At 68.0% G+C, this 57,671-nt stretch carries 51 protein-coding genes and 1 pseudogene (1 of these 52 running past the window's edge); 36 read left to right on the top strand and 16 right to left on the bottom strand.

The features are described 5' to 3' along the window. Positions 1-691: DUF222 domain-containing protein (locus MJ603_RS16835; protein WP_243064917.1), on the bottom strand; the 691-nt coding region annotated here is incomplete at its 3' end. A gap of 194 nt (positions 692-885) precedes the next feature. On the opposite strand from MJ603_RS16835, the gene MJ603_RS16840 reads away from it, so the two are divergent. Further along, the gene (locus MJ603_RS16840; protein WP_243064918.1) at positions 886-1,431 is read left to right on the top strand and encodes an RNA polymerase sigma factor; all 546 of its coding nucleotides are present in this window, start codon (positions 886-888) and stop codon (positions 1,429-1,431) included. Continuing rightward, positions 1,421-2,101 carry a hypothetical protein gene (locus tag MJ603_RS16845; RefSeq protein ID WP_243064919.1) on the top strand — a complete coding sequence of 227 codons (681 nt, stop codon included), beginning with the start codon at positions 1,421-1,423 and terminating at the stop codon, positions 2,099-2,101. Before MJ603_RS16840 ends, MJ603_RS16845 begins: the two co-directional genes overlap by 11 nt. Before the next feature lie 25 nt (positions 2,102-2,126). On the opposite strand, the gene MJ603_RS16850 is transcribed toward MJ603_RS16845, so the two are convergent. Then, a complete protein-coding gene (locus tag MJ603_RS16850; protein ID WP_243064920.1) occupies positions 2,127-3,047 on the bottom strand; it encodes an aldose 1-epimerase family protein in 921 nt (306 codons plus the stop codon). Positions 3,048-3,149: 102 nt separating this feature from the next. On the opposite strand from MJ603_RS16850, the gene MJ603_RS16855 reads away from it, so the two are divergent. The 11 genes and pseudogenes from MJ603_RS16855 (at position 3,150) to MJ603_RS16910 (ending at position 15,305) form a co-directional block, all read left to right on the top strand. Continuing rightward, positions 3,150-3,851, top strand: coding sequence for a YoaK family protein (locus MJ603_RS16855; RefSeq protein WP_243064921.1), 702 nt, complete (start codon positions 3,150-3,152; stop codon positions 3,849-3,851). A 248-nt stretch (positions 3,852-4,099) separates the two neighbouring features. Next, positions 4,100-5,455, top strand: a pseudogene (locus MJ603_RS16860) (glycoside hydrolase family 6 protein). A gap of 282 nt (positions 5,456-5,737) precedes the next feature. After that, the gene (locus MJ603_RS16865) at positions 5,738-7,468 is read left to right on the top strand and encodes a glycosyltransferase family 39 protein (protein WP_243064922.1); all 1,731 of its coding nucleotides are present in this window, start codon (positions 5,738-5,740) and stop codon (positions 7,466-7,468) included. Then, on the top strand, positions 7,465-8,262 hold the full coding sequence (locus tag MJ603_RS16870) for a polyprenol monophosphomannose synthase (RefSeq protein ID WP_243064923.1): 798 nt from the start codon (positions 7,465-7,467) through the stop codon (positions 8,260-8,262). Before MJ603_RS16865 ends, MJ603_RS16870 begins: the two co-directional genes overlap by 4 nt. 15 nt (positions 8,263-8,277) lie before the next feature. After that, positions 8,278-8,793 carry a YbhB/YbcL family Raf kinase inhibitor-like protein gene (locus MJ603_RS16875; protein WP_243064924.1) on the top strand — a complete coding sequence of 172 codons (516 nt, stop codon included), beginning with the start codon at positions 8,278-8,280 and terminating at the stop codon, positions 8,791-8,793. Between the two features lie 101 nt (positions 8,794-8,894). Further along, a complete protein-coding gene (locus MJ603_RS16880) occupies positions 8,895-9,980 on the top strand; it encodes a dipeptidase (RefSeq protein ID WP_243064925.1) in 1,086 nt (361 codons plus the stop codon). 132 nt (positions 9,981-10,112) lie between these two features. Next, positions 10,113-11,684, top strand: coding sequence for an ABC transporter substrate-binding protein (locus MJ603_RS16885; RefSeq protein ID WP_243064926.1), 1,572 nt, complete (start codon positions 10,113-10,115; stop codon positions 11,682-11,684). Beyond that, positions 11,662-12,756, top strand: coding sequence for an ABC transporter permease (locus MJ603_RS16890; protein ID WP_243064927.1), 1,095 nt, complete (start codon positions 11,662-11,664; stop codon positions 12,754-12,756). The genes MJ603_RS16885 and MJ603_RS16890 overlap by 23 nt, the downstream gene beginning before the upstream one ends. A gap of 95 nt (positions 12,757-12,851) precedes the next feature. Continuing rightward, complete coding sequence (locus MJ603_RS16895; protein WP_243064928.1) at positions 12,852-13,661, top strand: ABC transporter permease; 810 nt, start codon at positions 12,852-12,854, stop codon at positions 13,659-13,661. Then, positions 13,658-14,536: an ABC transporter ATP-binding protein gene (locus tag MJ603_RS16900; RefSeq protein ID WP_243064929.1), complete on the top strand. Its 879-nt coding sequence runs from the start codon at positions 13,658-13,660 to the stop codon at positions 14,534-14,536. Before MJ603_RS16895 ends, MJ603_RS16900 begins: the two co-directional genes overlap by 4 nt. Further along, positions 14,526-15,305, top strand: coding sequence for an ABC transporter ATP-binding protein (locus MJ603_RS16910; protein WP_279239533.1), 780 nt, complete (start codon positions 14,526-14,528; stop codon positions 15,303-15,305). Before MJ603_RS16900 ends, MJ603_RS16910 begins: the two co-directional genes overlap by 11 nt. 13 nt (positions 15,306-15,318) lie before the next feature. Here MJ603_RS16910 and MJ603_RS16915 read toward each other — a convergent pair whose 3' ends face one another. Further along, positions 15,319-15,657 carry a hypothetical protein gene (locus tag MJ603_RS16915; protein WP_243064930.1) on the bottom strand — a complete coding sequence of 113 codons (339 nt, stop codon included), beginning with the start codon at positions 15,655-15,657 and terminating at the stop codon, positions 15,319-15,321. A 143-nt stretch (positions 15,658-15,800) separates the two neighbouring features. Between MJ603_RS16915 and MJ603_RS16920 the strand changes: the two genes are divergently transcribed. From MJ603_RS16920 to MJ603_RS16950, 7 genes are all read left to right on the top strand, one after another. Further along, positions 15,801-17,339 (top strand): MmgE/PrpD family protein, encoded by a 1,539-nt coding sequence (locus tag MJ603_RS16920; RefSeq protein ID WP_243064931.1) that lies wholly within the window; start codon positions 15,801-15,803, stop codon positions 17,337-17,339. Between the two features lie 173 nt (positions 17,340-17,512). Further along, the gene (locus MJ603_RS16925; RefSeq protein WP_243064932.1) at positions 17,513-18,643 is read left to right on the top strand and encodes a bifunctional 2-methylcitrate synthase/citrate synthase; all 1,131 of its coding nucleotides are present in this window, start codon (positions 17,513-17,515) and stop codon (positions 18,641-18,643) included. Positions 18,644-18,827: 184 nt separating this feature from the next. Beyond that, positions 18,828-19,376, top strand: coding sequence for a thioesterase family protein (locus tag MJ603_RS16930; protein WP_243064933.1), 549 nt, complete (start codon positions 18,828-18,830; stop codon positions 19,374-19,376). 92 nt (positions 19,377-19,468) lie between these two features. Further along, on the top strand, positions 19,469-19,933 hold the full coding sequence (locus MJ603_RS16935) for a MarR family winged helix-turn-helix transcriptional regulator (protein WP_243064934.1): 465 nt from the start codon (positions 19,469-19,471) through the stop codon (positions 19,931-19,933). A 203-nt stretch (positions 19,934-20,136) separates the two neighbouring features. Next, a complete protein-coding gene (locus MJ603_RS16940) occupies positions 20,137-21,465 on the top strand; it encodes an MFS transporter (protein WP_243064935.1) in 1,329 nt (442 codons plus the stop codon). 42 nt (positions 21,466-21,507) lie between these two features. Next, positions 21,508-22,464, top strand: coding sequence for a DNA-3-methyladenine glycosylase (locus MJ603_RS16945; protein WP_243064936.1), 957 nt, complete (start codon positions 21,508-21,510; stop codon positions 22,462-22,464). Between the two features lie 74 nt (positions 22,465-22,538). Next, positions 22,539-22,898: a hypothetical protein gene (locus MJ603_RS16950; protein WP_243064937.1), complete on the top strand. Its 360-nt coding sequence runs from the start codon at positions 22,539-22,541 to the stop codon at positions 22,896-22,898. A 15-nt stretch (positions 22,899-22,913) separates the two neighbouring features. Here MJ603_RS16950 and MJ603_RS16955 read toward each other — a convergent pair whose 3' ends face one another. Both MJ603_RS16955 and MJ603_RS16960 read right to left on the bottom strand, forming a co-directional pair. Then, positions 22,914-23,771 (bottom strand): siderophore-interacting protein, encoded by an 858-nt coding sequence (locus MJ603_RS16955; RefSeq protein WP_243064938.1) that lies wholly within the window; start codon positions 23,769-23,771, stop codon positions 22,914-22,916. Between the two features lie 72 nt (positions 23,772-23,843). Continuing rightward, on the bottom strand, positions 23,844-24,749 hold the full coding sequence (locus tag MJ603_RS16960) for an SDR family oxidoreductase (protein ID WP_243064939.1): 906 nt from the start codon (positions 24,747-24,749) through the stop codon (positions 23,844-23,846). Positions 24,750-24,870: 121 nt separating this feature from the next. On the opposite strand from MJ603_RS16960, the gene MJ603_RS16965 reads away from it, so the two are divergent. The 5 genes from MJ603_RS16965 (at position 24,871) to MJ603_RS16985 (ending at position 32,807) form a co-directional block, all read left to right on the top strand. Then, entirely contained in the window at positions 24,871-25,443 is a 573-nt protein-coding gene (locus MJ603_RS16965; RefSeq protein WP_243064940.1) for a TetR family transcriptional regulator, read from the top strand. 89 nt (positions 25,444-25,532) lie between these two features. Next, entirely contained in the window at positions 25,533-28,301 is a 2,769-nt protein-coding gene (locus MJ603_RS16970) for an FtsX-like permease family protein (RefSeq protein ID WP_243064941.1), read from the top strand. Next, positions 28,298-31,060 carry an ABC transporter permease gene (locus MJ603_RS16975; RefSeq protein ID WP_243064942.1) on the top strand — a complete coding sequence of 921 codons (2,763 nt, stop codon included), beginning with the start codon at positions 28,298-28,300 and terminating at the stop codon, positions 31,058-31,060. Before MJ603_RS16970 ends, MJ603_RS16975 begins: the two co-directional genes overlap by 4 nt. Next, positions 31,057-32,073 (top strand): ABC transporter ATP-binding protein, encoded by a 1,017-nt coding sequence (locus MJ603_RS16980; protein ID WP_243064943.1) that lies wholly within the window; start codon positions 31,057-31,059, stop codon positions 32,071-32,073. Before MJ603_RS16975 ends, MJ603_RS16980 begins: the two co-directional genes overlap by 4 nt. Next, positions 32,070-32,807: an ABC transporter ATP-binding protein gene (locus MJ603_RS16985; protein WP_243064944.1), complete on the top strand. Its 738-nt coding sequence runs from the start codon at positions 32,070-32,072 to the stop codon at positions 32,805-32,807. The genes MJ603_RS16980 and MJ603_RS16985 overlap by 4 nt, the downstream gene beginning before the upstream one ends. Here MJ603_RS16985 and MJ603_RS16990 read toward each other — a convergent pair. After that, a complete protein-coding gene (locus tag MJ603_RS16990; RefSeq protein ID WP_243064945.1) occupies positions 32,780-33,754 on the bottom strand; it encodes a GlxA family transcriptional regulator in 975 nt (324 codons plus the stop codon). The genes MJ603_RS16985 and MJ603_RS16990 overlap by 28 nt on opposite strands. 70 nt (positions 33,755-33,824) lie before the next feature. On the opposite strand from MJ603_RS16990, the gene MJ603_RS16995 reads away from it, so the two are divergent. The 4 genes from MJ603_RS16995 (at position 33,825) to MJ603_RS17010 (ending at position 41,742) form a co-directional block, all read left to right on the top strand. Continuing rightward, positions 33,825-35,057, top strand: coding sequence for an MFS transporter (locus MJ603_RS16995; RefSeq protein WP_243064946.1), 1,233 nt, complete (start codon positions 33,825-33,827; stop codon positions 35,055-35,057). Positions 35,058-35,068: 11 nt separating this feature from the next. Continuing rightward, a complete protein-coding gene (locus tag MJ603_RS17000) occupies positions 35,069-36,373 on the top strand; it encodes an MFS transporter (protein WP_243064947.1) in 1,305 nt (434 codons plus the stop codon). A 175-nt stretch (positions 36,374-36,548) separates the two neighbouring features. Next, entirely contained in the window at positions 36,549-40,382 is a 3,834-nt protein-coding gene (locus tag MJ603_RS17005; protein ID WP_243064948.1) for a bifunctional proline dehydrogenase/L-glutamate gamma-semialdehyde dehydrogenase, read from the top strand. 514 nt (positions 40,383-40,896) lie between these two features. Continuing rightward, positions 40,897-41,742, top strand: a complete 846-nt coding sequence (locus MJ603_RS17010) for a C40 family peptidase (RefSeq protein WP_243064949.1) — start codon at positions 40,897-40,899, stop codon at positions 41,740-41,742. Here the strand turns inward: MJ603_RS17010 and MJ603_RS17015 are convergent. Together MJ603_RS17015 and MJ603_RS17020 are read right to left on the bottom strand one after the other, a co-directional pair. Then, positions 41,735-41,935, bottom strand: coding sequence for a hypothetical protein (locus MJ603_RS17015; RefSeq protein WP_243064950.1), 201 nt, complete (start codon positions 41,933-41,935; stop codon positions 41,735-41,737). The two genes, MJ603_RS17010 and MJ603_RS17015, sit on opposite strands and share 8 nt — an antisense overlap. Before the next feature lie 249 nt (positions 41,936-42,184). Then, entirely contained in the window at positions 42,185-42,490 is a 306-nt protein-coding gene (locus tag MJ603_RS17020; protein ID WP_243064951.1) for a hypothetical protein, read from the bottom strand. Positions 42,491-42,738: 248 nt separating this feature from the next. Between MJ603_RS17020 and MJ603_RS17025 the strand changes: the two genes are divergently transcribed. Then, the gene (locus MJ603_RS17025; RefSeq protein WP_243064952.1) at positions 42,739-44,067 is read left to right on the top strand and encodes a C40 family peptidase; all 1,329 of its coding nucleotides are present in this window, start codon (positions 42,739-42,741) and stop codon (positions 44,065-44,067) included. 16 nt (positions 44,068-44,083) lie between these two features. Here the strand turns inward: MJ603_RS17025 and MJ603_RS17030 are convergent, their stop codons facing one another. The 3 genes from MJ603_RS17030 to MJ603_RS17040 all read right to left on the bottom strand — a co-directional run bounded on the left by MJ603_RS17030 (position 44,084) and on the right by MJ603_RS17040 (position 47,005). Further along, entirely contained in the window at positions 44,084-45,517 is a 1,434-nt protein-coding gene (locus MJ603_RS17030) for a HAMP domain-containing sensor histidine kinase (RefSeq protein WP_243064953.1), read from the bottom strand. Next, on the bottom strand, positions 45,514-46,284 hold the full coding sequence (locus MJ603_RS17035) for a response regulator transcription factor (protein WP_243064954.1): 771 nt from the start codon (positions 46,282-46,284) through the stop codon (positions 45,514-45,516). The genes MJ603_RS17030 and MJ603_RS17035 overlap by 4 nt, the downstream gene beginning before the upstream one ends. 106 nt (positions 46,285-46,390) lie before the next feature. Beyond that, entirely contained in the window at positions 46,391-47,005 is a 615-nt protein-coding gene (locus MJ603_RS17040; protein WP_243064955.1) for a TetR/AcrR family transcriptional regulator C-terminal domain-containing protein, read from the bottom strand. Positions 47,006-47,092: 87 nt separating this feature from the next. On the opposite strand from MJ603_RS17040, the gene MJ603_RS17045 reads away from it, so the two are divergent. After that, positions 47,093-48,052 carry a zinc-binding dehydrogenase gene (locus MJ603_RS17045; protein ID WP_243064956.1) on the top strand — a complete coding sequence of 320 codons (960 nt, stop codon included), beginning with the start codon at positions 47,093-47,095 and terminating at the stop codon, positions 48,050-48,052. Positions 48,053-48,330: 278 nt separating this feature from the next. Here MJ603_RS17045 and MJ603_RS17050 read toward each other — a convergent pair whose 3' ends face one another. Next, entirely contained in the window at positions 48,331-48,696 is a 366-nt protein-coding gene (locus MJ603_RS17050) for a hypothetical protein (RefSeq protein WP_243064957.1), read from the bottom strand. A 37-nt stretch (positions 48,697-48,733) separates the two neighbouring features. On the opposite strand from MJ603_RS17050, the gene MJ603_RS17055 reads away from it, so the two are divergent. Continuing rightward, positions 48,734-49,300 carry a hypothetical protein gene (locus MJ603_RS17055; RefSeq protein WP_243064958.1) on the top strand — a complete coding sequence of 189 codons (567 nt, stop codon included), beginning with the start codon at positions 48,734-48,736 and terminating at the stop codon, positions 49,298-49,300. On the opposite strand, the gene MJ603_RS17060 is transcribed toward MJ603_RS17055, so the two are convergent. Next, positions 49,288-49,758, bottom strand: a complete 471-nt coding sequence (locus tag MJ603_RS17060) for a carboxymuconolactone decarboxylase family protein (RefSeq protein ID WP_243064959.1) — start codon at positions 49,756-49,758, stop codon at positions 49,288-49,290. The two genes, MJ603_RS17055 and MJ603_RS17060, sit on opposite strands and share 13 nt — an antisense overlap. 210 nt (positions 49,759-49,968) lie before the next feature. On the opposite strand from MJ603_RS17060, the gene MJ603_RS18885 reads away from it, so the two are divergent. After that, a complete protein-coding gene (locus MJ603_RS18885) occupies positions 49,969-50,529 on the top strand; it encodes an SDR family NAD(P)-dependent oxidoreductase (RefSeq protein WP_374230958.1) in 561 nt (186 codons plus the stop codon). 97 nt (positions 50,530-50,626) lie between these two features. On the opposite strand, the gene MJ603_RS17065 is transcribed toward MJ603_RS18885, so the two are convergent. The 3 genes from MJ603_RS17065 to MJ603_RS17075 form a co-directional block, all read right to left on the bottom strand. After that, positions 50,627-51,529: a sigma-70 family RNA polymerase sigma factor gene (locus MJ603_RS17065; protein WP_243064960.1), complete on the bottom strand. Its 903-nt coding sequence runs from the start codon at positions 51,527-51,529 to the stop codon at positions 50,627-50,629. Between the two features lie 75 nt (positions 51,530-51,604). After that, positions 51,605-52,042 (bottom strand): Lrp/AsnC family transcriptional regulator, encoded by a 438-nt coding sequence (locus tag MJ603_RS18815; protein WP_243064961.1) that lies wholly within the window; start codon positions 52,040-52,042, stop codon positions 51,605-51,607. Positions 52,043-52,104: 62 nt separating this feature from the next. Continuing rightward, positions 52,105-53,184, bottom strand: coding sequence for a DNA glycosylase AlkZ-like family protein (locus MJ603_RS17075; RefSeq protein ID WP_243064962.1), 1,080 nt, complete (start codon positions 53,182-53,184; stop codon positions 52,105-52,107). Positions 53,185-53,352: 168 nt separating this feature from the next. Between MJ603_RS17075 and MJ603_RS17080 the strand changes: the two genes are divergently transcribed. From MJ603_RS17080 to MJ603_RS17090, 3 genes are all read left to right on the top strand, one after another. Continuing rightward, a complete protein-coding gene (locus tag MJ603_RS17080; protein WP_243064963.1) occupies positions 53,353-55,629 on the top strand; it encodes a glycoside hydrolase family 3 C-terminal domain-containing protein in 2,277 nt (758 codons plus the stop codon). 207 nt (positions 55,630-55,836) lie between these two features. After that, on the top strand, positions 55,837-56,745 hold the full coding sequence (locus MJ603_RS17085) for an endonuclease domain-containing protein (protein ID WP_243064964.1): 909 nt from the start codon (positions 55,837-55,839) through the stop codon (positions 56,743-56,745). Positions 56,746-57,030: 285 nt separating this feature from the next. Further along, positions 57,031-57,671: the 5' portion of a peptide MFS transporter gene (locus MJ603_RS17090; protein ID WP_243064965.1), read on the top strand. The gene runs 835 nt beyond the window's last position; only the first 641 of its 1,476 coding nucleotides appear in the window; the start codon lies at positions 57,031-57,033; its stop codon lies beyond the right edge, outside the window.

Consider the following 57,671-nt stretch of genomic DNA (forward strand, 5'->3'; position numbering starts at 1 on the left):
GCTTCTCCACTTCACGGTCGTGGCGTTCCTGCAGCGTGTCGGCACACAACCGCTCCCGCAACAACCGGCAGCGGCGGGCGAACTCCCCAACCCGCAGACCTTCAGCGATCAAGGCGAGACGTTCATCGTAGGCAGTCATCAGGGTCTCGGTCGGGATACCGTCTGCACTGTCCACTGCAGCACGCACATGCTGGGCACTGATCCGCCCCGCCAGGAACAACTCACACAAGCGAGGCAGGCTGCCGGTCAGGACACCGGCTTGGTGATCGTACGCACGCACCAGGTTCTCACTGACATGCAACCGGTGCGCCAAATCGAACGCCACAGCACGCTCCGAAAAGTCCACATCATCCACCCCGACAGAGGTGTCCGCAGCACCCACCGGGACATAGACGCGCACATACTCCCTGGCGATCTGAAACGCCTCATGCACCGCGAACATCTGCCGCGCCGACTCACGATTCACCACCGTCTGATGTGACACCGCATCATCAAACACGAAGTCTAGAATCTCCACCGCCGACAGCCGACGCACATGCCGCACCGGAATCACACCCTGATTCCAGACACCGTCATTCTCGAACACGTCCTCAGGCGGAACATCCGCAGACGCGCCGGCAAGATCATCGACGACATCACACACGAAGCCCGGGTCAGAGCCGGAGGCTGCGTAGGCTTCAGTGTCGAACATAACTTCGATTCTACCCAACACATCAGACATTGCGCACTACAGATAGCCACACTGTGGACAAGTCACCGAGCACGGTGCTGGCGGAATAGTGGAGTTGTCGCTGCCCCGCGTCCAGCGGGCGAGATGCAGATGCAGATGCGGGTCCGATTTCGATCACGGTGTCAGGAATCGCCCGGTCGGGGACATGGTGAGGTGTGAGGGTTTCCGCAGAGCGCGCCGATGAGGAGTTCGACGTCTTTCTCGTTGAACGCGTTCGCGGCGGCGACCGCGCCGCGTTCGAAGCGTTGTTCCGTCGGCACGCATCCATCGTTCTGCGGTATGCATGGGCGTTGGCCGCGGATGCCGGCGCTGCCGAGGACCTGGTGCAGGAGACGTTCGTCACCTGCTGGTCGAAGCGTCGATCGCTGCTGGTGGCCGATGAGTCGCTCCTGCCGTGGTTGCTGACGGTGTGCAAGAACCACGCTCGCAATCAGGCCCGGAAGCGCGTGCGAGAACGCACGACCTCGCTCGACGATGCACGGGACATCCCGGCGCCCGTCACCGACGATCTGATCTGGGTTCGCGATGCGCTCGATGAGCTCTCTGCGGACGATCGCAGGGTGATCGAGCTCTGTCTGATCGAGGGCCATTCCTACAAACAGGCAGCCGCCGCGCTGGATGCCACGGAATCCGCGGTCGGGAAGCGGCTGCAACGAGCACGAATGAGAATGCGAGAAGCGGTGATCGAGCATGATCACTGAGAACCGACACCCTGTGCCGCCGCCGACTGGCGCCGCCGAGGCAAGGGCGGTCGATCGCATCTGGTCCGCGGTGCAGGCTGAAACGAACCACCGGCGGCAACAGTTGCGCACACGCCGGGCGCGAATCGGTGCGGCGGCGATCGCAGCCGTCTTTCTGTTCGGAGGTGGCGTCGCTGTCGGCGGTGCCGCACTGGCGCCGCTGACGAACCAGACTCCTGCCTTCACGGTCTCCTGTTACCCATCGCAGACGGCGACCACGACAAGCGTGAAACTGGTGTATTCGACGGAGCAGGATGCGGCGGTTGCGAGGGCGAACCCCATCGGCGCGTGCGCTCACATTCAGACCCTGACGAATGTCGAGAACGGCGTCGACGCACTGGTGCGTCAGCAGCTCGCCGAGGGACACCGTTGCGGTGCCATCCACCTCACGGACGGCACGATGTGGAGCTTCATCGACGACCCGAAGAGCGGGCTCACGATCCAATCCGCGACGCCGGTGACCCCGCTGGGCGCGGACTGCGTCCAACTGCAGAACGTGCAAGCTCCTGCGGAGGCCTCACCGCAACAGTTGGCGTGCATCGTCGACGAACAGCGCGTCGACGTCTATCCGGGTGATCCGAAGAACGCGGGGCACCTCTGCGCGGCTAAAGGCTTGACCGTCGACAAGTGACTCGGAACACCGGTGCTCACCAGCCTCAAATGGCCCGGATGCTCCAACTCGCACTCGACGTCTCGCCCGGCTCCAGCACGATGAGATCCGTTCCGGAGTTGAACGCATCGGGCGGACACGTCATCGGCTCGACCGCCAGGCCGAGCCTGCTGAGAGCGGGGTCGGGCTGGTCGGCGGTGTGGATCTGCACCCACGGGCAGGCGGCGTCCCACCGCATCGCGACGCCGTGGCCGTCGACCGCCCGCAGCTCGACGGATGCCACGCCGTCGGCATCCCTGTTCAGCGCGGTGAATGCGTGGTCGATGAACACGTCGGAGACGACCCTCGGAGCACGGAAGTCGAAGTCTCCGCCCTGCTCGGTCGAGACATCCGCCAGCGCGATGGGCGCCAGACGGTCTGGCGTCACGGTGAGCACTCTGGAAGCCGGGAGCGTGAGCGTCCAGTCGTCGACGTGCCCATCGCCGGCGACGAGGTAGGGATGCGGGCCGGTGCCGAAGGGAGCGGCATCCGGTCCGGAGTTGCGTGCCGTGATGACCGTCGTGAGGCCATCGTCGAGACGGAACAGGGCTGTGATGTCGATGCGGTGGGGGTAGCCCTGCTGAGCCTGGATGGTCGCGGCCAGCTCCACGAAATCGTCACCGCGGTCCACGACCCGATAGTCCAGCCAGGCGCCGAGTCCGTGCAGGGCGTTGCCCCGCTGCGGCTCTGTCAGAGGCACCTGCTGCTCGACGCCGGCAAACGTGTACCGGCCGTCGACGATGCGGTTCGGCCATGGCACGAGTGTCGCGCCGCGATAGGCCGGGCGGATCTCATCGACGTCGAACGGCACGACGAGGTCACGCCCTGCGAAGGTCAGCGAGCGCAGCGATGCACCGACCGTGGCGATGGAGGCGCGGTATTCGCCGTTGACGAGATCGATGGATGTTCCGGAGAGGGGGATGCTCACCGATCCATTCTCTCGTACGCACGGCGAGCCTGAGAGCGCTCCCGCGCGAATCGCCCCTCGCACGTGTGGTGTGATCGAGATGCATCCACGAGGAGGAACGACATGGCCAAGACATGGGGTTTGCACGAGAGAACGCACCTCGGGCTGATGCTGGGGCTGACGTTCTCCACCGGCGTCGTGGATGCCGTCGGCTACCTCGGACTGGATCGCGTCTTCACCGGCAACATGACAGGCAACGTCGTGATCCTCGGCATGGCGCTGCTCGGCGCGGACGACCTGCCCATCATCGGGCCGGTCATCGCGCTCGTCTGCTTCATGGCAGGAGCCGCGATCGGCGGCCGGGTGCTGCGCCGCGTGGACGAGGGGTGGACTCGGCTCTCGACCATCATGTTCACGAGCGTCGGCATCGTGCTGCTCGCGGCCGCGGTCGTGTTGTTCGCGGCGGGCGGGCATCCTGTGCAGGGCGTGCAGTGGACCGTGACGGGGATGCTCGGCCTCGGCATGGGTGCGCAGGCCGCGACAGCGCGGCACATCGCGGTGAAAGACGTGACGACGGTCGTCGTGACATCCACTCTCGCGGGGCTCGCCGCCGACTCGGTGTTCGGCGCAGGCAAGGGGCAGCCGTGGGCACGTCGCGCCGGAGCCGTGGTGCTGATCGGACTCGGCGCGGTCGTCGGGGCGGCTGCGGTGCACGCCGATGCCGCGATCGGACTGCTGGTGTCGGCGGTGATCGTGCTGGCGGTCGCCGCGTGGGGGCACGTGGCGACGGGAGGCCCGGTGCCGATCGTGTCGACCGATCTCTAGATCAGTCCAGGGTGGCGTGGACGTCGCGGTCTCGCGACGTCGGGGTTGTCATCGCGCGCGAATTCCGCGGAATGGCGCCGTGGGAGCGCTCTCTTGACGTGGCGCCGAGGACGGGCCACGATCAGACACGTAGCCCGGCCGATGGGGTTCGGGCTCGATCTCGATGAGGAGATGAGATGAAGCGATTACTGTCGCGCGGCATCCTTGCGGCCGTCGCCGTAGGAGCCTGTGCGGTCGCCACCGTCGCAATGAGCCTTCCCGCGCAGGCCGTCGGCAACAGTCCGACGAGTGGTCATATTCTCGGCACTTCGACGAAGCTGTTCGTGAAAGCGCCGGATTCCGACGCCGTCAAGCAGGGGCTGAAGCTGCTGGTGCAGAAGGGTGGGGCGAAGGATGCCCTCGCCCTCGCCAAAGTGGAGACCACGCCGCAGGCGGTGTGGCTCGACGGAGGAACGGCATCCAGTGTGCGCAAGACGGTGCAGACGACCGTGCTCGCGGCGTCTCTCGAGCGCACGACGCCCGTGTTCGTGGCGTATGACATCCCCGGTCGCGATTGCAGCCAGTACTCCGCAGGAGGTGCGGCGAACACCGCCGCCTACGAGGCGTGGATCGACGGCATCGCCGCGGGCATCGGCAACAGCAAGGCCGCGATTCTCGTAGAGCCGGACGGCCTGGGGCTGCTGCCGACGACGGATTGCATCGGCACCCACGGGCTCGACCCGGCGACGTATCCGTTCACCGACGCCGAGCGGTAAACCGAGCTGAACTACGCGGTGAACGCGCTGGAGGCCAAGCCGAACACGAGCGTCTATCTTGATGCCACGCACAGTGCGTGGATGAACGTCGGCGACATTTCGAACCGGCTCATCCAGGCGGGCGTGAACAAGGCCCAGGGCTTCTTCCTGAACGTCTCCAACTACCAGTACACGGCCAACAACACCGAGTACGGCACCTGGATCTCCGACTGCATTGCGCTGCTCGGCCAGAATCAGAGCGCATCGTGTCCGAACCAGTACTGGAACGGCGGTCCGGACGGCACGAAGATCGCCTCGCTTCTCGGGGCGTACAACGGCGTCGCACTGAACAACTACGGCCAGTGGAGCGACACGAGCGATGACCCGACGTTGAACACGAGCGGCATCAATGCCGGATACGCGTCGGCGCTGAGCGGTGCCGGCGTCACGCCGTCCGCTCATTTCGTGATCGACACGAGCCGCAACGGCACCGGACCGAACAGCATGACCGCGTACACGGCGGCGCCGTACAACCAGCCGGCCGCGAATGTGTCCACGCTGCAGGGCGGCAACTGGTGCAACCCGCCGGGGGCGGGCCTCGGCCTCACCCCGACGACGAACACCGGCGTGCCGTTGCTCGACGCGTACCTCTGGGTGAAGACCCCTGGTGAGTCCGACGGCCAATGCAACGCGTCCGGTGCCGGTCGGCTGTGGGACTACGGCGCATACTCGCAGCCAGGATGGCCAACGGATGCCGCGGGGCAGGCATCGTTCGACCCGCTCTGGGGTCAGGTGGACCCGGCCGCCGGCGCCTGGTTCCCGGCGCAGGTGCTCGATCTGATCCATCACGCGAGCCCAGCTGTGCACTGAGCACGATCGCAATATACGAGGGGACTCCGGCGTCGAGCCGGGGTCCCCTGTTGCATGCCGGTAGACCGATGAACGAATGCGCGTTCGACTACGTGAACAGAGGGGAGAGCGTGCCGCGCCCAACCGAGGTTCCGAGCTTGCCGCGACTGAAGTGACACACAGGTTTCACATGTCTGAGAAGAAGTTCACGCCCGGTTCACGCACAGCCGGGGGAACGCCCAGGACGGCGCGCTGACCTGAGTAAGGCATCCGATCGGATGCCGCATTCGGGCGGGAGGCGTGGTGTCGAGAACCGACGTGCACAGTGTGCAGTCCGGTGGCGTGCGTTCCTCTGCGATGGAAGCCTCCGGCTACGAATCGCGGACCGGCGGGGGCCTGCCGCGCACCACCGTCGCGCCTCCCGCCTCCCCTTCTCGGTACCGCACCCCGCTCGTCGCCATCGTGTTGGGCGTCGTCGCCTTCGTCATCTCGTGGTGGGGTTCCTGGATCCCATCGTTCTGGGGCGACGAGGCAGCGAGCATCATGTCGGCAGAGCGGCCATGGGCATCCCTGCTGCGCGAGGTGCAACACGTGGATGCCGTACACGGCACCTACTACGCGCTGCTGCACATCTGGATCGAGGTGTTCGGAGCGACGCAGTTCTCCACGAGGTTCGCGAGTGCGCTCGCCGTCGGAGTCGCAGCTGCCGGCATCGTCGTGCTCGTGAACCGGCTGGGCGGATTGCGTCTGGCCGTGACATCGGCGCTCATCTTCGCTGTGCTCCCGCGCACCACGTACATGGGTGCAGAGGTGCGCTCGTATGCGCTCGGAACCGCCTGCGCCGTGTGGCTGACCGTGCTGTTCGTTCGCCTGGTGACGCGGCGGGCCGGCCGTGCGCTGCCGTGGATCGGCTTCGCCGTGGCCTTCGCGGCGTGCATCTACGTGTTCCTCTACCTCTCTCTTCTCGCGCTCGTCTACGCGGCGACTCTGCTCTGGATCGGGCGCGGGCGCATCCGGGCGACAGCACGAGCGGTCTCCAGCACGTCAACGGATGCCTCCCCCGAGACGACCGCGCTCGCCACGACCGTGCGCCGCTGGCTGGTGTCCACACTCGCCGGCGCGGTGCTGGCCGCACCGATCATCGTGCTCGCTCTGACCGAGCAGGGTCAGATCGCGTTCCTCGGACGGCATCCGGGCGTCGACTTCCGGCGCTTCATCGTGACGCAGTGGTTCGACACCGATACCTGGCTGGCTGTCGTCGCATGGCTCGCTCTGGCCGGGGTCGCGGCCTGGGGGATCGTGACGCTCGTGCGCAGGGGGCAGCACGATCGCGCCCTTCTTCCCGTTCTGGTGCTGGCGTGGGCCGCGATTCCGCCTCTGGTGCTGCTCGCGCTGAACTCGGTGGTTCCCGCATACACCGTGCGGTACATGTCGTACGTCACGCCCGCCATCGCGATTCTGCTGGCGATCGGCGTGAACGGTGCGGCGGGCTGGATCGCGAGGCGATGGAGCGGCCGCAGGGCCGGCATCCGGGTCACCGCAATCGCGGTGGGCATCGCCTGCATCGCGGCCCTGGCCGCCCCGACCTACCTGGCGCAACGCGGGCCGTACGCGAAGAACGGCGGAAGTGACTGGGCCGAGGTCGCCGCGACGGTGCAGGCGCACTCGAAGCCCGGCGACGACATCGTCTTCGACGAGAGCACACGTCCGTCGCGGGACCCGCACCTTGCGCTGCATCTGTACCCGGAGCAGTTCAAGAACGTCGTCGACGTGCGCCTCAAGACGTCGTATGTCGACACCGACGGACTCTGGGACACCACGTACTCGATTCCGCAGGTCGCCGGCCGTCTGAATCAGGGCGACGGCCGGGTGTGGCTGGTGGAGTACCGCGGCACCGATCGAGAGGGCGTCGTCTCGTCCGTCGGCATGCACAACAGGATCGCGCAGTTGCAAGCGCTCGGCTTCAGGGTTGCCGACACCTATCGCTTGCACAGGGACGCTGTCTACCTTTTAACGAGAGGATCATCATCATGAACGTGGCAGTCATCATTCCCACGTACAACGAGGTCGAAAACCTCGCGTGGATCGTGGGACGTGTGCGGGCATCGGTGCCTGAGGCATCCGTGCTGGTGGTCGATGACGGCTCCCCGGACGGCACGGGCGAACTGGCCGACGAATTGGCGGAATCCGACCCGTTCGTGCACGTGCTGCACCGCACCGTCAAAGAAGGACTCGGCGCCGCGTACCGCGCAGGCATGAGGCTCGCCCTGGCAGACGGCCACGACGTCATCGTCGAGATGGATGCCGACGGCTCGCACCGTCCGGAGCAGCTTCCCGATCTGCTGGCAGCCCTCGATCGAGCTGACGTCGTCATCGGCTCGCGGTGGGTGCCGGGTGGCGGTGTCGTCGACTGGCCGCTGTCGCGTCGATTGATCTCGCTCGCCGGCAGCGCCTACTCCCGCTCGGCGTTGGGCATCCACGTGCGTGACATGACCGGCGGCTACCGGGTGTTCACGGCCGCCGCGCTCGAGCGCATCGATCTGGATGCCGTGCTCAGCCAGGGCTACTGCTTCCAGATCGACATGCTGCGGCACGCGCACTCCGAGGGGCTGCGCATCACAGAGGTGCCGATCACGTTCGCGGAGCGCGAGCGCGGCGACTCGAAGATGTCGCTCGGCATCGTCGTCGAGGCGATGCTGCGCGTGACCGGCTGGGCCGTCACGTCGATTCCGCGGAGGCTGCGGCCGAACAAGCGTACGGTCGTTCCCGCGCCCGTCACGGTGGTGGCTCCGTCCATGGAGCCTGGCGACGCACGCGTGGTTCGATAGGCACTGGAGGTAGTCGTGGCCGAAGACCCGTACGAGCGGTTCCGAGCCGTTCCGTCGTTCACCGTGACCAGCGAGGACGTGGTCGACGGGCATCCGATCGACGCACTGTTCCGTGCCAGCGGCGGGAACACGTCGCCGCAGCTGTCCTGGACCGGAGCTCCTGACGCCGCGAAGAGCTTCGCGGTGACGATCCACGACCCGGATGCCCCGACCGGCTCCGGCTTCTGGCACTGGTCCGTCTACAACATTCCGTCGTCTGTGACGGAGCTCGCGCGCGGCGCCGGCAGTGCAGGCGGCTCGCTTCCGGCCGGGGCGGCTCAGCTGAAGAACGAGTTGCGCGAGATCGGATATACCGGCGCCGAGCCACCGGAGGGCACAGGGGTGCACCGCTATTTCGTGGTCGTGCACGCTGTGGATGTCGACCGTCTCGAACTCGACCCGGAGTCGACTCCGGCCGTTCTCGGCTTCAACCTTCACTTCCACACGCTCGCCCGTGCGGTGATCGTTCCCACCGCGTCGTTCGCGGACTGACGCGGCTCGCGGGCGAGCGCACCCGAACGACTGCGTCCGCCGACTGTGAACTCTGCATTTCGGTGCGCTCGGCGCGCTGTGGCATGCCTTAGCGTCTTTCCATGACGCAAACGGATGCCGCCGCGATCGTCGCCGAGGCGCTCGCCCTGTCGCCCTTGATCGACGGGCACAACGACTGGGCGTGGGAGAACCGCGTCAACCGCGGTTACTCGGTCGACGGGCTCGATGCCATGCTGCCGACCGACACGGACATCCCGCGGCTCAGACTCGGGGGAGTCGGCGCCCAGTTCTGGTCGGTCTTCGTCGAAGACGAGGACAGCGGGGCTCAGGCGGTGCAGGCGACCCTCGAGCAGATCGACTGGGTGCACCGGCTCGTGGCGCGTTACCCGAGCGACTTCGAACTGGCGAGGTCGGCATCCGACATCGCGCTCGCCCGGTCGCGCGGACGCATCGCCTGCCTGCTCGGCGCGGAGGGCGGCCATCAGCTCAACGACTCTCCGGCCGTGCTGCGCATGTACGCGGCTCTCGGGGTGCGCTATCTGACGCTGACGCACACGCGCACCTCGGGGTGGGCGGATTCCGCCACCGACGAGGTGCGCCACGGCGGCCTCAGCCCACGCGGGGTGGAGTACGTTCACGAACTGAATCGCATCGGCATGCTGGTGGATCTCTCGCACGTTGCGCCGGTGACGATGCACGCGGCGCTCGACGTGGCATCCGCTCCCGTCATCTTCAGCCACAGCTCGTCGCGGGCCCTTGCCGATCATCCGCGCAACATCCCCGATGACGTACTGGAGCGGATGCCGGCCAACGGCGGCGTCGCGATGCTCTCGTTCGTGCCGCAGTTCCTGCGCGAGGACTACGCCGAGTGGTTCGACTCCGATCGCAGTGGGCCGGCGCCCCGGGTGACCGTCGCCGATGCAGCGGACCACATCGAGCACGTTCGCGACGTTGCCGGCATCAGGCACATCGGGTTGGGCAGCGACTTCGACGGCACCGACGAGTTTCCCGCGGGGCTGGAAGGCGTCGACGGGTACCCGGCTCTGCTGGCCGAGCTGGCGTCACGTGGCTGGACGAGTGGCGAGCTCGCGATGCTCGCCGGTGCGAACATGCTGCGTGTGCTGTCGGAGACTGATGCCGCGTTCGAGTCCGGCAGGCTGGCCTCGGAGCCCGAGCTGCTCACGTAACGATCCCGTGTGATCTCGCGCGAGCCGAAACGTCGTCGAAACGGTGCGAGCATACGGTGTACGCATTCCCCGGCGCGCGGCGGCACGTTCGATCGCCCCCGCGCCAGCACGCCCGAAGAGAAAAGGCACAGCATGATCCGCTCTCACCGTCGCCTCGCGGCGGCAATCGTCATCGGCGCGAGTGTCGCCGTCGTCCTCGCCGGATGCTCTGGCGGCGGCGGCTCGAGCAGCTCGAGCGGCAAGACCCTGGTCGTCGACAACTCGTTCGACCTCAAGACCTCCGACCCGGCGCGCGCGTTCGAGTTGACCGGCTCGATCGTCGACAAGGCGCTCTACGAGACGGTGCTCACCTTCAAGGGCAGCGACGTCACCAAGCCGGTACCCGGCATCATGTCCTACAGCGAGTCGAGCGACGACAAGACGCTGACTCTGACCATGGACGGCAAGCACTACTTCTCGAACGGCGACCCGGTCACCGTCGACGACGTGGTCTTCTCGCTGAAGCGCGTGCAGGCCATCGCCGGCAACCCGTCGTTCCTGCTCGACGGAGTCACCGTCACGAAGAAGGACGACAAGACCGTCGTTCTCACCACGACGACGGCGAACCCCGCCTTGCCCTTCATCCTGCCGAACCCGTCGCTCGGCATCGTGGACTCGAAGGTGCTGAAGAAGCACGGTGGCACCGACACCAAGTCCGATTCAGCGGAGTCCTACCTGAACAAGACCTCCGCCGGCTCGGGCCCGTACATGCTCAAGTCGTACAGCGTGACCACCAAGGTCGTGTTCGAGCCCAACCCGCACTACGCGGGCACGAAGCCTGCGTACAGCAACGTCGTGCTCGAGAACGTCGCGGGTCCGACTCAGAAGATCAACGTGCAGGCCGGCGCCAGCCAGGTCGCCCTCGATCTCAACGCGACGCAGGTTCAGGGCCTCGACAGCGCCAAGACCAATCTGATCAAGGGCACCTCGCCTTACGTGATGTACCTCTGGTTCAACCAGGACTCGACGATCGGCGCCGGGGTCACGAACAATCAGGACTTCATCACCGCCGTTCGCAAGAGCATCGACTACTCGAAGATCCTCGGGCTCTCCGGAAGCGGATCCACTCAGCCGGGAGGCCTCGTGCCATCCCAGTTCAAGGGAGCCATCAAGCCGGACTCGACCGCCGAATTCGACCTGGCGGCGGCTAAGGCCGCGCTGGCGAAGAGCGGCTACAACGGTCAGACGGTGACGTTCTCGTACCCGAACGACATCACCGTCGATGGTCTGCAGTTCGAGACCCTCGCCCAGGCGCTGCAGTCGCAGTGGGCCGCGGCCGGCATCACGGTGAAGCTGGCTCCCGGGCCGATCGCCACGGTGCTCGACTCATTCCGCGCCGGCAACCTGCAGTCCGGAATCATGTACTGGGGTCCCGACTACCCCGACGCCTCCGACTACCTGGTGTTCAGCCCCGGCCAGAGCATCGGGCTCCGTGCAGCGTGGAAGGACGGAGCGGACGCGACGGTGACGGATGCCGCGAACGCGGCCGGATCGGCATCCAGCGACGATCGCGTGCAGGCCTTCGCCACCTGGCAGAAGGCGATGAACGCCAGCGGGCCGTTCGTGCCGCTCGTGCAGCCCGGCCAGTACGTCGTGACCGCGACCTCGATCACGAGCGTGCCGCTCAACCCCGTGTGGACCGTTGACCTCGCTTCCATCAAGTAGCGAGGTCGAGCAGGCGGCGTCCGTCTCTTCCAGGGACGGACGCCGCCGGTCTCATCCGCTGCTGCGTTACATCGGCATCCGCTTCGGCATCAGCATTCTGCTGCTGTGGGGTGTGACCGTCGTCACCTTCGTGCTCGCCAACCTCGTGCCGGCGAACCCGGCCGCGGCGGCGCTCGGTGACAAGGCGGCGAGCGATCCCAAGATCGTCGCGGCGTTCAACGCTCAGCACGGGTTCGACAAGCCCGTCGTGGTGCAGTACTTCATCTACCTCGGCAACCTGCTGCACGGAGATCTGGGCAACTCCACGCAGACGCACAACCCCGTGAGCCAGGATCTCGCCGTGGCGTTCCCCGCCACGATCGAGCTGGCGCTCTTTGCCATCATCTTCTCGATCATCATCGGCATCGGACTCGGCATGCTCGCGGCGCTGCGGCACAACCGGCTCTCCGACCAGATCATCCGGGTGTTCAGTCTGATCGGCATCTCGATCCCGACCTTCTGGCTGGCCGTCGCGTTCTTCTTCGTCTTCTTCTACCTGCTCGGCTGGGCTCCTGGCACCGGGCGACTTTCGCCTGCGGACACTCCGCCTCCGCACGTCACGGGCATGTACACGGTGGATGCGCTGCTCGCCGGCCAGTGGGCAACCTTCGGCGATGCCCTCTCGCACCTCGTTCTCCCCGGCGCCGTTCTGACGCTCTTCACGGTCGGGTTGCTCGTGCGGTTCACCCGCTCTGGCGTGCTCGACGTGCTCTCGCAGGACTACGTGAAGGCCGCAAGGGCGAAGGGTCTGCCGGCGCGCACAGTCGTGTTCCGGTACATCCTGCGCGGCTCGCTTCTGCCGATCCTCACCATCGTCGGGCTCGCTTTCGGTTCGCTTTTGTCCGGCACCGTGCTCACCGAGCAGGTGTTCAACTGGGGCGGCATCGGCCAGTACGCCTACAAGGCGGCCACGACGCTCGACCTTCCCGCCATCATGGGCGTCGGGCTCATCGTCGGCGTCGTGTACATCGGCATCAACTTCGCGATCGACGTGATCTACGGGTTCATCGACCCGAGGGTGAGAGTGCAATGAGCTCCGAAACAGCAGTGTCCGACACCCTGGGGACGAAGACGCCAGCGTGGAAGCGCCGCCGCCGGCCCCTGCTGCCTCGCGCGTGGCGTCGGCCGATGGCCATCGTGGGCGTCGTCATCGTGCTCGCGTGGCTGGTGATCGCGATCTTCGCGCCGCTGATTGCGCCGTACAACCCGTTGGCGCAGAGCTTCACGCCGCTGCAGGCTCCCAACGCTGCGCACTGGTTCGGTACGGATGTGCTCGGTCGCGACGAACTCTCGCGAGTGCTCTACGGCTCCCGCATCTCTCTGCCGCTGTCGCTCGTGCTCGTCGTCTGCTCCATGCTGATCGGCTCGGTGCTCGGTGCGATCGCCGGATACTTCGGTCGCGTCGTCGACGAGGTCATCATGCGCATCGCCGACCTGGTGTTCGCTTTTCCGACGATCATCCTCGCGATGATCGTCGCGGCATCCCTCGGCCCTAGCTTGCTGAATGCGGTCATCGCACTGTTGCTGGTGTCATGGCCGAACTACGCTCGCGTCACGCGGTCGCTGGTGCTCGGAGCGAGACAGCAGGAGTACGTCGTGGCAGGGCGCCTGATGGGCGCCGGGGTGTTCCGGTCGCTGGGCAGGGATGTCGCGCCGAACGTCGTCGCGCCGATCTTCGTGCTCGCGACGCTGGATTTCGGCAACGCGATCCTGCTGCTCTCCGGACTTTCGTTCCTTGGGCTGGGGGCCGTGCCACCGACGCCGGAATGGGGCGCCATGGTGTCGGATGGCGTGCAGAACTTCAGCCAGTGGTGGCTGGCCACGTTCCCCGGCATCGCGATCTTCTCGGTCGTCGTCGCCTTCAACTTCATCGGCGACGCGTTGCGAGACGCTCTCGACCCGCGCACGGCCGAGGCGGTTTCGGGGGTGTCGATTTGAGTACGGAAACCGTGACCGGCCTGTCGATCCGCGGTCTGACGCTCTCGATCGGCGACAAGCGCGGTGCGACGCCGATTCTTCGCGGCATCGACCTCGAGATACCGGCAGGTCGCGTCACAGGGCTTGCCGGTGAGTCCGGATCGGGCAAGACCATGACAGGTCTCGCTGTCTGCGGGCTGCAGCCGGCCGGATCCCAGGTCGGCGGCGTTGTCGAGTTGCACAGCGACCGCGTGCAGGTTCCGAACCTGCTCTCGTTGCGTTCGAGCGCGCTCAACAGGGTGCGCGGCCGCGAGGTCGCGATGGTGTTCCAGGACCCGACGGCGAGCCTGCATCCGATGATCTCGATCGGCGGCCAGCTGACCGACCACATGCGGTTCCACCTCGGTCTGTCGCGACGGGATGCCCGTGCCCGCGCTGTCGATCTGCTCCAGCGGGTGCACGTGCCGCATGCTGCAGACGCACTCGACCGGTATCCGCACCAATTCTCAGGCGGCCAACTGCAGCGCGTCGCGATCGCGTCGGCGATCGCCTGCGACCCCGGTGTGCTCATCGCGGACGAGCCGACGACGGCGCTCGACGTCACGGTGCAGGCCGGCGTGCTGCGCCTGCTGCGCGAGCTGTGCGACGATCTCGAACTCGCCGTGCTGCTCGTCACGCACGACCTCGGCGTGATGTCGGCTGTCGCCGACACGATCGCCGTCATGCACCGCGGTGAGATCGTCGAGCACGGCGATCGATACCAGGTGATCACGGAACCGCGCAGCGAATACACCCGCTCGCTCATCGAGTCACTGCCCGATACGCCGCCGCCCGGTGCGGCATTCGTTCCAGACGATGCCGATGCTGATCAGGAGGGGGCGACGGATGCCCGCTGAGCTCGTTTTCGACGACGTCGCCGTCACCTACCGGCAGTCCGGTCGCGCCGAGCTGCGCGCCGTCGACGGTGTCAGCATCACGCTCGCGCCCGGCGAGGTTCTGGGGCTGGTGGGCGAGTCCGGATGCGGAAAATCCACTCTCGCCCGTGCGGCCTGCGGGTTGGAACCGCTCTCGGGCGGGAACATCCGCTTCGGGGGAGAGCCGGTTCCCCGGCTCCGCATGCTGGCGCGGCCGGCGCGGCTGCGGCGCATCCAGATGGTGTTCCAGAACCCGTATGCGTCGCTCAATCCACGCCGCAGGGTCGGCAGTCAGATAGAGGACGGCAGGCGCGCGGCCGGCGGTTCTGCGCCGTCGATCGCCGAGCTCCTCGCCGACGTCGGCATGCCGGCCGACGCGATGAGTCGATACCCGCACGAGTTCTCCGGCGGCCAGAGACAGCGCATCGCGATCGCCAGAGCGCTCGCCGCGTCGCCCGACGTGCTGATCGGCGACGAGCCGATCGCGTCGCTCGACGCATCCCTGCAGGCCAAAGTCGCCACCCTGATGCGCGACGTCGCCGCGAAGCGGAACGCCTCGCTGCTGTTCATCAGCCACGACCTCTCCGTCGTGCGCATGATCGCGGACCGCATCGCCGTGATGAGCGCCGGCCGCATCGTCGAGCTGGGGACGGCCGAAGAGGTGTGGGCGCGACCGAAGCACGCCTACACGCGCCGGCTGCTGGCATCCATTCCGATCGCCGACGGGTTGGGGCGCCTCCCGAAGGTGTGAGGCGGCAACATCTCTACGACGTGATCACCTGTCCGAGGTGCGCGATCGCGAGGATGAGCCACGCGCCCGCGATCGTGAACAGGATCGCGGCCGGGAACATCCGTTCGCGCCGAATGTTCTCGAAGGCGACGACGACGAACATCGCGGCGGAGAGGCCCTCCATCGTGATGTTCAGCCCGAGCCGTTCAGGCGAGGCCCTGCTCCAGCCCGACGCGTAGGTCACAACGATGCAGACCACGTACGCGGCGAGACACACGCTCATGAGCACGATCAGGACGATCTCGAGACGGGACCGCGGCCGCTTCGTACGTCGGCTTTCGGTCTGCGGCGCACCGACCACGACCTCGTCCATCCGACCCGCCTTCGCGTCACAGTGCCCTCGGTCGGGGCACGCGTGCACGCTACCACCGAGCGTGCAGCCGGTAGCCGGCACCGACCGGGCGGTTCCTGTCCCCCGAATGGGCGTCAGCGGTGACGGAAGGTAGCGTTGGACGGGTGAACATCACCAACGTGCGCACTCATCGCAGCGACGAGAACCTTCCGCGCGCAGAGCAGCTCGCCTGGAAGCTCGCCGAGGTCGCCTCCGACCCTGTCGAGGTCTCCGACGAGGTGACCGACATGATCGTCAACCGTGTCATCGACAACGCGGCCGTCGCAGCGGCGTCGCTGCTGAGGCATCCGGTCGCCGCGGCGCGCTCCCAGGCGCTCGCCCATCCCGTCTCGGTCGGCGGCAGCGGATCGAGTGTCTTCGGCACTGATGCCGCCCGCCGCGTGAGCGTGGAGTGGGCCGCGTGGGCCAATGGCGTCGCCGTTCGCGAGCTCGACTACCACGACACGTTCCTCGCTGCCGAGTACTCGCATCCTGGCGACAACATCCCGCCCGTGATCGCCGTGGCCCAGCACCTCGCCACCGAGCGCGGCCTCACCGGTCGCGACGTGGTGCGCGGAATCGCCACCGGATACGAACTGCAGATCGACCTGGCCCGGGCGATCAGCCTGCACGAGCACAAGATCGACCACGTCGCACACCTCGGCCCGAGCGCAGCCGCCGGCATCGGAACTCTGCTCGGGCTCGACACCGAGACGATCTTCCAGGCCATCGGCCAGGCGCTGCACACGACGACGGCGACAAGGCAGTCCCGCAAGGGCGAGATCTCCAGTTGGAAGGCGTTCGCGCCGGCGTTCGCGGGCAAGATGGCGATCGAGTCCGTCGACCGTGCGATGCGCGGCGAGACGAGTCCGACCCCGATCTACGAGGGCGAGGACGGCGTGATCGCGTGGCTGCTCGACGGTCCATCGGGCGGCTACGAAGTAGCCTTGCCCGAAATCGGCACGGCCAAGAGAGCCATCCTCGACTCGTTCACGAAGGAGCACTCGGCCGAGTACCAGGCGCAGGCCTGGATCGACCTCGCCCGCAAGCTGCACAACGAGTACCCGCTGATCTTCGACGACCCTGAGCGCGTGCAGAGCATTGTGCTGCACACCTCGCACCACACGCATTTCGTGATCGGCTCCGGTGCGAACGACCCGCAGAAGTACGACCCGAGCGCGTCGCGCGAGACGCTCGACCACTCCATTCCGTACATCTTCACCGTGGCGCTGCAGGACGGCAGCTGGGACCACGTCGCCTCGTACGCACCCGAGCGCGCGGCCCGCACGGACACGGTGGCGCTGTGGAACAAGGTGGCCACGGAGGAAGACCCGGAGTGGACGCGTCGTTACCATTCGCTCGATCCGCAGGAGCAGGCGTTCGGCGGCCGCGTCGAGATCACGTTCACCGATGGATCGGTCATCACCGACGAGATCGCCGTTGCGGATGCCCACCCGCTGGGTGCCCGCCCGTTCGCGCGCGACGACTACGTGAACAAGTTCCGCACGCTCGCAGCGGACGCGCTCGAGGCGACGGAGATCGACCGGTTTCTGGATGTCGCGCAGCGGCTTCCGGAGCTCACCGCCGACGAGCTGCCGGGGCTGAGCTTCAGCGCGCGGCATGGCCTGCTCGCGTCGGTGGAGAGCCCGCGCGGGTTGTTTTAGAGCACCGATGGTCGACTAGCGTGCGCGAAGCGCTTGCGTATCGAGACCCCGCGACGACGCCAACCAGCGGCGATCGGGTCTCGATACGCGTCGCCTGAGGCGGCGCTACTCGACCGGCGGGGATGGCCTCAACTGTGCACATGCACGAGACTTCACTGGAGCGAAGGAGCACCATGACTGAACAAGAACCCGAGATCCGCAAGGGACTCGCCGGCGTCGTGGTCGACACCACGGCCGTCTCGAGCGTCAACCCCGAGACGAACTCGCTGCTGTACCGCGGGTACCCGGTGCAAGAGCTCGCAGCGGAGTGCTCCTTCGAACAGGTCGCCTACCTGCTCTGGCACGGCGAGCTGCCGACGGATGTCGAGCTCGCCGAGTTCGAAGCCTCTGAGCGCAGTCAACGCACCATGGGACGCAACGTGAGGCGCGCGATCGACGGGCTGCCGACATCCGCTCACCCGATGGATGTGCTGCGTACCGCTGTCAGCGTCATCGGTGCAGACGACCCCGACGCCGAGTTCGGCGCGCTGGCCGACCCGTTCGCGGAGGTCTACCCGAAGGCCGTTCGGCTGCTCGCTCAGCTGCCGGCCGTCGTCGCCTACGACCAGCGTCGCCGCCACGGCTTGACCCTCATCGAGCCGCGCGACGACCTCGATTTCGCGAGCAACTTCCTCTACATGACGTTCGGCGAGGTTCCGGACGACGCCGTCGTCGACGCGTTCCGCGTCTCGCTCGTGTTGTACGGGGAGCACTCGTTCAACGCGTCCACCTTCACGGCACGCGTGATCGCGTCGACGCTGTCGGATGTCTACAGCGCGGTCACCGGCGCGATCGGCGCCCTCAAGGGGCCGTTGCACGGCGGGGCGAACGAGGCCGTGATGGTCGCGTTCGAGGAGATCGGATCCGCAGACAAGGCCGAGGCGTGGCTCGACGACGCTCTGGCGAGCAAGCGCAAGATCATGGGCTTCGGGCACCGCGTGTACAAGAACGGCGACTCGCGCGTTCCGACGATGAAGGCATCCCTCGAGAGCCTTGTCGAGCACTACGACCGGCAGGACGTGCTCGACCTCTACACGGCGCTCGAGACGGCCATGCAGGAGCGCAAGAACATCAAGCCGAACCTCGACTACCCGAGCGGACCCGCGTACAACCTGATGGGATTCGACACCGCGACGTTCACGCCGATCTTCGCCGCGGCCCGCGTGACCGGCTGGACGGCGCACGTGATCGAGCAGCTGACGTCGAACGCGCTGATCCGCCCCCTCTCGAAGTACGACGGGCACGCGGAGCGGCACCTGGGGTAGCGACATCTCCTGCACGCATGCTCCGCTGGCGCATGTGGTCGCCTTCAGCGCCGGAATCCGACCATCTGTGACAGCGGAGCGGTGGCGGCGAAGAATGCGAAGCGCAGCGGAGGATGCCCGTGCCCTTTTGTGGGTGATCTACACGCGCGTAGGTCGCGGGGGCTGCGGCGCCTAGCCTGGCCCGATGCACATGCTGTTCCGCACGATTCTGCACGCCTGGATCTCCCGCCTCGGCAAACGACTCGGCCACTACGACGTGGCGGTCACGAGGTTCAGGGTGCTGCCGACCGATCTGGACATCCTGCAGCACATGAACAACGGCGTGTACCTCTCGATCTTCGACATCGGACGGTTCGACATGCTGCGCCGCAACGGCGTCTGGCAGATCTTCACGGAGCGCGCGTGGTACCCCGTCGTGGCGTCCGAGACGATCACGTTCCGCAAGTCCCTGCAGCTCTGGCAGGCGTTCACCGTGGAGTCCCGCATCATCGGGTTCGACGAGAGGGCGGTGTATGTGCAGCAGCGCGCCGTCGTGAACGGCGAGGTCTTCGCGGAGGCGTTCATCAAGGGCCGCTTCCTCAAGCGCTCTGGCGGCACCGTCGCGATCGGCGAGCTGCTGGATGCCGTCGGCCCGCTGCCTGCGAACATCCACTTGCCCGAGTGGCTGGTGCGCTGGGGCGACGATGTGAAGCTGCCGGCGACGCGTGCCGAGGCGCCGAGCGTCTGGGAGTGAGCGGGCGCGTTGGGGGCGACCCGACCGGGCGGTAGCGACTCATCTTCAGTCAAACTGTTCAGATTAACTGAACAAGTGCTATCCTGTAAGGGATGACTCAACCAACCGTCCCCGCCGCTTCCCTGGATGTCGACGCCGTAGCGCTCGGCGAGCAGATCCGCGCCGTCGTCGGTCGCCTGAGCAGGCGGCTGCGCGAAGAGAGCACGGTGGGGGACTACACGCAATCGCAGAAGAACGTCATCGTGCGGCTCGATCGCGAGGGTGCAGCGACCCTGTCGGCGCTCGCCCGCGCAGAGGGCATGAAGCCGCAGTCGATGGCGACGATTCTTGCGGCGCTCGACGAGGCATCCGTCGTGCGCAGCGAGCGCGACCCCGACGACAAGCGCCAGGTGCTCTGGTCGCTGACACCGCAGGCGATGGCCGACCTGACGAGCAGCAGGGCGGCACGTACCGACTGGGTGGTGCGGAGCATCCGTGAGCACCTGGATGCCGACGAGGGCAAGCAACTCGCGCAGGCCATGCAGTTGCTGGAGCGACTGCTCGACGAAACCCCGTAGCGCAGGGCTGCGCACATTCACTTCCGCCGCGGGACACGGCGGCGACGACCGCGCGCCGACGCGCCGGCGAAGACACGCAACAGGCAGAAAGCCAGGACGACATCACGAAATCGAAACAGGAAGAGACCGAGCGCTCAGCAGGCGGACAAGCGACGATCGAGGCTGTCAGGAAGCCGTTCAGCTGGCGGTTCACCGCCCCGCTGTTGCTGGGCTCGACGCTCAATCCGATCAACAGCGCCACCCTCGCGACAGGGCTTGTGGGCATCGGTGTCGATATGCATCTCGGCCCGGGACCGGCGGCGACGCTCATCTCGGTGCTCTACCTGTGCAGCGCCATCATGCAGCCGACGATGGGCAAGGTCTCGACGCTGCTCGGCCCGCGCCGCACGTTTCTGATCGGCATCACGATCCTGTTCCTCGGCGGAGCGATCGGTACGTTCGCGCCGAGCTTCGGATTCCTGCTCCTCTCCCGCGCGCTGATCGGCGTCGGAACCTCGGCCGCCTACCCGACGGCGATGGCGCTCGTGCGGCGCAGGGCGGATGCGACCGGCGCGGGAGTTCCGAGCCGCGTGCTCGGCAACTTCTCGATCGCGGCGCAGGTGAGTGCCGTGATCGGGCTGCCGTTGGGCGGCATCCTGGTCGGGGTGTGGGGATGGCGCGCGTTGTTCGCCATCAACCTTCCAGTCGCGGTGATCACCTACCTCTTCACGCTGTTCGGCGTGCCGAAGGATTCCGCCCGCGAGAAGCGCGGTGGAACGGCGATGCTACGTGCGCTGGATCTGCCGGGCATCGTGCTCTTCGCAGCGGCGATCGTGGCTCTGCTCGTCTTTCTCGGCGATCTGAAGGCGCCGATCTGGTGGCTGCTGGTGGCGTTCGCGGTGCTGCTGGCCGCGCTGATCCTCTGGGAGCGGCGGGCATCCAGCCCGATGATCGACGTGCGGATGCTCGCCCGCAACTCCCCGCTGCAGCGCACCTACCTGCGCCAGACCATGGCCGCGCTCGGCATGTACACGATGATGTACGGCGCACCGCAGTTCCTCGAGCAGGGCATGCATCTGGATGCCGCAACCGCCGGCCTCGTCATGCTCCCGATGTCTGCGATGAGCATCGTGCTCGCGCGCCTCGTCTCATCGCGCGGCTGGGTGCGCTGGCCGCTGGTGATCGGCGGCGCCGCACTCGTCGGAGCGGGTGCGATCGGGCTGTTCATCACGGATTCCTCAGGCATCGTCCTCGCGATCGGCATGACCCTGCTCGTCGGAGTGACGAACGGGTTCACCGGGTTCGCGAACCAGGCATCCCTCTACACGCAGACGCGTGCCGACGAGATCGCCGTGGCATCCGGGCTGTATCGCACGTTCGCGTACATCGGCGCGATCTTCTCGTCGAGCCTCATCGGGCTGGCGTTCGGGGCGAAGGCCACCGACGTCGGATTTCACACCATGGGTTGGGTGATCGTCGGGCTGGGCATCGCGCTCATTCTGATGACGGTGCTCGACCGGCGCATCCCGAGGGTGGCCGGCGCGGCGAAGTGAGCTGGGAGAACGCTGTCGTACGGGACACCTAGCCTGGAGGGCATGACGATCGTCGGCCGAGGGCCCGCGCACACGAGTGCCGCGGCGCTGCACTGCGAGTACCGTCCGGCGGAGCCGGTCGATCTTCGCCGCACGCTCGGAGTGCTCGGCCGCGGACCGTACGACCAGACCACGATCTGGACGTCGTCGGGCGTGTGGCGCACGTTCCGCACCCCTGCCGGACCGGCGACCATGCACCTGGTGCAGCGCGGCCACGGTGTCGACGCCACGGCGTGGGGACCCGGTGCGGAGTGGGCCATCGACGGCGTGCCGGAGCTGCTCGGCGCCGGGGACGATTGGAGGGCGCTCGACGTTGGAAGGCATCCATTCCTCGTCGAGGTGCTGCGACGCAACCAGGGACTGCGGCTGCCCCGAACGCGCCGCGTGATCGAGGCCTTGGTGCCGGCGATCATCGAGCAGAAGGTGACGAGCCTCGAGGCCTATCGCGAGTGGGCGCGCATTGTGCGCCGGTTCGGCGAGGTCGCTCCCGGAGTCGCCGAGGGGATCGCGCCACGAGAGCTCCGGGTCTGTCCGTCGGCGGAGACGTTGAGACATATTCCGTCGTGGGAATGGCATCGGATCGGCGTCGATCCGACCCGATCGCGCACCGTAGTGCTGGCGATGCGGGTGGCGCAGGCGCTGGAGCGCACCATCGACGACGACGGAGCGGATGCCGCTGCCAAGCTTCGAACCGTCTCGGGCATCGGGGTCTGGACGGCCGCTGAGACGTTGCAGCGTTCGCACGGTGACCCCGACCAGATCAGCGTCGGCGACTACGGCCTGGCGTCCATCGTCGGCCATGCGCTCACCGGTTCGAAGACCGACGACGACGGGATGCTCGAGCTCCTGCGGCCCTGGACCGGCCAGCGCCAGCGCGTGGTGCGCCTGATCCTCGCGTCGGGCCGAGCGCCGGAGCGCCACGGCCCCCGCGCAACGATCACCGACCACCGGTGGCGGTGAAGCGCCATCGCACTGAGCGGGTGAAGCCCGTGGGACGCGCCGGCGCGAGCATCCGTCTGCTCTAGCATTCGGGCATGAGTTCGAAGAGCAAGCAGGGCAGGCGCGAGGAAGAGACGCTGCAGCTCAGTCGCGGCATGTGGGGCTGGCTTGCCGGGCTGATCACCCTCGTGGTGATCGCGTTCCCCCTGTCGGCGGCGGTCGCCTACGCGACGCACCCGGCCACGCGCAAGCTGTTCGGCGACCGGCTCTCGAGCGCCTCCGCCGTCGGGTTCTCGATCTTCTGGTGGATTCTCGCCCTGCTGCTCATCGCCCTGCCGTTCCTGGTGGGCTTCGGCGTCGCCAAGATGTCGTCCAGGTGGCTCACCATTCTCGGTGTGATCGTGGTGATCCTGGTCGTCGGGCTTGTGGTCCTTGGACAGATGTTCGCGTTCTAGGCGAGCTGCTGGCGCTCAGTCCGGATCTGTCGGATCCACCGGCGCGTGGTGGTCGAGGTTCACGACGCCGCGCCTCCAGTAGCCCTGCACGTCGAGCTGGTCGGTTCGAAGCGCGGCCTCGTGCTTGAGGTACCGGCGAACCGGTACGAGAGCGGATGCCTCGCCGGCGGCCCAGACGTAGACATCCGGAGCGAGGTCGAGCGATCGCACCGATTCGAGCAGCTGCCCCGGCCCGTCGGAGCGATACAGCCACTCGACGGACGCGCGCTGCGTCTGCTCGCCAGTGAGGTACGGCTCCACTTCTTCGTCGGCGATGTCGAGCAGGGCGGTGATGCGAGCGGATGCCGGCAGCAGGTCGAGCCAACGCGTGAACGCCGGCAGCGCGGTCTCGTCGGCGATCAGCACGGCGTCCGAGACATCCTGCGGAGCGAGGCGCGACCCGCGGGGGCCGGCCACTCCGAGCTCGTCGCCCGGGTGGGCGGCTGCGGCCCAGGCGGACGCGGGGCCGCCGGCCGCGGCATCCACCGTTCCGATGCGTGTGCCGTCTGGGGCGTGCAGCACGAAGTCGATGTCGAGTTCGGCCGCGCCGAACGGTGCCGGCCGGAACTGCCGTGGCGTGTAGTCGCGGGAGATGACGACACCGTCGGTCGGTCTGCGCACGCCGTCGCCGGTCAGCTCCGGCATGGTGAGGGCGCCGGTCGCCGGGTCGGGGAAGAACACCTTGACGTGATCGGTCGGGCCGAGGGCGGAGAAGCCCTCCAGCGCATCGCCGATCAGGGTGATCCGCACGATCGACGGCGTGATCTGCTCGGTGCGGTCGACGGTGAGTCGCCGCAGTGCCATTTCGTGACGCACATGGTCTCGCGTTGCCATGGTTCGACCGTACGCCAGGTTGTCATGGGCGTGCCGAGCCCCCAGCTCGCTCAGCGAGCTGGGGGCAGGGCGTCAGACCGCGGCCGGTGCCTTCACGTAGTAGTCGGCGATGTCGGCGAGCAGGCCCTGTTCGGTGGGGGTCCAGCCGAGCAGCTCCCTGGTGATCTTGCTGGACGCCGTGACGTCCATTCCGAAGAACGTGGCGATCCATCCGAAGTGCGCGGCGGCATCCTCCGGTGCGACGGAGATGACGGGAAGGTCGAGCCCCTGACCGATGGCCTCGGCGATCTCGCGCGTCGGGATACCCTCCTCGCCCACCGCGTGCGTGATCGTGCCGGCTGGGGCCTTCTGGAGCGCGAGTGCGATCATCCGTGCCGTGTCGAAGCGGTGCACCGCCGCCCAGCGGTTCGAGCCGTCGCCGATGTAGGCGGAGACGCCGCGCTCGCGGGCGATGCGCACCAGCTCGGCCGCGAAGCCGTGGTCGCCGTTGCCGTGCACGGTCGGGGAGAACCGCAGGCTCACCGGCGCGATGCCGCGCTCGGCGAAGCTCAGCGCGAGGTTCTCGCTGCCGCCGCGCGGGGATTCCGGCCCGACGTACGGCGACGTGTACTCCTCGGTGAGAAGCGTGCCCGGAGCGGCTCCGGCCAGTCCGGACGCGAACATGAACTTTCGACCCGAGCCGGCGAGCACGTCGCCGAACACCTCGAGGGCGGCACGCTCCGTGCGACCTGACGCCGCCATGTCGTTGAAGTCGTGCTTGAACCCGAGGTGGATCACGGCGTCGGATGCCTCGGCCCCCGCACGCAGCACGTCGAGGTCGTCGAGGCTTCCACGCAGCGGCGTGACGCCGGCCGATTCGAGTGCGGCGACGGATGCGTCCGATCGCGCGATGCCGGAGACCTCGTGTCCTGCGGCGAGCAGTTCGGGGGCGACGGCGGAGCCGATCCAGCCGGATGCCCCGGTCATGAAGATGCGCATGAGAACCCTTTCCTTGTGATGTCGCCGGAGCCGATTGGCCATGTCAGCGACTGACATGAGTGACGATAGCACTGATGTCAGCATCTGTCATCATGGGGAATTCCAGCCTAGAATCGTCGACATGGGTAGATGGGAACCGGATGCCAGCGGCAGGCTTCGCCGCGCCGCGCTCGACCTCTACTCCGAACGCGGATTCGAGCAGACCACCGTTCAGGACATCGCCGATCGGGCCGGTGTGACCGAGCGCACGTTCTTCCGCTACTTCACCGACAAGCGAGAGGTGCTCTTCGACGGTCTGCACGCGCTCGAGGACGTGATCGTCGCCGCGGTGATGTCTGCGCCCGCCGAGGCATCCGCGAAGCCGATGAAGCTGGCGATGGATTCGCTTCAAGCGGCCACACCGTTTTTCGCCGAGAGATACGACTACGCGAAGCAGCGTGCAGGAGTGATCGCGGCGAATCCGGGCCTGCAAGAGCGCGAGTTCCTGAAGCTCTCCTCGATGGCGCTCGGCGTCGCGACGGCGTTGAAGGCCAGGGGCGTCGGTGATTCGGCAGCAGACATCGCAGGGGACACCGCGGTCGTGGTCTTCCAGCAGGGATTCCAACGCTGGATCGGTGGCAGCGATCCAGATGCTCTCGGCCGATGCATGCGCGAGGCCTACGACGAGCTGGCGGCCCTGGCAGCGCAGGGGTGAGGCGCCAGGGGTACAAGGCGTACTAGGGTGGCCGAATGCTGCCCGGGGCCCCCGACCCACGCGGGAGCGGCTCGCTCTCGTCTGCGCCGATGCGGACCGGCGCCAGCGCGCTCTGGCGGTCCCGCGCGCGTGAACAGCGAGGACTGCTCGGCGCGATCGCAGGAACCGTGTTCGTCATCGCCGTGCTGATGGCCGCGATCGCGGGCATCGCGTCCAGGGCGCCCATCGACGCCGTGCAGCGCACGGTCGCGGCCGGACCGATCTCGGAGGTGTCCAGAACGGTGTCGTTCGACATCGTCGAGGGCTCGCGACCGGTATCCGACGAGAAGGTGCGCTCTGCTCTCGAGCACCTCTTCGCGGGCGTTCCCGTCGTGGTCAGCGCACGCCACGGGTCGAACTCCCAGTCGTGGACGGTGACGCCGGATGCCTCGCGCATCCTCCCCGAGCACCTCGCGCAGCTGCGCCGCGACGACGCCAAGCTCGAAGGCACCGTGACCGCGCTGCCATCGGTCGACAGCACAACGGTGAGCGTGTCGGGACACGGTGCGGCGACGGCTCTCGCGATGGAACGTTCGCTCGACGCGTTCGCCTCCGTGTTGCCCGTGCCCGCTGCCGTGCTCGTGGTGTCGGCCGTCATCGCGCTGTGCCTGCTCGCCCAACTGCTGGTGGAGGCCAGGGACAACGAGACGCGACTGCTGCGGGCGCGGGGGGCGAGCATCCGCTGGATCGTCGGCGCGGATGCCGCGGAGGCCGCGCTCGCCGCAGGCCTCGGCGCGCTGCTCGGCACCCTCGTCGCGCAGCTCGTGGTCGGGCTGCTGATCGGCGCACCTCCGATCGGCGCGATCGTCGTGTCCCTCATCGGGGTCTTTCTGGGGTCCGCTGCGATCGTCGTCGCGTTTTCGGCCGTCGCAGCGGCTCGCACCTCCGGTGAGCCGAGGCAGGCCTCAGGTCGCGCGCGGTTCGCCGTCTCGGCCGGCCTGACGTTCGTCGTGATCGCCGGCGCGGCCGTCACGATGTGGCGCTTCATCACCGATGCTCAGGTCGCGGGCGGCCCGATCGACCCACTTGCGGTCATCGCACCCGCTGCCGGCCTGTGTGCGCTGGCTGTGCTCGCGGTCGTCGCGTTCGGTCCGGCGTCGCGCGGGGTCGAGACCGTGACCGCGCGCTCGACCGGCGTCGGCACGCTTCCGCTGCGGTCGGTGTCGAGGCACGCCGCCGTCTTCGCCGCGCCGGTCGCACTTCTGACCATCGCGATCGCCGTCACCACCTTCGCCGCCGGATACGAGGGCACCTGGTCGTCGTTCCTCACCTCGTCGTCGCGCATCGTGGTGGGAGCGGACGCCCGTCTCGACCTCGACGCCCCGCAATTCGTCGGCGGAGTGGGCGACGCCGCTCCCCTCACGCGCGTCGCGGCGGTGCCGGGCGCGCAGCGGGTGGTGGCCGCCGCGACGATTCCCGGCCTGATCGGCCCGCTCGCTCTGGACGTCGTCGCCGCGCCGTCGGCGGCCCTGGCAGACCTCGACCCCGCCGAGGACTCGATGTTCGATGCGAGTGCCGTGTCGAGCGCGGTCGGGGCGAAGCGGGGCGGGGCCGGCGGCATCCGTCTGCCTGCTGGCGCGCAGACGCTCGAGCTGACCGTCTCGGCCGTCGGCGTCGTCGAGTCCACCGCACGGCTCACCGGGTGGTTGCAGAACGCGTCGGGCGAAACAGTGGCGAGCTCAAGCGGCCGGTTCGCCGTTCGCGACGACGGAGCTGACGAGCCGTCGACCGCCACGATGACGTTGCCGCCAGGCGGACCGTGGACCCTCAGCGCTCTCGACGTCTCCGTCGATCTGCCGGCGGGCGATGGCGGCCTGATAGCGACGACGCTGCTCACCAGCGTGCGACTCAGCGTGACGGGCGGAACGGCGGGTGGCGAGTCGCTGCCCATCGCATCCGCCGGCTGGCGTGTGTCCAAAGCCGTCTACCCGCTGCAGGGGACCACGACCGTGACGCGCTCCGGCGACGGGATCGGCATCGACGCCCACGTGCCGAACGACTCGTCGCAGACGCTGCAAGCGCGCCTGGAACCGCAGGTGCAGCAGGCGCCTCTGCCCGTCGCCATCAGCGCGGCGGCGGCTGCAGGAACCGGGCTTCAGGTCGGCCGCACCACCACGATCGATCTGCCGCAAGGATCGCTCGAGGTGCGGATCGCCGCAATCGTTCCGCAGATTCCAGCGACGGATGACGTCACGGCCGTGTTCGCGGATCTGCCGCAGCTGACCGCGGCTCTGCTCGCTTCCAGCCAAGAACTTCCCGCCGTCGACACGGTGCTCATCGGCGTCGGTGACCGGCCCGCGGCCCGGGTCGCCGATGCAGCGGCGCGCGCGGCCGGCAGCGGGGCGACCGCGATCGTGCCGGACACGACGCTCGCCACGCGTTTCATCTCGCCCGTCATCACTGCGCTCAACGTCGGCGCCTACGGATGCTGCGTGCTCTCCGGCGTCGCGCTCGCCGCGTGCCTCGCGGCACTCTGGCGGCGGCGGAAGGGAGAGACCGTCATTCTTCGCGCCATCGGATTCGCCCCGGGCACGCAGGCTCGGGGCCGAGGGGTCGAAGCGATCCTGGCGGCCTGCTACGCACTGGTCTGCGGGGTCGTGGCGGGCATCCTGATCTCGCTGCTGGCCGGGAACACGCTCGCCCGCAGCTCGGTTCCCTCCGCGCTGCCGTCGCTGCCGATCACCGGCGCGTTCGACGTCGTGTGGCTCGCAGGCTGCCTGGTCGTGCTGCTCGTCGTCGTTGCGTTGATCGTTCTGAGGTACACGCGGGCGGTGCGAGCGGATGCCGTGCACGCCGTTCCTGGAAGGACGACGACGTGAGCGGGCGGCGCGGCTCTCGCCTCTCCACCGTCGCACTCTCGCTGCGATCGATGCGCGCGTTCCGCCGGGGCCTGGTCGCGCTGGGCATCGTCGTGCTGCTCGCGACGGCGGGCGTCGTCGCGTGGCCGAGCATCACGGTGTCGCTCGTGTCGGCGGATGCCCGCTACCGTCTCGACGCGGAGTCCGCGGACGGAACGAGCATGGGTTCCACCGTGCCGGTGCAGCCGGACTACGGGGACACGGCCAATCCTCTTCCCAACGCAGAGAGCGTGTGGAAGTCGATGCAGGGTTCGCTCGACGATGCGGCGCACGCGATGCAACCGGCACTGCGCGCCGTCTCTCGACGGGGACGATTCGTCGGCCGTTCAGACGGAGTGTCCAACGGTCCGAACTCGCCTCCAGGCATACCGGTCGTCCCCAAGCCCTCGGATCCGAAGCGATCTTCGCTCGGGTTGTCCGTCGAGGGCGATCCTGCATTGCGGTCCGACGCCACGCTCGTGAGTGGGCACTGGCCGGCGGGCGGACTTGAACAGGGCGTGACCCAGGTGGTGATGGCGAGTCGAGTTGCCCGCGAACTGAACTGGAAGCTCGGCACGACGAGAACCCTGAGCTTGGACAATGATGCCGTCGCACTCTCCGGCCTTCCCCTTGCTGCCGACGGCGCCATGCCCAGCATGAAGCTGAGGCTGGTGGGGACGGTCGAGCCGCGTGATCCTTCGAGCGACTTCTGGACTCTCGACACCGTGCGCGATTCCCTCGGGAGCACTGTCTCCAGCTCGGATTCGAGGATCATGCTCCTCCACGGCGTCGTGTGGATGAACGCCGATTCCTGGCCAGAACTCGCCTTCGCGCTCGGCGCACCGTATCTCTCCACGTGGTACGGAATTAACTCGGCGGCCGTCACCGTTCCAGCACTACCTAGCATCGCCGCTGCGACCACGGCGTTCGTCGCGACGCCGATCACCGTCGGTTCGGGCCCCACGGCAGCGGAGATGCGGTTGAGCACACAGCTGCCCGACATCATCCACGACATCCTGGCTCGCATCGGATCGGTGCCCACGCTGCTCGCGATCGTCGCGATCGGCCCGCTGGGCGCCGCGATCGCCGTGCTGTTCAGCGGGGCGCGGCTGATGGCATCCCGCCGTGCGAGGTCCTTCGAGCTCCTGCGCTCTCGAGGCGGATCGGAGCGGCGCGTGCGCGGCGCGGCAGCGCTGGAAGCCGCGGCCGTCACGGTGCCCGCGGCGATCGTCGGCGGGGTGGCGGCGATGGTGGTCACGGGGGCCGGGGCATCCGTGCTGTGGTTGATCGCGGCGTGTGCGATCCTCCCGCCGTTCGCGATCGCTGCTACGGCGTCGAGCCCGACGAAGGGACGCGCCAGGCGCAGACCGGTGCTGTCGTGGACGGTCGAGCTGCTGGTCATCCTGCTCGCCGCAGCGGCGTGCGTGGTGCTCGCTCAGCGAGGCACGCAGGCGGTATCGGATCCGCTGAGCGTCGACCCGCTTCTGGTCGCGACACCGTTGCTGCTGGTCTTCGCGGTGTGCGTGCTGGTGCTGCGGCTCTATCCGCCGCTGCTGCACGGGCTCGGGCGGCTGGCGCTCGCGGCTCGCGGCGCCGTCGGCCCTGTCGGATGGGCGACGGCGGCTCGAGGAGGCGCCGGTCGACTCTGGCCGCTGTTCGCGATGCTCACAGGGGTGGCCGTCGCGGTCTTCGCGGGTAACACGCTCACCGTGGTGCTGAGCGGCGGGCACGAGGATGCCCTCAGGCGCGTTGGCGCGGACATCACGGTGCGGGCCAACCTCACCGACGCCCAACTGAAGCGGCTGAGCAATGTGCCCGACATCGCCGGCGTCGCCCCGCTGCGTCTGGTCGGCTATGCGGACGCGTCATCCGGCCAGACGCTCGCGACCTACCTCGTCGACGCCCGCGAGATGATCACCGTGCAGTCGGACCTCCCCTCCGGCGCTGCGCTCTTCCCGACAGGGAGCAGCGGCATCGGCGGTGCAACGGTGCTCGGAGGGCTTCCGTCGTCGGCGCGTCCCGACAGCTTCGCGTTCGACGACGGACGTGTGCGGATGCCCGTGCACGTCGTTGCCCACGCGAAAGTCACGGCAGCGCCGGTACTCAGCGACACGGCGTGGGCCCTCATCGACCAGCGGACCGTGCCCGCCTCGGTCCGTGCCGAGGCGGTCACGGCGGCGGCGCTGATCGACGTGCGAGCTGGTGCGGATGTCGGCAAGGTGGTGGCGGAGGTGCAGCGCGTGGCCGGCCGCGCCGCTGTCGTGAACTCGACGGCGGCCGCGGAGGCGCTGGCGGAGAAGGGGCCGCTGTTGCCGGGCATCCAGTACCTGATGCTGGCCGGATCGCTCCTCGCGGTGATCATGGCGATCTCCGCGTTGCTGCTCACGCTCGCGATGGGTCGGAGAGCCAGGGTTCGGCTGCTCAGCGTGCTGCGCACGCTCGGGTTCGATCGCGGACAATCGGCGGCCCTGGTGGCCTGGGAAGTGACACCGCTGGCACTCACGGCGATCGTCGCCGGGGTTCTGACCGGCCTCGGACTGTCGTGGCTGGTGCTGGATGCCGTCGACGTGCGGCCGATCACCGGTGCGCTGGCGCGGCCGGGGTTCGAGGTGTCGTGGCCGGGCGTCGCGGTCGTCGTCGGCGTGTTCGTTCTGGGAACGGCGATCGCTGTCGGAAGCGCCGTCGTGGCGGCGAGGCGAGCGGATCCGGCGCGATCCCTTCGTGCGGAGGAGGAGACATGACCGAGATCGAGAATCGCGGCGGAGTCGCGGTGGTGGCGCGAGAGCGGGACGGCGGCATTCTGTGCTCCGATCTCGTGCGCATCTATTCGGGTGACGGCGTGGAGGTGCAGGCGTTGCAGGGGCTGAACCTGCAGGTCGACGGCGGGGAGCTCGTCGCGATCGTCGGGGCATCCGGGTCGGGCAAGTCGACGCTGCTGGGCATTTTGTCCGGCCTCGACAAGCAGACTGCGGGCAAGGCCGTCGTGGCCGGGCGTGACCTGCTGACGATGACGCGCGCGCAGCGACTCGAGTACCGCAGGCGGGCCGTCGGGTTCATCTGGCAGCAGACCGAGCGCAACCTGCTGCCGTATCTGACGGCACGGGAGAACATCGCGATGGCGATGAACCTCGCGGGCACGCGGGATCGCGACCGGCGTTCGACCGAACTGCTCGAGCTGCTCGAGATCGGTGACAAGGCCGAGCGGATGCCTGCCGAGCTCTCCGGCGGCGAGCAGCAGCGCGTCGCGATCGCGGTGAGTCTCGCGAATGAGCCGCTCGTGCTGCTGGCTGACGAACCGACCGGTGAGCTCGACGACGCCACCAGCGTCGAGGTGCTCGAGGTGATGCGCAGCGTGAACCGGGAGCTCGGCGTGACGACGCTGATCGTCACGCACGACCCGACGGTGGCCGAGCACGTTCGCCGCACCGTGCTCATTCGCGACGGGCGCACATCCACCGAGGTGTTCCGCAGCCACGGCGAAGGCGGTGAGCATGCTGAGGCGGAGGAGTTCACGGTCATCGACCGCTCAGGCAGGCTGCAGTTGCCCGCCGAGTACGTGACACGGCTGCAGCTGCGCGACCGGGTGCGGCTCGAACTCGAGCCGACGCACGTGCGGGTGTCGCCGGCCGCCCGGCCTTCCCAGTCACCGTCCCCTGAGCGAGCGCAGCGAGTCGAAGGGTGCGCCCCCACCGACCCTTCGACTTCGGCCTCCGGCCTTCGCTCAGGGAGCTCGGACGAAGGGGAGCAGTCATGAGCGCGGCGACGGATCTGCCGGTGCTGCGGGCATCCGCTCTGACCAGGGTGTTCGGCGAGGGCGCGACCAGGGTCGAGGCGTGCGCGGGCGTCGATGTCGAGGTGCGGCCCGGCGAGCTGCTGGTCGTGAAGGGGCGCTCCGGATCGGGCAAGACGACACTGCTCAACATGCTCGCCGCCGTGGACCGTCCGACGAGCGGGTCGGTCTGGCTCGGCGGTGTCGAGCTGAGTGCGGCGACCGAGGACGAGCTCGTGCGGGTGCGCCGGGATCGGATCGGGTTCGTCTTCCAGGGCTTCGGACTGATCCCGGTGCTCTCCGCCGCCGAGAATGTCGAGCTTCCGTTGCGACTGCTGCGGATGCCCGCCGACGAGCGGGACGCGCGCGTCGCCCGCCTGCTCGCCGATGTCGGCCTCTCCGAGCACGCCGCGCAGCGCCCGCCGGAGATGTCGGGCGGCCAGCAGCAGCGCGTGGGAATCGCGCGAGCCCTGGCGACCGACCCCGACGTGCTCTTCGCCGATGAGCCCACCGGCCAGCTCGACAGCATGACCGCCGCGGTCATCATGGACCTGCTCGTCGGCCTGGTGCACGAGCGGGGCATGGCGGCTGTTGTGACGACTCATGATCCCGCGATGTCGGAGCGCGCCACACGCGTGCTCGAGCTGCACGACGGGCGCGTCGTCGGCTCGACCATCGGCACCGCCCACACTCACGCCACCGAGAACGTGCGCCGGTAGTCGCTCGGGCTCACGCCCGTCGCATGTCTGAAGTGCACGCGCAGGTTCGCGGCCGTTCCGAGCCCGCACAACTCGGCCACGCGGTCGACGCCGAGGTCGGTCGTCTCCAGGAGCTCCCGGGCGCGATCGACGCGTGCCGTGTTGAGCCATTTGAGCGGTGTGGTGCGGGTCTGGACGACGAACTGCCGGGCGAAGGTGCGTGCGGATGCGTGCGAATGCGCGGCCAACTCGGCCACCGTGAGCGGTTGGTCCAGACGAGCACGCGCCCATTTCAGCGTCGCAGCGAGGTTCGCGCCCCTCGGCTCCGCCATCGGTGCTTGCTCGATGTACTGCGCCTGCCCGCCGTCTCTGTGCGGTGCCGCGACGATGTCGCGAGCCACGACGTTGGCGACAGCCGCGCCGTGATCGAGGCGCAGGATGTGCAGGCACACATCGATCCCGCTGGCCACTCCGGCAGACGTGATCACGTCGCCCTCGTCGACGTAGAGCACGTCTGGATCGACGGTGACGTTCGGGTATCGGCGAGCGAGGACATCCGTGAAGTGCCAGTGCGTGGTCGCGCGTCGACCGTCGAGCAGACCGGCAGCCGCGAGGGCGAACGCCCCGGTACAGATCGAAACCATGCGCGCCCCACGCCGCGCTGCCTCCCGCAAGGCGTCGACGACGTCGTCGGAAACCGCATCGGTCGCCACACGGAATGCGGGAACGATCACGGTGTCGGCGCCCATCACCGCGTCGAGACCGTGCGTTGCGTTCACCGACCAGCCGCCCGTGGTGTCGACGGGGCCGGGGGCGCGCCCGCAGAGGACCACATCGTACGGCAGGTCGAGGTGGTCGAAGATCTGGAAGGGCATCCCGAGTTCCATCGGCAACGTCCGCCCCAGCGCGAGCACCGCGACCCGGTGGCGAGCCGCGGCTGAGGCCTTCGGAGCAGTTGAATCGTTCATGGCAGAAATGTATCGCATATCGGCATTCATGCCACTCGTCTCATGCCGCGTGCAACAGCACAGTGGAATCGTGACCACCCTGCGCCCTCGAACGGATGCCTCGCCGCACCTCCGCATCGCCCGCCGCCTCGCTCCCGCCCAGGCCCTCTACGTCTTCGGCAGCTCTGTCGATCTGACACTGACGGGCATCGTGGGCGACCGCCTCGCACCGTCGACGGCGCTGGCGACGCTGCCGTACAGCCTCATTCCGATCGCGGCCGTCGCCTCGACGTTCCTCATCTCCCGCTTCATCGGACGCGTCGGATATCGCGCCGTCTTCACCACCGTCGGGTGCGTGGCGGTCGTCGCCGGGCTCGTGTCCGCGATCGCCGTGCAATTGGACCAGTTCTGGCTTTTCTGCGCGGGCACCGGCCTGATCGGCGTCTACTCGGCCGGCGCCGGCTACTACCGCTATGCGGCGGCGGATGCGTCAGGTACCCAGCGCGCTCGAGCCGTCACCACGGTGCTCGCCGGTGGCCTGATCGCTGCGTTGCTCGGACCATTCCTGGCCACCTGGGTCGGCGGCCTGTTGCCGGTCGCATACGTGGCGAGCTATCTGCTCGTCGCTCTCTTCGGCGCGCTCGCCGCGGTGTGGAATGCGCTCCTTCCGCGCGAGTTGGGTGCGCCGCACCTGTTGCCGGCGCAGCGATCGGACCTCGCCGACTCGACCGAGCCACCGGCATCCGCCCGCCCGCGCCGCATCCTCTGGCGCCAGCCCGTGCTGCTCGCGGGCATCGCGGCCACCTCGTTCGCGGCGTTCTCGATGACCTCGATGATGACCGCCGGACCGATCGCAGGCATGGCCATGGGCCACAGCGAGGGGGAGGCCGCCTTCGCTGTGCAGCTGCATATGATCGGCATGTTCGCTCCCGGCTTCGTGATCGCCCGGTTCATCGGGCGATTCGGCGAGCGATCGATCGCAGTCGCTGGCGCGATGCTCGTCATCCTGGCCGGTGCTGCAGCAGCGTGCAGCACCGCACAATGGGCGTTCCTCACGGCGATGTTCGCGGTCGGAGTCGGCTGGAACCTCGCCTACAGCGGTGGCAGCGCCATGATCACAGACGCCTACCACGCTCACGAACGCGGCCGCGTGCAACCGATCGCCGAGGTCATCACGAACGGGTTCCAGGTAGTCGGATCGCTGAGCGCTGGCATCCTCGCCACGGTTCCTGGCTGGCGGATGCTCGGCATCGGCCTGATCATCCTCTCGATCGTCGTCGGCATCGGGATCGTAGCGGTCCGCCGAACCGTGCGTGAACTGTAGGGTCGGAGAACTTGCCCGTTCTCGCAGTGCCGCGGCAGGGCATCCGCTCGACCGCAGCGATGGCGCTGCCTACGATCGTGAGGTCGCCGACCTGGATGTCTGAAGCAGTCGCCAACATCGACAAGCGTTCGCTCGCCCGGTGGCGCAACGCCATCATCGTCGCGTTCGGCCTCGGCGGCATCACGGTGGCGGCCTGGGGTCCGCGACTGCCTGCGGTCAAGGCGGAACTGGGCGTCGACACCGCGACCATCGGGCTTTTGCTCGCGTGCGTGACGGTCGGTTCGATCTGCGGACTCGTGGCATCCACACCGGTGCTGCACTGGGTGGGCAGCAGGCGAGCCGTGACCGGAGCGCTTCTCGTGGTCGCCGTCGCGATGGCGATGATGGGGCTCTCGGTGATGGCCGCATCCGTGCCGCTTGTGACGGTGGCGTTCGTGATCGTCGGATTCGGAATCGGGCTGCTCGATGTGTTGATCAACGTCGAGGGATCCGCCGTGGAACGCGCGGCCGGGCGCACGCTGATGCCGCTGCTGCACGCATCCTGGTCCGTCGGTGCTGCGGTGGGCGCCGGCATCGGCGCGGCGTGCGCGGCGCTCGGCGTCACGCCATCCGCTCAGTTCATCGGCGAGGCTGCGCTGATCGTCGTGCTGGCGCTCGTGATGGCGCCGTCGATCCTGCCCGGCGCGAGGAGCGAGGGCGAGACGAGCGAGCAGACCCGCTGGCAGAAGGTCGTGCAGTGGGCCCGCGGATGGCTGGACTGGCGGCTGCTTCTCATCGGCCTCGTGATGCTCGGTGTCGAGCTCGGTGAGGGGTCCGCGAACAACTGGCTCACGCTCGCGGTGCACGCCGATCATGGCCAGACCGCTGCCGTCGCCGCCCTGTTCCTCACCGCGTTCGCGATCGGGGAGGCGACAGCCCGCATCTTCGGCGGCCCGATCGTCGACCGCATCGGGCGCGTCGCAGCGATCCGCTACACGACCGCGATCGGCGTCGTCGGTGTCGTGCTGTTCATCTTCGGTGGCAACCCGTGGCTCATTTTGGTCGGGACTCTGCTGTGGGCCGTCGGCGTCTCGATGGGCTTCCCGCTCGGGATGTCCGCAGCAGCCGAGAGCGGACCGAACCCCGCAGCCCGCGTGAGTGTCGTCGCATCGATCGGGTACTTCGCCAACCTCGCCGGCCCGCCGGCCATCGGGCTGCTCGCCGAGTCGGCCGGACTGCTGAACTCGCTGTGGCTGGTGGTTCTGCTGATGGTCGCGGCGTTCGCGGCGGCGGGGGCGTTGCGGCCGCGGAACAGCCGCCGAGTGGGCGCGAAGTAGTCGCGTCGCGAGATTCCGTTTCAACTGCAGAAATGGCGATTCTCACGGCATCCGAACCGCCATTTCTGCAGTTGAAACGGAATCTCGAGCGCGAAAGCGAGCGCGAGCGCTGAGACGAGAGCGCCGCCGCCCCGATTGCACCGCATTCGGCGTGCCCCGGAATAGTCTCGACTGCATGGCGCAGGACGACGGTATCCTCACCCCCGACGACGACCTGGCGCAGCGGGCGATCGAGCTCGTGCGGGGGTGGCTTCATGCATCCGATGCCCGGGATGCGATTCCCGAGGCATCCAAGCGCGACCCCGCGGCCGAGCGGCTGGCGGGGCTGCTGCGCGACCCGCGCGGTCTCGACTTCGCGGTCGGCTTCGTCGATGACGTGGCCCGGCCGCAGGATGTCTACGTCGCCGCGGCGAATCTCCAGCGGTTGGCGAAAACCATCCCGCGCTTCCTGCCCTGGTACCAGCGGGCGGCGCTCGCGATCGGCGGTGCCATTGCGCCTGCTCTGCCGTGGGTGGTCATCCCGATCGCGCGGCGGGTGCTGCGATCCATGGTCGGGCACCTCATCGTGGATGCCACGCCGGGCCGCCTCGGCAAGGCTATCGAGCGGCTGCGGCACGGCGGGGCATCCGCCCATCATGTGCGCCTGAACCTCAACCTGCTCGGCGAGGCAGTGCTCGGCGAGAACGAGGCGGAGGCCAGGCTCGAGGGCACTCGCCAGTTGCTCGAGCGCGACGACGTCGACTACGTGTCGATCAAGGTCTCCAGCGTCGCCAGCCAGCTGTCGATGTGGGCGTTCGATGAATCCGTCGCGCGGGTCGTGCAGCGGCTCGCACCCCTCTATCTGTACGCGGCCTCGTCGGCGACGCCGAAGTTCATCAACCTCGACATGGAGGAGTACCACGATCTCGACCTGACCATCGCGGTCTTCAAGCGGCTGTTGAGCGACCAGCGGCTGATGACGCTCGAGGCCGGCATCGTGCTGCAGGCCTACCTGCCCGACGCGCTGGATGCCCTGCAAGACCTCACCGAGTGGGCCCAGAACCGCAGAGCGGCGGGCGGCGCAGCGGTGAAGGTTCGCCTCGTGAAGGGCGCCAACCTGCCGATGGAGCGAGTGGATGCCGTGCTGCACGGCTGGCCGTCCGCCCCGTACGACGGCAAGGTGCACACCGACGCCAACTACAAGCGCGTGCTCGACTGGGCCTTCACGCCGGAGCACACGCACGCCGTGAAGATCGGCGTCGCCGGCCACAACCTGTTCGACGTCGCGCACGCCTGGCTGCTCGCCCGCAGCCGTGGCGTCGACGACCGCGTGGACTTCGAGATGCTGCTCGGCATGGCCACGCGACAGGCGGATGCCGTGTCGCAGACCGTGGGCGGCCTGCTGCTGTACGCGCCGGTGGTGCATCCGCGGCACTTCGACGTGGCCATCTCCTATCTGATCCGCAGGCTGCAGGAGAACGCGTCGAGCGACGACTTCCTCTCCGCCGCGTTCGAACTCACCGACAAGCCCAACCTCTTCGAGCGAGAGAGGACCAGATTTCTCGCCTCGGTCGCCGAGTTCGAATCGGATGCCGGCCCCCGCGGCCTCGCACCCCTCCCGAACCGCAGGCAGGACCGTGCGCGCGAGTGGGTCGAGTCTGACCCGACGACGCTCTTCCACCCCCGGCCGGCGCCGGTGGATCCCGCCGCGGCCGCTGAGCAGGAAGGTCTCACGGGAGTCGTGCTCGGGCTCGATCGCGGTTCCCGCAGCGAGGGCCTCTTCGCGACGACCGAGATCAACCTCGAGCCGACCGCTCCCGTGGAGCCCGTGCAGCCGACGGTGCCGCTCGACACCGCGGCGTTCGATACGGCGGCGCTGCGCGCCGTCGAGACGGGGACGATCGGCAGGAGGGCGGCGCGCGCACGGGCATCCGGAAGCTCGAGCGGCGCGACCGGCACTGTCGGTGCTGCCGACCAGACGTTCCGCAACGAGTCGGACACCGACCCGTCGCTGCCCGCGAACCGCGGCTGGGGGCGGCGCATCCTGGCATCCGTGTCGACGTCGACGACCGGAGACGACACCCTCGCCCTGGCGCGCATCGACGACCCACACATGCTCGACACCCTCCTCGCCACAGTGCAGGCCACCGGCGCGCAGTGGGGTTCCATCCCCGGCAGCGCCAGGGCCGCGGCTCTCGATCGGGTCGGTCTCGCCCTCTCCGCGAACCGTGATCGGCTGATCGAGGTGATGGCTTCCGAGACGGGCAAGACGATCGCGGAGGCCGACCCCGAGGTCAGCGAAGCGATCGACTTCGCGCACTACTACGCGGCGCGCGCCCGCGAGCTCGACACCGTGCAGGGTGCGCGGTTCGTGCCGTCGAAGCTCACGATTGCGACACCGCCATGGAACTTTCCGGTGTCGATTCCGGCAGGGAGCGTGCTGGGGCCATTGGCGGCCGGCAGCGGCGTCGTGCTCAAGCCGGCGCCGCAGGCCAGGCGGTGCGCCGCCGTGCTGGCGGAGTGCATCTGGGAGGCGGGCATCCCGCGTGAGCTGATGGCGCTCGCTGATGTGGACGAGGGTCCGCTCGGCCAGGCGCTCGTCTCCGATCCTCGAGTCGATCGGGTGATCCTCACCGGTGCCTACGACACCGCGAAGCTGTTCACGAGCTGGCGGGCAGACCTGCCGCTGCTCGCCGAGACGAGTGGCAAGAACGCCATCATCGTCACGCCGAGTGCCGACATCGACCTCGCGGTCTCCGACATCGTGAAGAGCGCCTTCTCCAACGCCGGGCAGAAGTGCTCGGCGGCGAGCCTCGTCATCCTGGTCGGATCGATGGGCTCGTCCCGCAGACTGCTCGACCAGCTCGCGGATGCCACGGAGAGCGTCTACGTCGGATGGCCGGATCAGCCGGCCACGTGGATGGGCCCGTTGATCGAGCCGGCGTCGGGCAAACTCGCGTCCGCGCTGACCGAGCTCGCGCCGGGCGAGGAGTGGCTCGTCACCCCGCGCAGGCTCGACGATTCGGGGCGGCTGTGGTCCCCTGGCATCCGCACCGGTGTGCAGCCGGGGTCGTACTTCCACCAGACGGAGTTCTTCGGGCCGGTGCTGGGCATCATGCACGCGAAGACGCTGGAGCAGGCCGTGCAATGGCAGAACGCGGTCGACTACGGCCTCACAGCGGGACTGCATTCGCTGGACTCGGACGAGATCGAGTATTGGATGTCCACCGTTCAGTCCGGCAACCTCTACGTGAACCGCGGCATCACCGGCGCCATCGTGCAACGGCAGCCGTTCGGCGGCTGGAAGCGCTCGTCCGTCGGTGCCGGCCACAAGGCGGGCGGCCCGAACTACCTGTTCGGTCTCGGATCGTGGATCGGGGATGCCGGATCGTCCAGCTCGAGCCTTCACCTGCGCGGCCTCGACGGCCGGGTCACCGGGCTGATCGAGTCGGGCCAGCCTTCGATGAGCTACGAGGAGTTCGATCTCGTACGCCGCTCGGCGCTGAGCGACGCGATCGCCTGGGCGACGGAGTTCGGAGTGGTGCGCGACGCGGCCGGTCTCGGGGTGGAGCGCAACCTGTTCCGCTACCGCTCGACGCGGGTGAGCATCCGGCTGAGCGAGGGAGTGGGACTCTCCGCTCTTCTACGGGTGCTCGCCGCGGCCACTCTCGCCCGCGGACGTTTCGACGTGAGCACTCCGACCCGGCTGCCGCGGCCGCTGCATCAGGCGCTTCGTGAGCTGGGTGTGGCCGAGGCGATCGAATCGGATGCCGCATGGATGGCGCGCGTTGCGACATCCGGCGCCGCGGTCGACGCGGAGGGCGAGCGGAGTGAACGCATCCGCCTGATCGGCGGTGATGCCGGCGCTCTTGCGCGGGCACTCGGCGATCGGCTCGACGTCGCAGTCTTCTCCGGCGCAGTCACCGCGTCGGGGCGAGTCGAGCTGCTGCCGTTCCTGCGCGAGCAGTCCATCTCGATCACGAACCACCGCTTCGGCAGCCCGACCCACCTGACCGCCGACGTGATCTGACCCGGCGAGTCGCCGGGTGAGTCGCCGGGCGCGGGGCGCGCCAACCTGGCACGGACCGCAAGAGGCCCTGACCATTACCTGACAACGGCTCGGCATCCTGGGCGTGGCTGCCGCCGTTTCGGGCAGGCCGGATGTCTGGTCAACTGACCAGAAAGCGCTCGCGACATATCGCGGCGCGATCCGCACCAGCATGCGGATCGTGCGGTGTCGCATGCGTTCGCATTCAGTCGACGCGCGGTGTCACAGGGGTGCCCTTTCGCGTCGAAATAGCCCCTGATCTGCACCTTGAGAACCTGAACGGCCTCTGGCAACGAATCGCGACGGTTGACCTACGGTGGACGACGGCCGGATGAAACCGGCCTTTTGTTTTGCCACCCGAACTGACACGAACGAAACGAAGAGTGCCGGCCGCCTCCGCGCGGGCCGTCCGACAGGTCCCTTACTTATGCGCTTATCCACCTCATCCGACGACGCCCGCGCGCCTCGGCGTCCAGCAGCACGCCGGCGCGCTGACGTGCGCACGAGCATCCGCTCCGCTTTCGGCTTCATCACCGCGTTCGGCGCGGAGCGACCCCGCGGGGCGCACACCGCGTCGTTGCCCATCATCACCAACGGTTCGGTTGCCGCCCCGGCACCGAAGGCCGGCAGGCGCCGCCACCACGTGACGCTCGCCGTCGCCGGCGTCTCATTCGGCCTCATCGCGAGCCTCACGACCGCGCTGCCGTCGTACGCCGCGCACGCGGAGACCGTGCAGCACAAGGCGGCCGCGGCCGTGGCGTCGACTGCCGATCAGCCCGGCAGGGCCACGAAGCAGAAGGCCGCACTGCAGAACGCGATCCTCGCCGCGGCCGAGAAGGGCGACGTGCAGAAGCTGAGCGTCTCTGCCGCCGTCGCAACGTCCGCCGTGGAGAAGGACACTTTCGCCACGGTCGATGTGACGGCGAACCTCGAGAAGAGATACGGCATCAGCGCGAGCTACGCCCAGCAGCTCATCGGCACGAGCAACCCGAACGGCCGGGCCGCGATCATCGCGACCGCCCTCACCTATCTGGGCGATCCGTACGTGCTCGGCGGCGCCTCGCACAGCGGCATCGACTGCTCGGGTCTCACGATGGTGGCATACGCCGCCGCCGGGGTGTCCCTGGTGCACTACGTACCGAATCAGGATGCCGTCGGCACGCCGATCTCTGCAGCCGCGGCTCGCCCGGGCGATCTCGTCGTCTTCGACGATGAGGATCACGTCGGCATCTACATGGGCAACGGCATGGTGTTGCACGCACCGACGGAAGGACGCGACGTCGAGCTCGACCCGCTCACCGAATGGTCGGGCATCGCGTACCACTACACCCGGCTCATCTGATCCGACCTCTGGCGCGAAACCTCCGCGCCACCAGGCGAAGGCGCAGTGCCGCTCGTCGAATTCCTCGGCGGAACAGCCAGATCAACGCGAGCACGAGCAGGAGAAGCGGCACGAGTTCCGGCGCGGCGAGCAAGCCGGTGAGCACGAGTTCGAGCACTTCGAACCCGACGAGCGCGCCGGCAGCGAGCCACACCCACGTACTGAATCGCCAGAGGAGCAGTGTCGAACGCCTCAGGCGTCGGCGCAGCAGGAGCAGCGCGAGACGCGCGAAGCGGCTCGATCGTGGTCTGGCCCGCGGCGGGCGGTGTGCACGGCAGGGGTGTGAGGTGGCGGAAACAGGATGCATCGAGCTGGCCTCGTGAGATCGGTGGCGTGACGGACGACGGCACGGTCGGCACACGGGACTCGCGTTGCCCGATGGGGTGGTGAGTCAGGCGGAGAGTCAGGCGAACCGGCCCACGCCCGGCGCCGGCGCGCGGGCGCCACGACCACCGACGGGCGCACTCCCCGCGACGATTCTCGGTTCGACTGTGGCAGACGAGCTCAACTGCGGAGCCGTGGATGCCGTCACTCGCCGGGGTGCGACGATCGCGACCAACCGACGCACCGCGACCATGCTCGAAATCGCGAGCACGACGATCACGCCGACGATCAGAATGGTCGGAGCAGGCGAGGCGTGCAGCTCGAGCCACGCCCCTGTCGTCAGCGTGACGAGCCACTCGGCCAACGTCCACGCGAATCCGCTCATCGTCCCTCGCCTCCAAGGAGCATGGTAGACGGCCGGGGTGCAACCACGTTGAGATGTGGGCGCGCTTCGTGCGACGCATGCCGACACTGCGAGTCCTTTCAGTTGCGCTCTGACATCAATCCGTTAGGGTTGAAACCGGTCGGCTCAGCCGTCCGCATTTTGGGGGACAGGGAAGTCTTGTTGTCCGTACCCCGCGTGCGGAAAGAGGAGCAGGCTGGGAGAGAATGGGTCGAAGAGCAGCGGCGCCCATGCCTGGTCGCCCAGAGCGGTTCGATGCCGCTTCGCCGACCCCCGCGTCGTCAGGTTCCGACGACCTCTCCGGTTTCGGCGCATTCGCGGATCTCTTCGAGACGGATGCCTCGCCCGCGCAGGCGACGATGCCCCAGCCACCGATGTCCCAGCCGGTCGCACCGACCTCGCGTCGTGCGGCGCGCGAGCGCGGGCGTGCTGCCGAAGCGCACCACGGCGACACCGTGCCGCAGTCGGTTCGGGTCGTGCCGGCATCCGCGCCCGAGACCGACCCGTTCGATCTGATCCTGCAAGGGCAGAGTTCGGCCGCGATGGCGGTGCCAGCACCCGCACCCGTCGTTGTGCATCAGCCGGTGGCGCCGGTGGCATCAGAGTTGCCTGTGGTGCCCGTGGCCACGTCCGAGCCGATCGTGCTCGCGCCCCCGACGTCGTCGCCTGCCTTCTCCTCACGACGCGCCCGACGCGAGGCCGAGCGGGCCGAAGCGACGACATCCGGCGAGGTGCCCGTTGCCGAGCCGAGGGTGACAGAGCCCGCTCCATCGCGCCTGCAGGCGGCATCCGTCGGCACGGGCGAGGCGTTCAGGCGCACGCACAGCGACGACGACGCACCGCGCAGGAGCTCCTACCAGCCGCAGGCGAGCACGCAGGAACCGGCCAAGCGCGGGCGCCGCGCGGCGTCTCGCAGGCCGATGTTCATCGCATCGGGAGCCGCCCTCGCCCTCATTCCGGGACTCATCGTCGCGGCTCCGGCGAATGCCGTCGAGCCGCTCAGCGCGGCCCAGCTGAAGGCGACCATCGCCAGCAACACGCAGCTCATCTCGCAGAAGCTGACGGTGTCATCGGCCGTCGATGGCAGCAGCGTGCAGAAGGAGAACTACGTCGCAGGCGCCATTGCCGGCATCGTCGCGGCGGAGTCCGGCCCGAACGGCCCGCAGGTGGCCGTCGCGCTCGCTGAGGCGCTGCAGTACGGCGGCGCGCGGGAGAAGATCGTCGAGAAGGCGCTCACGTACCTCGGCGATCCGTACGAGCTGGGCGGATCGACCCACAGCGGCATCGACTGCTCCGGCCTCACGATGGTCGCGTACGCGACGGTGGGCGTCTCGCTCGTGCACTACGTGCCGTCGCAGGATGACATTGCGACCCAGATCACCGAGGCCCAGGCCCAGCCCGGCGACCTCGTCTTCTTCGACAACGACGACCACGTCGGCCTCTATCTCGGCGGTGGCATGCTCATCGAGGCGCCGGACTACGGCATTCCGGTGCGCATCGTCTCGGTCTCAAGCTGGGACGGCATCCCGTACCACTTCGGCCGCATCCTGAACGGCTGAGCCGGGAATCCGACCCTTACGCCTGCTGCGAGATCGGCAGACCGACCTGGACCGCCAGCCCTCCGGTCGTGCTCGGCGAGAGGTGGATGTCGCCGCCCGCGGCATCCACCAGGGCGCCGACGATCGCGAGGCCGAGCCCGCTTCCGGTCGTCGTGGTGCGTGCGACGTCGACGCGGGTGAACCGGTCGAAGGCGACCGGGAGAAAGTCCGGCGGCATCCCTGGACCGTCATCGACGATCGACAGCTCGACGGATGACGCTCCGCGCGTCAGCGTCGCCGTGATCGTTCCTGCGCCTTTGGCGACTCCGATCGCGGCGATCGCGTTGGAGATGAGGTTGTCGATGATGCGCCCGAACTCCTGGGGAGAGAGGTTCACCGTGCCACTGCTGTCCTGCGTGACCTGCTCCACCTCGAAGTCGATGACGCACTCGACGCCTCGGACGACGGATGCCTGCCGCATGCGGTCGATCGCGTCGGCCAGTTCGATCTCGAGGTCGTGCCACGTGCTGGTGCCGCGCACCTGACTGGCCTCGATGCGGGAGAGCTCGAGCAGGTTCGTGGCGAGATTCGAGAGGCGCAGCACGGTCTGCTGTGCCTGCCGCACGTCGGTCAGCAGGGCATCGGCGTTGCCCGAGTCGAGCTCGGCGAGCTCGAGTTCGCCGCGCAGCACCGCGAGGGGAGTACGGAGCTCATGGCTGGCATCCGACACGAGCTGTCGCTCACGATCGGCCGAGGCACGCAATCTCTCGATCAGTCCGTTGAGCGTGACAGCAAGCGCAGCCAGTTCGTCCCGGGCGTGTGGTACTTCGAGAAGTTCGGATTCGTCACCGGCCGGCGGCTCCGCAGCACCGGATTGCTGTCGCTTGGCCAGACCATCAGCCTGCCTTCGCATCTCGCTCACGGGTCGTAGCGCCGTGCGCGTGAGGATGAACGACGCGAGCGTGAAGCACGCCACCAGAACGACAGCACCGATGATGAGCGCCAGACTGAGTCGATCGAGCACGAGGTCGTTGGAGTCCTCGTTGCGAGCGGTGATCACGTGCCACACGCCTTCGGACGTCGTCACCGGCGCGCTGCGCACGACGTATTCGCGATTCGGCGTCCTGACGCGCGTCGTCGTCTCGTCGGCGGAGAGTGCGACTCGTCCGTAGGGACGCAGCGATTTCGGCAGGCTCGTCATGCGCACGCTGCCCGCCGGCGAGACGAGTGCCACGTACTGCCCCTCGCCGGGAGCCGCGTCGATGTCGGCCGGGTGGTTCTGCAGCTGCTCCTCGAACGGCCCTGCGTCGTGACGCAGCAGGGTGAGGGTGGCGTTGTTGAGAATGGCGCTGACGCCGATGCGGATGCCGATCACCGCGACGATCCCGATCAGCACGGCGACCGCGAGGCTGCCCAGCGTGATGCGGGCGGTGATCGACAGCCTGCTGGAGAGCGTGCGGAGACGGATCACCGCTGCCTTGACTGCTCGCGCTGGTCGGGGTCGGGCTCTGCGGCGGTGGGCGTGGGCGGCTGGCCGGCACCGGTATCCGGGTGCTTGATGGTCTCGAGTCGGTAGCCCAGCCCGCGCACGGTGGCGATGCGGATGCCCGTGTCTGCGGCATCCAGCTTGCGACGCACGTAGGACACGTACTGGTCGAGCACGTTCTGGTCGATGTGCTCGTGACCGCCCCAGATGTCGTCGAGGATGTCGCCCCTCGTCACGAGCTCCCCGGCGTGGATGGCCAGCAGGCGTACGAGCGAGAACTCCCGCGGGCTGAACGCCACCTGTTTGCCGTCGACGGATGCCTTGTGCTCGATCGAGTCGATCGTGAGGTTGCCGACGCGCAGAGTCGGGTTGCTCGAGGCATCCCGTCGCAGCAGCGCGCGCATCCTGGCGGCCAGCTCGGCGAACGCGAACGGCTTGGTGAGGTAGTCGTCCGCGCCGGAGTCGAGTCCGTAGACCCGGTCTTCGACTGCGTCGCGTGCGGTGAGCAGCAGGATGGGCATGGTGCGGCCGGACTCGCGTACGCGACGGCACAGCTCGAATCCGCTCATGCCCGGGAGCATGACGTCGACGGCGAGAGCGTCGACGGATGCATCGCGCAGCGCGATCAGCGCGTCCACTCCGTTGTCGACGGAGGTCACTTCGTAGCCTTCGGCTGTGAGACCGCGGCGCAGGAGGCGGGCCATATCGGCGTCGTCTTCGACGACGAGCAAGCGTGCCGTTGTTTCATCCACGAGGTCATCGTCACAGAATCTGCTGTGTCCGTCGAGAGGGAATGCTATGGACTCGTTCAGGTTCGGCTGCTCGCTGCCTGGACGGTGCGGTCGATGTGAAGGCGCGTCAGAGCAGCGGTGGCAGGCCCAGGATCAGGCGCACGCCATCCCGGTAGACGTCGTCAGCCGTTCGGCCGGCGGCGAAATACTCGACGATCGCACGCGTCGCAGTGGGCAGACGGCGCATCAACTCGTCGGGATCGACACCCTTGCCGTCTCCCCCGCGGTCGAGGGCCTCTTCCTCCAACACGTGGCCGACTGTGAACCGCTCGACTGCGAGAACCGTCATGCGGGCGCGTTGCAACTCGACGCCTTGCGCGACCAGAGTGGCCATGGCGCGTTCCGAGAAGTCCGCACGACGTAGCGAGTCGCGGGCCGCGGAGATGATGCGAGCGCCGTCGGGATGCGCGAGCATCGCCCTTCGTAGCTCCGACACCGCGGTCGACAGCCACTCTCGCCACTCCTCGCCGGCCTCGAGGGCGGGAATCGCTGCGAGCACGTCGTCCATGATCGCGTCGGCGAGAGCGTCGAGCAGCTCCGCCTTGTTGCGAACGTGCCAGTACAGCGTCGGCGCCTGTACGTGAAGGCGCGACGCGAGTCGGCGCAGCGAGAGGGCATCGAGGCCTTCTGCGTCGACGAGCCTCATGGCCTCGTCGATCACCAGCTGTCTGCTGAGAGTCATCGAGTGCTCCTTGCCCTCGCTCTCTAACGGTGTTAGACATACTTTAGTTCTCTAACACTGTAAGAGAGGCTGAACAAGGGAGTCGAGATGAAGGCGGCGGTCGTTGATCGAACGGGAGGCATCCCGGTACTGAGCGACGTGTCCGAGCCGGTGCCGGGCGACGGCGAAGTCCTGATCTCCGTCGAAGCCGTCGCCGTCGAGAACGTCGATCGCGCCATCGTCGCTGGAACCCACTACACGGCGGCGGCCTTCCAGGCGAGCCTGCCGGCCGTTCCGTGCTTCGATGGGATCGGACGTCTGCCGGACGGAACGCTCGTAGGCTTCGGCGGCCTCACACCCCCGAACGGCGCCTTGGCACAGTTCGCGGTGGTTCCGGCCGCATATGCTCCGCCCGTTCCGGAGGGCATCGATCCTGCGGAGGCCGCCGCACTCTCGTCGGCGATCGCGGGCATGAGCATGCAGACCGCTGCCGGGCTCACTGCCGGAGAGTCCGTTCTGGTGCAGGGAGCAACCGGAGTGGCGGGACGGCTGGCGGTGCAGATCGCGCGCCTGCTCGGTGCCGGCCGCATCGTCGCGACCGGACGCGACGACGACGCGCTTGCCGATCTGACGAACCTCGGCGCTGACGCCGTCATCAACACCGCCGTCGACGACCGGGCATTGGTCGAGGCGTATCGCGATCAGGCGAACGGCGGTTACGACGTCGTCGTCGACTTTCTCTGGGGGCGGCCGACGGAGCTCCTGACTCGGGCGCTGACGCCCGACAGCTTCGTCATGCCGAAGCCGACGCGTCTCGTGCACGTCGGCGTCGCCGCCGGCGAGACGATCGAGCTGGCGGGGAACGCCCTCCGCACCTCGGGACTCGAGATCTACGGAGCCGGGCGCAACATGGCCACCGGCATGGCCGCCGCGTACCAGCAGGTCGTCGACTGGGTCCGCACGGGCGAACTGAAGATGAACGTCACGACCATGCCGCTCAGTCGCATCGAGGAGGCCTGGCAGCGCACGGACCTTCGCGGATCCCGCCTTGTGATCGTCCCCGACTGACCCGTCACGACGTCGACCAGACATCCGACCGACTCGGAATGACATCGACCGAAAGGAACCTCCCATGAAAACCAACGCCGTAGAACTGCTCCACGGTGCGATGCATCGTGTGCCCGGCGTGCCTGATCACGGCCGCGCCTCCGAGCTGAACCATCGGAGCAAGGCCGAAGCCCATCAGCATGGGCAGGGAAGACATCCCCGGTTCGCCCAGCGGAACGCGCATCACGACGCCCCGCCGCGTGTGCTCATCGCGTGGCAGAACTGGATCGCAGAGACGCTCAGGCTGCTGAAACGACCTCAGCGCACACGCTGACATGCTCTGTCCCGTCGACGGTGAACCGCTCGACGAGCCGGAGCCCCGCGTCGGATGACTCCACCTCGCTGCTCGAGGTGCCCGTCACGACCACGCCGTCCGAGACCAGAACGTGCGCGAACGTGACCGAAAGGGTGTCGTTCCTCCGCGTGCCCACGAAGCGGCCGAACGTGACGGTGTCGCCCCAATACTCGCCCCAGATCACGCCGTCGCGCTCGAAGTACCGGAACCGCGATGGCGAGACAGGATCGACCCGGCTGTTCGTCGACGACACCATGACGAACTCGCGTCCGTCGAGGCTGGCAGCGGGGGAGGTCGGGGGAAGCGGCATCCACAGAGTATGGCGGATCGGCGGTTAGCATCGGGCGATGGACTTGGTCTTTTTGCATGGTGGTGCGGCGGCCGGCAAGCTCACCGTGGCACGAGCGCTCAACGAGCGCGTGCACTTCGGTGTGTTCCACAATCATCTGATCGTGGATGCCCTCACCGCGGTCTTCACGTTCGGAACGCCTTCCTTCGTAAAGCTCCGCGAGGAGTTCTGGCTCGCGACGTTCCGCGAGGCCGCGATCGCCGACACGTCGCTCATCTTCACGTTCGCGCCGGAGGCGAGCGTGAAGCCGGGCTTCGCCGCTCGCGCGCGGGCGGCGGTCGAGGATGCCGGTGGACGCATCCGCTTCGTACGGCTCGAGGTGAGCGGTGAGGAGCAGGAGCGTCGCATCCAGCTGGCGAGCCGCCGCGAGTTCGGCAAGCTCGCCGACGTCGAGACGCTTCGGCGTCTGCGCGCCGAGGACGCCCATGCCGAGCAACCGCCGAGCGACCTCATCATCGACACGGATGAGGTCTCTGCCGAGCAGGCCGCGGACCTGATCGTGCGTGCGCTCGAGTTGCAGCCCGTGCAGGAGCATCCTCGGTACCCGACCGATCAACCGAGCTGACCTGCCACATAGCTCCCGCCGGCCTGCTTCGTCATGACGTTCATGCGGTTGAACGCGTTGATGAGCGAGATGCGGGCGACCAGGGCGGCGAGCTCCTCGTTGTCGTAGTACTGTGCGGCGTTGTTCCAGGCCTCATCGGTGACGCCGCTTCCGTCGGCGAATCTGCTGCCCTGCTCCGCGAGCTCGAGCGCGGCGCGCTCGGCGTCGCTGAAGACCGTGGTCTCACGCCACGCGGCGACCAGTGCCAGTCGAAGTGATGTCTCGCCGGCGCGCTCGGCCTCCTTGACGTGCATGTCGAGGCAGGCACCGCAGCCGTTGATCTGGCTCGCCCTGATATTCACGAGGTTCTGCGTCGTTTCGGCAAGCGCCGAGCCGGCGAGCACGCGGTCGGCCGAGACGAAGTACTTGACGAACTTTGGCAGGATCTCGGTCGAGTAGGCGTCGATGCGGGTGTTCATGGTGATCTCCTTCGTTGTTTTCTGACTTCACCTATTAGGACGGAACGGATGCCAGCGAGGTAACAGATTCGAGGCGCTGCCTGCTCCGCAGATGTCTCGCACGAAAGTTCGCGCGGGTCGGTAGTGTGTCTCTGAACCGGAGGAGCCTCCGGAAATGGATGCGACGTCCAGACGGCGTCAGATGATGAGGTGGATCGCGTGGGCGTTTTGATGGTCGTCGGTTACGGCCCTGGGATTTCGCACGCAGTCGTCGCCAGATTCGCGCGTGAGGGTCACAGTGTCGCGCTGGTGGCCAGGACGTCGGAGCGTGCAGAAGCTGCGGCCGATCAGCTGAGGGCGGCAGGAGTCGCCGCTGCGGCATATCAGGCCGATGCGAGTGATCCGACGGCGATCCGTCGTGCGGCTGTGCAGGCTCGGCATGATCTCGGGCCGGTCTCGGCTCTTCTTTGGACCGCATTCAGGAACGGTGGTGTCAGAAACGTGCTCGCGACCGCGCCGGAAGACGTCGAGCGCGTGTTCGACATCGGAGTCGTCGGACTGCTGGCCTGCGTGCAGGAGGTCCTCGAAGATCTGAAGTCGCGGCGTCGCCCTGGAGAACGCGGCCAAATCGAAGCTCGTCGGCATCCTCGCCGAGCGACTCCGCGAGTTCGGCATCTACGTCGGCGAGATCACGATCGCAGGCTCGGTCGCCGGCACGGCTACTGCCGGCCCTTCGGCGATTCCGCCGGAGCGCATCGCCGACCGGTTCTGGGACCTCACCCGGTCCCGTGATGCGACCCGCGTGCGCATGGCGTGAGCAGACGAGTGCTCGCCGAGCCGGTCTGGCGCCCGTCGTGGGCTCGGCACCGCTCCTAACCCGCAAGACGCCCTAATGGTCGACGAGCAGCTCCTCGAGGCCCATCGCGGCCAGCCGCTCGGGGTCGGTCACCGACTCGACCTCGACGATGCGATCGTCCACGACAGTGCACGCCATCACGCCCATCGGCTGACCGCTGAGGCGCCACGCTGCGATTCCGGGTTCGCCGTTCACGAGCACGCGTCGGGCGACGACCTTGGCGCGGCCGCCGCGGGCTGCCTGTGTCGCGAGTTCCGTTGCACCGAGCCTGACGATCTCGCCGCGCGGCGAATGGATGCGCCAGACCACGTCCGGGTCGAGCACCCGCAGGAGACCCTCGAAGTCTCCGCGTTGCGCCGCGGCAAGGAATGCGCCGACCACTTCGCTTTGCCGGCGGCGATCGGTCGGATGCGGCGCGCCCCGTTCCTCGCCCTGGCCCTGTACCTTGCGTCGCGCGCGGCTGGCCAGCATCTTGGCGGCATCCGTCGACTTGCCGATGATCTGCCCGATCTCGTCGAACGGCACGGCGAACATGTCGTGCAGCACGAAGGCCAGGCGCTCGTCGGGGCCGAGCGAGTCGAGAACCACGAGGAGCGCAAGTCCAACGGAGTCCGCCAACACGGCATTGCTCTCGGGAGCGGTCGTCTCGTCTGCTGTCACGATCCACTCGGGTGGCTCGTCGCCGTACGCGGTCTCCGCTCTCGCCTTGCGCGAGCGGAGCATGTCGATGCACACCCGGCCGACCACCGTGGTGAGCCAGGCGGACAGGTTGTCGATGGCGCCGGCATGCTGTCGGGACAGGCGCAGCCAGGCCTCTTGCACGGCATCCTCTGCATCGTCGTGCGACCCGAGCACCCGATACGCGACGGCCGTCAGGCGCGCGCGCTGCTGTTCGAATGCCGCAGCAACGGAGTCGTCTGCTTCCGAACCGGTCATCCCGTCACCCTCCACGAATCGGTCTCATCAGTGATGACGTGCGGAGTGGGCTGAAGGTAACAAACGCGCGAGCGTTCAGTCGAGATCGCGGTGCACCAGGCGCGAGAGCACGATCGCGCTGCGCGTGTGGTCGACGCTGGGAGCGACGCGCACGCGCTCGAGCGCGGCTTCCAGGCTCGGGATGTCCCGCGACCTGATGCGCAGAATCGCGTCGGCGCTGCCCGACACCGTGCACGCGTCGGCGACCTCCGGCACGGCAGACAGGATGCGCTGCAGCTCGCTCGGCGACACCGTTCCACGGCAGAACAGCTCGACATACGCTTCGGTGCTCATGCCGTCGATCGTCGGGTCGACGCTGACCGTGAAGCCGCGGATCACGCCATCGGCGACCAGCCGGTCTATGCGGCGCTTGACGGCGGATGCCGACAGCCCCACCTTCGACCCGATGTCGCCGTACGAGGCACGGGAGTTCTCGCGCAGCAGGTCGATGATGTGTCGATCGAGGTTGTCCACGCGGGAATCTTACGTGAATGCGTTGCGCAGGAAGGCCTCGCGGCGCAGCATTTCGGCGTGCGCTACTCCTCCTCGGAGTCGAGGGTCACGCCCAGCCACTCTGCGAGATCGGCGAGTTCGGCGCGCACCATCTCGTCGTCCCCCGGCTCGAAGGGGATCAGCTGGTGCACGGCGTTCACGCGCAGCACGTTCTGTTCGCGGTCGACTGCAGCGTCGAGCATCCCGACGAAACGGTCGCCGATGAGGATCGGATGCGCGAAGAACCCGTACTTGCGCTGCGCCTTCGGCTTGAACTGCTCGAGCACGTAGTCGAAGTCGAAGATGTCGCGCAGACGCGGGCGGTCGAAGAGCATGCCGTCGTAGGGATTGAGGAACGCGACCCTGCCCGCAGCGTCATCGAGTCCATCGAGAGCCTGCGGATCGACCCGCCACTTCGACTTGAGTCCCTCGATCTCGACGGGTTCGCCGGCCTCTCCGACCGGAGTCCACGGAGATTTCTGCTTCGCGATGCCGGCGGCCTGCAGGCGGCGCTCGTCGAGCATCCGTGCGGCTTCGTCGTCGCTGTACTCTGGCAGGTCGTGCGGATAGACGCGCTCGGCGAGGTCCCAGATGCGGCGTCGTCCTTCGCGGCCGACGATGGCGACCTTGCCCTGGTGCATCAGGAACTCGAGCATGCGTGGAACCTGGTTCGGGCCGTACCAGCCGTCGGATTCCCTGGCCACCTGGGCGGTGTCAGGGATCTTGCTCGCGAGCAGGGGACCCTCTGCGGCCAACCTGGCGAGCACATCCGCACGGAATCGCGCGTTCGCCTCGAGCCATTGCCGGCTGCTCTCTCTGCGCGGCCAGCGGCGCATCGCGGGAAGCATGAGCGGCAGCAGGCTGACCGGAAGAAAGCTGCCGTCGTACTCGAAGAGCACGCGGTCCATCTCGACCGCCTTGCGGAGCTGGCCGGCCTCATACGACCATCCGATGCGCGACCAGAGCACCGTGTGCTCGCACGGTGCGATCGTGGCGGTCGGATCGATGCTGATGCGCCCGAGCTGCTCCGCGACCTCGACCACGTGCCCAGGGCGGTCGGCCTCCAGCAACTGGGCGCGCACGGCGATGCGGCGCGCTTCGTCCTTCGTCAGACGCAGGGTCACGCGACGAGCGTAGCCCCCGCTCGCGACGTGTCCCCGGGTGGACCCTCCCGGGCGTCGACCCGGCACTGTGTTGCCGAGCGGCCCCCGAATTCGCGTGAACTGAGGGGTGGCCCGGCAATACAGTGCCAGGCCGACGTAAACACGGGTGGGGGCGCGAGAATGGACGGCATGGCCAACGACGTCGATGCGATCCTGTCCCAACTCACCCTCGAAGAGAAGGCCGCTCTGGTCACCGGCGACGGGTTCTGGCATACGACCGCGATCGAGCGGCTCGGCATTCCGGCGATCACGCTGAGCGATGGTCCGCACGGCGTGCGCCGTCAGCCGCCGGAGCAGGAGAACGGCATAGGCGGCAGCTTTCCCGCCACGTGCTTCCCGCCGGCTGTCGGGCTGGCATCCACGTGGGATGCCGAGCTCGTCGAACGGATCGGCGCGGCGCTGGGGGACGAGTCCAACGCACTCGACGTGCAGGTGCTGCTCGGGCCGGGTGTCAACATCAAGCGTTCGCCGCTGTGCGGGCGCAACTTCGAGTACTTCTCGGAAGACCCGCTAGTCGCCGGCGAGCTGGCGACTGAACTGATCCGCGGCATCCAGTCGAAGGGCATCGGAACATCGCTCAAGCACTTCGCGGCCAACAGCCAGGAGACCGACCGCTTCAGGGTCAGCGCCGACATGGATGAGCGGACGGCGCGTGAGATCTACCTCGCCGCGTTCGAGCGTGCGGTCAAGGGCGCAGCACCCGCGACGGTGATGGCCGCCTACAACAAGCTCAACGGCGCGTACGCGACCGAGGATCATTGGCTGCTCACGGACATCCTGCGTGACGAGTGGGGTTTCGACGGCGTCGTCGTTTCCGACTGGGGCGCGGTGAACGACCGGGATGCCGCCGTCGCTGCCGGCCTCGATCTCGAGATGCCGGAGTCAGAGGCGGGACCGGCCGCCATCGTGGCGGCCGTGCGCGGCGGCTCGCTCGATGAGGCAGCGCTCGATGCGGCCGTACGCAATGTGCTCGACCTGGTCTTCGACCACGCGCACCTGAAGGCGGATGCCTCGCGCAAACTGGCTGTGCCCGACGACATGGTGAACGCGCACCACGCGCTCGCGCGGGAGGCGGCATCCAGGGCTGCTGTGCTTCTGAAGAACGAGGGAGGCATCCTGCCGCTCTCACCGGAGTCCTCGATCGCTGTGATCGGCGAGTTCGCGCGCAACCCGCGCTACCAGGGCGCCGGCAGTTCGCAGATCGAGCCGACGCGGCTGGATGACGCGCTCACCGAGATCCGCAAGGTCGCCGGAGCACCTGTGACGTTCGCGCCGGGGTTCACGCTCGACGGCGGCGGGGATGCCGGCGAGCTGCTGCGCGAGGCGGTGGCGGTGGCATCCGCTGCGCAGGTCGCCGTGGTGTTCCTCGGCCTGCCGTCGGCTGCCGAATCGGAGGGCTACGACCGCGAGAACATGGACCTGCCCGCGAACCAGCTGGCGGTGCTCGCCGAGGTCGTTGCCGCGAATCCGAACGTGGTCGTCGTGCTCTCGAACGGCTCGGCCGTGCGCGTCTCGGACTGGGATGCGGGTGTCCGCGCGATTCTCGAGGGCTGGCTGCTTGGCCAGGCGGGTGGCGGCGCGACTGCGGACATCCTGTTCGGCGTCACGAACCCTTCAGGGCGCCTCGCCGAGACGATCCCGGTGAAGCTGGAGGACACCTCGGCCTACCTCGACTTCCCTGGCCGCGACGGTCACCTCGAGTACGGGGACGGCGTCTTCGTCGGCTACCGCTGGTTCGACGCGCGGCAGTTGCCGGTGAGCTATCCGTTCGGCCACGGCCTGTCGTACACGACCTTCGAGTACTCGGGCCTGTCGACGAGCGTCGAGGGGGAGGATGCCGACCCCTCCGTGCACGTCTCGGTCACCGTGACGAACACCGGGCACGCCGCCGGCCGCGAGGTGGTGCAGGTGTACGTCGCAGCGCCGAGCGCCGAGGTGCGGCGTCCGTTGAACGAGCTGCGCGGATTCGACGTCGTGCCGCTGGAGCCCGGCGAGAGCCGTGAGGTGTCGTTCACACTCGGATTCCGCGACTTCGCCTACTTCCACCCGACCCTGAAGCGCTGGTACGTCGAGAGCGGACCGGTGGACATTCTGGTCGGCGCGAGCTCTCGGGACATCCGCGAGCAGGGCAGCGTCGAGCTGCGGGTGAGCGAGCCGGTCGTGCCGCTCGACCGGCAGTCGTCACTGGCGGAATGGACGAAGCATCCGGGCGGCGCGCAGGTGCTCGCCGGTCTGCTGCAGCAGGCGGCGGCGCAGAATCCGGATGCCGTCGGCATGTTCCAGAACGAGGAGCTGATGGCGATGATGGGTTCGATGCCGCTGCGCCGCATCGGCCGCTTCCCCGGCATCGGACTCACCGACGAGCAGGTCGACGGCCTGATCGCGCAGGCGAACGCGGCTGTGTAGCGGGCGTCTACGGCCCCCGCTACGCGCCCGCCCGAGCGCGAGATTGCGTTTCAACTGCAGAAACGGCGATATAGGTCGCGGTGTGTTCGCCATTTCTGCAGTTGAGACGCGATCTGGGCCGCGGGGCGCGGTGGAGCAGATACGGGGAGGGGCGTCGCCTGTGGAGAGCTGATGCCGGTGCCTCCTGCGGTGCGCGACACTGGCCGCATGCCGCGTCGCATCCCACTCCCACCGCACCTGAAGGGCGCGTCGTTCCGGGTGTCGGAGCAGGAGTTCCACGGGCTGTCGCGGGCGCGCATGAGGTCGAGCGATCTCGATGCGCCCTTTCACGGCATCCGAAGCATCGGTTTGCATGTCGATGATGTGCTCGGGCTGGCGCGGAGCTACGCGCCTCGTCTGCGAGCTGGGCAGCTGTTCAGTCATGTGACGGCGGCGCGGCTCTGGGACATTCCGTTGCCGCTCGAGCTGAGCGAGGCATCCGAGGTGCACGTCAGTTCCGTCGGCGGCACTGCTCCGCGTGCGCGGGGCGTGATCGGGCATGAGCTCCGCCTTGCCGAGCGAGCCGCTATCGAAGAGATTCCTCTGGTGCCGCCCGCCGAGACTTGGTGCCAACTCGGTGCGTACCTTTCTCGCGAGGATCTTGTGGCGGCTGGCGATTTTCTTCTGTCGGGCAAGCGTTTGAGGCGGGGCGGTCGCACTCTCCCGCTGTGTACACGAGACGATCTGACCGCGGCCGCAGTACGGTTCGGGAGGCAGCCGGGGGCTGCGGGCATCCGCTGGGCGTTGCCGAAGCTGCGCAGCGGGGTCGACTCGCGTCGAGAATCGTTGCTGCGGCTCGCGCTGCTCGCGCACCGTCTTCCCGAGCCGGTGATCGCGCATCCGGTTGCTGTCGAAGGAGGCCTCGTTCTCCATCCCGATCTTGCCTACCCCTGGGTGCGTCTGGCCATCGAATACGAGGGCGACGAACACCGCGAGGACAAGCGGCGTTGGCGCGACGATCTGCGGCGCATCGTGCTTCTCGAGGAAGCGCGCTGGCGTGTCATCCGCGCAACCGACGACGACATCCAGGACCCGACAGTGATCGTTCGTGCCATTCGCAAGGCACTAAGAGGGTGATGGTGCCTCGGCCTTTCGAGGGTGATGGTGCCTCGGCCTTTCGAGGGTGATGGTGCCTCGGCCTTTCGACCGACCGCTTGCGCTGACGCCCGAGCACGCGCGCCCCGCCCCCGCCTCACCCCGCGCGCCACAGCCGGCGAGATTGCGTTTCAACTGCAGAGATGGCACTTGCGGTTCGGTGTAGTCGCCATTTCTGCACTTGAAACGCGATCTCGAGGTGCATGCGGGGTGAGCGCGCGGCGCGCTCGAGGGCGCCACGGCACACGGCGGGCATAGCCTGGGGCCATGAGTGCGGACGCGGGGGCGCCGACCGACACGACGCGGAACAAGGACGAGAAGACCTTCTTCGGGCAGCCGAGATCGCTGGCCAACATCTTCGGGGTGGAGATGTGGGAGAGGTTCTCCTTCTACGGCATGCAGGGCATCCTGCTGCTCTACCTCTACTTCTCGGTCGCCGACGGCGGGCTCGCGATGCCGAAGCCGGTGGCCGCCGGCATCGTCGGCGCGTACGGCGGCGCGGTCTACCTCTCGACCATCATCGGCGCGTGGGTGGCCGACCGGCTGCTCGGCTCCGAGCGGGTGCTGTTCTACAGCGCCATCGTCATCATGCTGGGGCACCTCTCCCTTGCGCTCCTGCCAGGATTCGGCGGCCTCGGCGTCGGACTCATCCTGATCGCTGTCGGTTCCGGCGGCCTGAAGGCGAACGCCACGACGGTCGTCGGCACGCTGTACTCCGAGAAGGATCCGCGACGGGATGCCGGCTTCTCGATCTTCTACCTCGGCATCAACCTCGGTGCATTCTTCGGTCCGCTCCTCACCGGCCTGCTGCAGTCGACGATCGGCTTCCACTACGGATTCGGCCTGGCCGCCCTCGGCATGGCGATCGGACTCGTGCAGTACTCGTTCGGACGAAAGCGCCTCCCTGC

It is taken from the genome of Humibacter sp. RRB41 (genome assembly GCF_022761015.1).
GTDB lineage: Bacteria > Actinomycetota > Actinomycetes > Actinomycetales > Microbacteriaceae > Humibacter.

Coding starts and splice junctions, on each gene's coding strand:
- MJ603_RS16845 (WP_243064919.1), top strand. CDS start 1,421: ATGATCACTGAGAACCGACACCCTGTGCCGCCGCCGACTGGCGCCGCC.
- MJ603_RS16855 (WP_243064921.1), top strand. CDS start 3,150: ATGGCCAAGACATGGGGTTTGCACGAGAGAACGCACCTCGGGCTGATG.
- MJ603_RS16870 (WP_243064923.1), top strand. CDS start 7,465: ATGAACGTGGCAGTCATCATTCCCACGTACAACGAGGTCGAAAACCTC.
- MJ603_RS16880 (WP_243064925.1), top strand. CDS start 8,895: ATGACGCAAACGGATGCCGCCGCGATCGTCGCCGAGGCGCTCGCCCTG.
- MJ603_RS16885 (WP_243064926.1), top strand. CDS start 10,113: ATGATCCGCTCTCACCGTCGCCTCGCGGCGGCAATCGTCATCGGCGCG.
- MJ603_RS16895 (WP_243064928.1), top strand. CDS start 12,852: ATGGCCATCGTGGGCGTCGTCATCGTGCTCGCGTGGCTGGTGATCGCG.
- MJ603_RS16910 (WP_279239533.1), top strand. CDS start 14,526: ATGCCCGCTGAGCTCGTTTTCGACGACGTCGCCGTCACCTACCGGCAG.
- MJ603_RS16915 (WP_243064930.1), bottom strand. CDS start 15,657: ATGGACGAGGTCGTGGTCGGTGCGCCGCAGACCGAAAGCCGACGTACG.
- MJ603_RS16925 (WP_243064932.1), top strand. CDS start 17,513: ATGACTGAACAAGAACCCGAGATCCGCAAGGGACTCGCCGGCGTCGTG.
- MJ603_RS16930 (WP_243064933.1), top strand. CDS start 18,828: ATGCACATGCTGTTCCGCACGATTCTGCACGCCTGGATCTCCCGCCTC.
- MJ603_RS16935 (WP_243064934.1), top strand. CDS start 19,469: ATGACTCAACCAACCGTCCCCGCCGCTTCCCTGGATGTCGACGCCGTA.
- MJ603_RS16945 (WP_243064936.1), top strand. CDS start 21,508: ATGACGATCGTCGGCCGAGGGCCCGCGCACACGAGTGCCGCGGCGCTG.
- MJ603_RS16950 (WP_243064937.1), top strand. CDS start 22,539: ATGAGTTCGAAGAGCAAGCAGGGCAGGCGCGAGGAAGAGACGCTGCAG.
- MJ603_RS16955 (WP_243064938.1), bottom strand. CDS start 23,771: ATGGCAACGCGAGACCATGTGCGTCACGAAATGGCACTGCGGCGACTC.
- MJ603_RS16960 (WP_243064939.1), bottom strand. CDS start 24,749: ATGCGCATCTTCATGACCGGGGCATCCGGCTGGATCGGCTCCGCCGTC.
- MJ603_RS16965 (WP_243064940.1), top strand. CDS start 24,871: ATGGGTAGATGGGAACCGGATGCCAGCGGCAGGCTTCGCCGCGCCGCG.
- MJ603_RS16970 (WP_243064941.1), top strand. CDS start 25,533: ATGCGGACCGGCGCCAGCGCGCTCTGGCGGTCCCGCGCGCGTGAACAG.
- MJ603_RS16980 (WP_243064943.1), top strand. CDS start 31,057: ATGACCGAGATCGAGAATCGCGGCGGAGTCGCGGTGGTGGCGCGAGAG.
- MJ603_RS16985 (WP_243064944.1), top strand. CDS start 32,070: ATGAGCGCGGCGACGGATCTGCCGGTGCTGCGGGCATCCGCTCTGACC.
- MJ603_RS16990 (WP_243064945.1), bottom strand. CDS start 33,754: ATGAACGATTCAACTGCTCCGAAGGCCTCAGCCGCGGCTCGCCACCGG.
- MJ603_RS17005 (WP_243064948.1), top strand. CDS start 36,549: ATGGCGCAGGACGACGGTATCCTCACCCCCGACGACGACCTGGCGCAG.
- MJ603_RS17020 (WP_243064951.1), bottom strand. CDS start 42,490: ATGAGCGGATTCGCGTGGACGTTGGCCGAGTGGCTCGTCACGCTGACG.
- MJ603_RS17025 (WP_243064952.1), top strand. CDS start 42,739: ATGCCTGGTCGCCCAGAGCGGTTCGATGCCGCTTCGCCGACCCCCGCG.
- MJ603_RS17040 (WP_243064955.1), bottom strand. CDS start 47,005: ATGACTCTCAGCAGACAGCTGGTGATCGACGAGGCCATGAGGCTCGTC.
- MJ603_RS17045 (WP_243064956.1), top strand. CDS start 47,093: ATGAAGGCGGCGGTCGTTGATCGAACGGGAGGCATCCCGGTACTGAGC.
- MJ603_RS17050 (WP_243064957.1), bottom strand. CDS start 48,696: ATGCCGCTTCCCCCGACCTCCCCCGCTGCCAGCCTCGACGGACGCGAG.
- MJ603_RS17055 (WP_243064958.1), top strand. CDS start 48,734: ATGGACTTGGTCTTTTTGCATGGTGGTGCGGCGGCCGGCAAGCTCACC.
- MJ603_RS17060 (WP_243064959.1), bottom strand. CDS start 49,758: ATGAACACCCGCATCGACGCCTACTCGACCGAGATCCTGCCAAAGTTC.
- MJ603_RS18885 (WP_374230958.1), top strand. CDS start 49,969: ATGGTCGTCGGTTACGGCCCTGGGATTTCGCACGCAGTCGTCGCCAGA.
- MJ603_RS17065 (WP_243064960.1), bottom strand. CDS start 51,529: ATGACCGGTTCGGAAGCAGACGACTCCGTTGCTGCGGCATTCGAACAG.
- MJ603_RS17080 (WP_243064963.1), top strand. CDS start 53,353: ATGGCCAACGACGTCGATGCGATCCTGTCCCAACTCACCCTCGAAGAG.
- MJ603_RS17085 (WP_243064964.1), top strand. CDS start 55,837: ATGCCGCGTCGCATCCCACTCCCACCGCACCTGAAGGGCGCGTCGTTC.